The 57671-nt window shown below is 45.7% G+C and carries 46 protein-coding genes, 1 tRNA gene and 1 pseudogene (1 of these 48 cut by a window edge); 33 read left to right on the top strand and 15 right to left on the bottom strand.

Annotated features, from left to right (window positions below; genetic code table 11):
* Positions 1–543, top strand: the 3' portion of a protein-coding gene (locus ACWPOD_RS04670; RefSeq protein WP_085343608.1) for a CobW family GTP-binding protein. The gene continues 444 nt to the left of window position 1, outside the view; the window shows 543 of its 987 coding nt (coding positions 445–987); the start codon falls outside the window, past its left edge; the stop codon is at positions 541–543.
* Between the two features lie 170 nt (positions 544–713).
* Entirely contained in the window at positions 714–2006 is a 1293-nt protein-coding gene (locus ACWPOD_RS04665) for a DEAD/DEAH box helicase (protein ID WP_005386186.1), read from the top strand.
* A 65-nt stretch (positions 2007–2071) separates the two neighbouring features.
* On the opposite strand, the gene ACWPOD_RS04660 is transcribed toward ACWPOD_RS04665, so the two are convergent.
* The 3 genes from ACWPOD_RS04660 to ACWPOD_RS04650 all read right to left on the bottom strand — a co-directional run bounded on the left by ACWPOD_RS04660 (position 2072) and on the right by ACWPOD_RS04650 (position 6986).
* Positions 2072–5098 carry a DUF6701 domain-containing protein gene (locus ACWPOD_RS04660; RefSeq protein WP_456231597.1) on the bottom strand — a complete coding sequence of 1009 codons (3027 nt, stop codon included), beginning with the start codon at positions 5096–5098 and terminating at the stop codon, positions 2072–2074.
* Between the two features lie 307 nt (positions 5099–5405).
* Entirely contained in the window at positions 5406–6245 is an 840-nt protein-coding gene (locus ACWPOD_RS04655; RefSeq protein WP_005391051.1) for an arginase family protein, read from the bottom strand.
* Positions 6246–6251: 6 nt separating this feature from the next.
* Positions 6252–6986: an IclR family transcriptional regulator gene (locus ACWPOD_RS04650; protein ID WP_065646954.1), complete on the bottom strand. Its 735-nt coding sequence runs from the start codon at positions 6984–6986 to the stop codon at positions 6252–6254.
* 348 nt (positions 6987–7334) lie between these two features.
* Between ACWPOD_RS04650 and ACWPOD_RS04645 the strand changes: the two genes are divergently transcribed.
* Positions 7335–8807, top strand: a complete 1473-nt coding sequence (locus ACWPOD_RS04645; protein WP_256951656.1) for an EAL domain-containing protein — start codon at positions 7335–7337, stop codon at positions 8805–8807.
* On the opposite strand, the gene modF is transcribed toward ACWPOD_RS04645, so the two are convergent.
* Positions 8795–10249 carry a molybdate ABC transporter ATP-binding protein ModF gene (modF, locus tag ACWPOD_RS04640; RefSeq protein WP_256951657.1) on the bottom strand — a complete coding sequence of 485 codons (1455 nt, stop codon included), beginning with the start codon at positions 10247–10249 and terminating at the stop codon, positions 8795–8797. The two genes, ACWPOD_RS04645 and modF, sit on opposite strands and share 13 nt — an antisense overlap.
* Positions 10250–10533: 284 nt before the next feature.
* Between modF and ACWPOD_RS04635 the strand changes: the two genes are divergently transcribed.
* Positions 10534–12084: a methyl-accepting chemotaxis protein gene (locus ACWPOD_RS04635; RefSeq protein ID WP_005391040.1), complete on the top strand. Its 1551-nt coding sequence runs from the start codon at positions 10534–10536 to the stop codon at positions 12082–12084.
* A gap of 161 nt (positions 12085–12245) precedes the next feature.
* Here the strand turns inward: ACWPOD_RS04635 and ACWPOD_RS04630 are convergent.
* Positions 12246–12336, bottom strand: a tRNA-Ser gene (locus ACWPOD_RS04630).
* A 329-nt stretch (positions 12337–12665) separates the two neighbouring features.
* On the opposite strand from ACWPOD_RS04630, the gene ACWPOD_RS04625 reads away from it, so the two are divergent.
* Positions 12666–13346, top strand: a complete 681-nt coding sequence (locus ACWPOD_RS04625; protein ID WP_047009313.1) for a MaoC family dehydratase — start codon at positions 12666–12668, stop codon at positions 13344–13346.
* Positions 13347–13405: 59 nt separating this feature from the next.
* Here the strand turns inward: ACWPOD_RS04625 and ACWPOD_RS04620 are convergent, their stop codons facing one another.
* Positions 13406–14230: a phosphate ABC transporter substrate-binding protein gene (locus ACWPOD_RS04620; protein WP_456231596.1), complete on the bottom strand. Its 825-nt coding sequence runs from the start codon at positions 14228–14230 to the stop codon at positions 13406–13408.
* Between the two features lie 266 nt (positions 14231–14496).
* Here ACWPOD_RS04620 and ACWPOD_RS04615 point away from each other — a divergent pair, with 266 nt between their 5' ends.
* Entirely contained in the window at positions 14497–14850 is a 354-nt protein-coding gene (locus ACWPOD_RS04615; protein WP_164665734.1) for a DUF3024 domain-containing protein, read from the top strand.
* A gap of 40 nt (positions 14851–14890) precedes the next feature.
* Here the strand turns inward: ACWPOD_RS04615 and ACWPOD_RS04610 are convergent, their stop codons facing one another.
* Together ACWPOD_RS04610 and rnb are read right to left on the bottom strand one after the other, a co-directional pair.
* Positions 14891–15700, bottom strand: a complete 810-nt coding sequence (locus ACWPOD_RS04610) for a helix-turn-helix transcriptional regulator (RefSeq protein ID WP_301580067.1) — start codon at positions 15698–15700, stop codon at positions 14891–14893.
* Between the two features lie 72 nt (positions 15701–15772).
* Entirely contained in the window at positions 15773–17776 is a 2004-nt protein-coding gene (gene rnb / locus ACWPOD_RS04605) for an exoribonuclease II (protein ID WP_301580069.1), read from the bottom strand.
* A gap of 413 nt (positions 17777–18189) precedes the next feature.
* Here rnb and ACWPOD_RS04600 point away from each other — a divergent pair, with 413 nt between their 5' ends.
* Positions 18190–20124: a DEAD/DEAH box helicase gene (locus ACWPOD_RS04600; RefSeq protein WP_012842482.1), complete on the top strand. Its 1935-nt coding sequence runs from the start codon at positions 18190–18192 to the stop codon at positions 20122–20124.
* A 73-nt stretch (positions 20125–20197) separates the two neighbouring features.
* Here the strand turns inward: ACWPOD_RS04600 and ACWPOD_RS04595 are convergent, their stop codons facing one another.
* Positions 20198–21736 carry a putative bifunctional diguanylate cyclase/phosphodiesterase gene (locus tag ACWPOD_RS04595; protein WP_074189973.1) on the bottom strand — a complete coding sequence of 513 codons (1539 nt, stop codon included), beginning with the start codon at positions 21734–21736 and terminating at the stop codon, positions 20198–20200.
* 363 nt (positions 21737–22099) lie between these two features.
* On the opposite strand from ACWPOD_RS04595, the gene ACWPOD_RS04590 reads away from it, so the two are divergent.
* The 9 genes and pseudogenes from ACWPOD_RS04590 (at position 22100) to ACWPOD_RS04550 (ending at position 30901) form a co-directional block, all read left to right on the top strand.
* A complete protein-coding gene (locus tag ACWPOD_RS04590; RefSeq protein ID WP_006742422.1) occupies positions 22100–23293 on the top strand; it encodes an acetate/propionate family kinase in 1194 nt (397 codons plus the stop codon).
* 354 nt (positions 23294–23647) lie between these two features.
* Positions 23648–24427 (top strand): annotated as a pseudogene (locus ACWPOD_RS04585) (PAS domain-containing protein); the annotation flags it as partial.
* Positions 24425–24961 carry a methyl-accepting chemotaxis protein gene (locus ACWPOD_RS04580; RefSeq protein WP_370687804.1) on the top strand — a complete coding sequence of 179 codons (537 nt, stop codon included), beginning with the start codon at positions 24425–24427 and terminating at the stop codon, positions 24959–24961. The pseudogene ACWPOD_RS04585 and the gene ACWPOD_RS04580, both read left to right, overlap by 3 nt.
* A gap of 290 nt (positions 24962–25251) precedes the next feature.
* Positions 25252–25854: an ABC transporter permease gene (locus ACWPOD_RS04575; RefSeq protein WP_005391019.1), complete on the top strand. Its 603-nt coding sequence runs from the start codon at positions 25252–25254 to the stop codon at positions 25852–25854.
* A gap of 24 nt (positions 25855–25878) precedes the next feature.
* Positions 25879–27048, top strand: a complete 1170-nt coding sequence (locus ACWPOD_RS04570; RefSeq protein WP_046873661.1) for an ABC transporter ATP-binding protein — start codon at positions 25879–25881, stop codon at positions 27046–27048.
* Positions 27045–27779 (top strand): ABC transporter permease, encoded by a 735-nt coding sequence (locus ACWPOD_RS04565; protein WP_006742426.1) that lies wholly within the window; start codon positions 27045–27047, stop codon positions 27777–27779. The genes ACWPOD_RS04570 and ACWPOD_RS04565 overlap by 4 nt, the downstream gene beginning before the upstream one ends.
* Positions 27780–27814: 35 nt before the next feature.
* Positions 27815–28696, top strand: coding sequence for a glycine betaine ABC transporter substrate-binding protein (locus ACWPOD_RS04560; RefSeq protein WP_456231595.1), 882 nt, complete (start codon positions 27815–27817; stop codon positions 28694–28696).
* A gap of 4 nt (positions 28697–28700) precedes the next feature.
* Entirely contained in the window at positions 28701–29537 is an 837-nt protein-coding gene (locus tag ACWPOD_RS04555) for a nitrilase-related carbon-nitrogen hydrolase (RefSeq protein WP_237311161.1), read from the top strand.
* 14 nt (positions 29538–29551) lie between these two features.
* On the top strand, positions 29552–30901 hold the full coding sequence (locus ACWPOD_RS04550) for an MmgE/PrpD family protein (RefSeq protein ID WP_456231594.1): 1350 nt from the start codon (positions 29552–29554) through the stop codon (positions 30899–30901).
* A gap of 37 nt (positions 30902–30938) precedes the next feature.
* Here the strand turns inward: ACWPOD_RS04550 and ACWPOD_RS04545 are convergent, their stop codons facing one another.
* On the bottom strand, positions 30939–31895 hold the full coding sequence (locus ACWPOD_RS04545; RefSeq protein ID WP_182033584.1) for a GlxA family transcriptional regulator: 957 nt from the start codon (positions 31893–31895) through the stop codon (positions 30939–30941).
* A gap of 154 nt (positions 31896–32049) precedes the next feature.
* On the opposite strand from ACWPOD_RS04545, the gene ACWPOD_RS04540 reads away from it, so the two are divergent.
* The 5 genes from ACWPOD_RS04540 to ACWPOD_RS04520 all read left to right on the top strand — a co-directional run bounded on the left by ACWPOD_RS04540 (position 32050) and on the right by ACWPOD_RS04520 (position 38656).
* The gene (locus ACWPOD_RS04540) at positions 32050–32943 is read left to right on the top strand and encodes an alpha/beta hydrolase (RefSeq protein WP_167418992.1); all 894 of its coding nucleotides are present in this window, start codon (positions 32050–32052) and stop codon (positions 32941–32943) included.
* Positions 32944–33001: 58 nt separating this feature from the next.
* The gene (locus tag ACWPOD_RS04535; protein WP_085568954.1) at positions 33002–33871 is read left to right on the top strand and encodes an amidohydrolase family protein; all 870 of its coding nucleotides are present in this window, start codon (positions 33002–33004) and stop codon (positions 33869–33871) included.
* A 55-nt stretch (positions 33872–33926) separates the two neighbouring features.
* Entirely contained in the window at positions 33927–36974 is a 3048-nt protein-coding gene (gene ydiJ / locus ACWPOD_RS04530; protein ID WP_456231593.1) for a D-2-hydroxyglutarate dehydrogenase YdiJ, read from the top strand.
* Between the two features lie 211 nt (positions 36975–37185).
* Positions 37186–38064, top strand: coding sequence for a DMT family transporter (locus ACWPOD_RS04525; RefSeq protein ID WP_048625206.1), 879 nt, complete (start codon positions 37186–37188; stop codon positions 38062–38064).
* Between the two features lie 40 nt (positions 38065–38104).
* Complete coding sequence (locus ACWPOD_RS04520; RefSeq protein ID WP_258640540.1) at positions 38105–38656, top strand: DUF2301 domain-containing membrane protein; 552 nt, start codon at positions 38105–38107, stop codon at positions 38654–38656.
* Between the two features lie 8 nt (positions 38657–38664).
* Here ACWPOD_RS04520 and ACWPOD_RS04515 read toward each other — a convergent pair whose 3' ends face one another.
* From ACWPOD_RS04515 to ACWPOD_RS04495, 5 genes are all read right to left on the bottom strand, one after another.
* Positions 38665–39573 (bottom strand): hydroxymethylglutaryl-CoA lyase, encoded by a 909-nt coding sequence (locus ACWPOD_RS04515; RefSeq protein ID WP_432609407.1) that lies wholly within the window; start codon positions 39571–39573, stop codon positions 38665–38667.
* Positions 39573–40412, bottom strand: coding sequence for an enoyl-CoA hydratase-related protein (locus tag ACWPOD_RS04510; RefSeq protein ID WP_104970103.1), 840 nt, complete (start codon positions 40410–40412; stop codon positions 39573–39575). Before ACWPOD_RS04510 ends, ACWPOD_RS04515 begins: the two co-directional genes overlap by 1 nt.
* A gap of 29 nt (positions 40413–40441) precedes the next feature.
* The gene (locus ACWPOD_RS04505) at positions 40442–42046 is read right to left on the bottom strand and encodes a carboxyl transferase domain-containing protein (RefSeq protein WP_456231592.1); all 1605 of its coding nucleotides are present in this window, start codon (positions 42044–42046) and stop codon (positions 40442–40444) included.
* A gap of 25 nt (positions 42047–42071) precedes the next feature.
* Positions 42072–43241 (bottom strand): isovaleryl-CoA dehydrogenase, encoded by a 1170-nt coding sequence (locus ACWPOD_RS04500; RefSeq protein ID WP_256952341.1) that lies wholly within the window; start codon positions 43239–43241, stop codon positions 42072–42074.
* Between the two features lie 66 nt (positions 43242–43307).
* On the bottom strand, positions 43308–43682 hold the full coding sequence (locus ACWPOD_RS04495) for a MerR family transcriptional regulator (RefSeq protein WP_012842485.1): 375 nt from the start codon (positions 43680–43682) through the stop codon (positions 43308–43310).
* 277 nt (positions 43683–43959) lie between these two features.
* Here ACWPOD_RS04495 and ACWPOD_RS04490 point away from each other — a divergent pair, with 277 nt between their 5' ends.
* The 12 genes from ACWPOD_RS04490 (at position 43960) to cyoE (ending at position 57113) form a co-directional block, all read left to right on the top strand.
* Complete coding sequence (locus ACWPOD_RS04490) at positions 43960–45171, top strand: thiolase family protein (RefSeq protein WP_456231591.1); 1212 nt, start codon at positions 43960–43962, stop codon at positions 45169–45171.
* 23 nt (positions 45172–45194) lie between these two features.
* Positions 45195–46688: a CoA-acylating methylmalonate-semialdehyde dehydrogenase gene (locus ACWPOD_RS04485; protein ID WP_456231590.1), complete on the top strand. Its 1494-nt coding sequence runs from the start codon at positions 45195–45197 to the stop codon at positions 46686–46688.
* A 19-nt stretch (positions 46689–46707) separates the two neighbouring features.
* Positions 46708–47862: an acyl-CoA dehydrogenase family protein gene (locus ACWPOD_RS04480; RefSeq protein ID WP_456231589.1), complete on the top strand. Its 1155-nt coding sequence runs from the start codon at positions 46708–46710 to the stop codon at positions 47860–47862.
* Between the two features lie 38 nt (positions 47863–47900).
* Positions 47901–48686 carry an enoyl-CoA hydratase gene (locus ACWPOD_RS04475; protein WP_456231588.1) on the top strand — a complete coding sequence of 262 codons (786 nt, stop codon included), beginning with the start codon at positions 47901–47903 and terminating at the stop codon, positions 48684–48686.
* An 8-nt stretch (positions 48687–48694) separates the two neighbouring features.
* On the top strand, positions 48695–49834 hold the full coding sequence (locus tag ACWPOD_RS04470) for an enoyl-CoA hydratase/isomerase family protein (RefSeq protein ID WP_048625200.1): 1140 nt from the start codon (positions 48695–48697) through the stop codon (positions 49832–49834).
* Positions 49835–49845: 11 nt separating this feature from the next.
* The gene (mmsB, locus tag ACWPOD_RS04465) at positions 49846–50751 is read left to right on the top strand and encodes a 3-hydroxyisobutyrate dehydrogenase (protein WP_005390978.1); all 906 of its coding nucleotides are present in this window, start codon (positions 49846–49848) and stop codon (positions 50749–50751) included.
* 110 nt (positions 50752–50861) lie between these two features.
* Positions 50862–51620 (top strand): SDR family oxidoreductase, encoded by a 759-nt coding sequence (locus ACWPOD_RS04460; RefSeq protein ID WP_074190874.1) that lies wholly within the window; start codon positions 50862–50864, stop codon positions 51618–51620.
* Between the two features lie 791 nt (positions 51621–52411).
* Positions 52412–53293 (top strand): ubiquinol oxidase subunit II, encoded by an 882-nt coding sequence (gene cyoA / locus ACWPOD_RS04455; protein WP_005388604.1) that lies wholly within the window; start codon positions 52412–52414, stop codon positions 53291–53293.
* A 5-nt stretch (positions 53294–53298) separates the two neighbouring features.
* Complete coding sequence (cyoB, locus tag ACWPOD_RS04450) at positions 53299–55335, top strand: cytochrome o ubiquinol oxidase subunit I (RefSeq protein ID WP_005375781.1); 2037 nt, start codon at positions 53299–53301, stop codon at positions 55333–55335.
* A complete protein-coding gene (cyoC, locus tag ACWPOD_RS04445; RefSeq protein WP_005375782.1) occupies positions 55325–55927 on the top strand; it encodes a cytochrome o ubiquinol oxidase subunit III in 603 nt (200 codons plus the stop codon). The genes cyoB and cyoC overlap by 11 nt, the downstream gene beginning before the upstream one ends.
* The gene (gene cyoD / locus ACWPOD_RS04440) at positions 55927–56238 is read left to right on the top strand and encodes a cytochrome o ubiquinol oxidase subunit IV (RefSeq protein ID WP_012842490.1); all 312 of its coding nucleotides are present in this window, start codon (positions 55927–55929) and stop codon (positions 56236–56238) included. Before cyoC ends, cyoD begins: the two co-directional genes overlap by 1 nt.
* Entirely contained in the window at positions 56199–57113 is a 915-nt protein-coding gene (cyoE, locus tag ACWPOD_RS04435) for a heme o synthase (protein WP_167394230.1), read from the top strand. Before cyoD ends, cyoE begins: the two co-directional genes overlap by 40 nt.
* The last annotated feature ends 558 nt before the right edge of the window (positions 57114–57671 follow it).

The raw sequence follows: 57671 nt of genomic DNA, 5'->3' as shown, positions 1-57671 counted from the left end.
GACGTGGTTATAGGCAGTAAGGTTGACCTTTGTACCAGTCACGACATTGATGTGTTTAATGACTGGGTGACGGACCAATCTCCCTCAAAAGTATTCAGTAAGCTTATTCATGACGGTGAGTTACCGATAGAAATCTTGGATATCGAACGGGTTTACGGCAGCGCTTCTTCCCATATCGAGTCACACCATCATGACCATGCTCACCAAGAGCCTCAATTCCAGTTGCCGCCAGGTGAAACCTTTGTGCGTAAAGAGAACAAAGGGCAAGGGTATTTTAGCTGCGGGTGGTTGTTTGGGGCAGAGTACACGTTTGATTTTGATAAACTTTTCTCAATGCTTTCGGACTTAACGGCGGAACGCGTTAAAGCGGTGGTCAACACGGATCAGGGGTGCTACGCGTTTAATGTTGCCAACCGAGTCGTGTCGGTGAATGAAATCAGCTTAGAAGGGTTTGAATCACGATTAGAAGTGATAGATTCTCAGCTGTTGCCATGGGATGAACTTGAGCAAATTCTCCTTCAGCTGTCTGGCATTAAGCGTTAAATCGAACAAATATTAAACGGAAACGGTGAGCCTGCAATCTGTCTGCGTTCGCCGTTTTTGCTTTTGTAGCGTTTCAATGAGAAAAGTGAGATAAATCACTCAAATTCGGGTATAGTGCACGGCTAAATTTTTAAAGCTATTTTTAGTGGTTTGTTTAAGGAATACGCTCAATGTCATTTTCATCTCAAGGTTTTGCGCCAGAAGTGGTTAAAGCACTGGCAGAATGCGGTTATGAAAAGTTAACGCCAATTCAACAGAAGGCGATTCCAATGGCTCGCAAAGGCCATGATATTTTCGCTACAGCACAAACAGGTACTGGTAAAACGGCTGCGTTTTCTCTGCCTATGATTCAGCAGTTGTTAGACAGTAACCGTAGCGCTTCTCGTAAGACTGCTCGTGCACTTATCTTGGCTCCAACTCGCGAGCTTGCTGAACAAATTGCTGACAACATCAAAGCTTATACGAAGTACACCAATCTGTCGGTGGCGGCGATTTTCGGTGGCCGTAAAATGTCTTCTCAGGTTGCGGCACTGGAAAATGGTGTTGATATCCTTGTGGCTACACCTGGTCGATTGGAAGAACACATCGAACAAGGTAATGTCTCGGTGGCACACTTAGAGTTTTTGGTGTTTGATGAAGCAGACCGTATCTTGGATATGGGTTTTATTCATGCAGTTCGTAAGATCATGCTGGATGTGGATACAGATCCGCAAATCATGATGTTTTCGGCAACGACTTCAAGCCAGCTAAATCTGTTAGCGAAAGACATTCTGCGTAAACCAAAACGTATCGAAGTAGAGCGTGCAAATACTACGGCACAAACAGTTGCTCACGTGCTATATCCAGTTGATCAAGAGCGAAAAACGGAACTGCTTTCAGAGCTAATTGGTCGCAAAAACTGGAAACAAGTGTTGGTATTTGTGAACTATAAAGAGACCGCAAACGAAGTGGTAAAAGAGCTGAAACTTGATGGTATCAAAGCGGTGGTTTGTCATGGTGACCGTGCTCAAAGTGCTCGTCGTCGTGCGCTAGAAGAGTTTAAGTCCGGTAAAGCACGTGTCATGGTGGCTACCGATGTCGCTGCTCGAGGTCTAGATATTGAAGACTTACCTCACGTTGTGAACTATGACATGCCTTTCCTAGCGGAAGATTACGTTCACCGAATTGGTCGTACGGGCCGTGCAGGTAAACAAGGTCATGCTGTTTCATTTGTAAACCGAGATGAAGAGCTCACGGTGGTTCAGGTTGAAAATCTAATCCAGCAACGCATTCGCCGTATTGAGCTTGCAGGCTATGAACCAAAACAGCGTGAATCTTACATTGAAAAGCTGCACTCAAAACCAGCATTCAAGAATCGTCAAGGTCGTCGTAATAATCCGAACCAGTCAGCAACAGACCAAGGGTCGGCAGAGCGTCGTCTTGCTATGGTGAAGCGCCTGAAAGCGCGTCGTGGCGCAAAGTAAATTACATCAGTTTGTGATGAAAAGAGCCCCTCAATTGAGGGGCTCTTTTTGTTTGCCGTTTCGTGTTAATTTAGGCCAAGCATATTGGGTTCACCACGATAAATAATGCGATCGTTTCCTCGGTGAATACCAAACGTAACAATGACGGGTGGGTTTTCCTCTTCACTTGTAGAGCTATCCCAGTCGTATTTCAGCCAAGGGATGCGATTGCCTGAGCTGTCTAAATCTAGGTGGAATTGTATTTGCTCGCGCGCTGAGTCAATTTGGCTTGCAACGATATCGGTCATTCTGCCAATACTCATCGTTCCAACGCCAGAAAGCAGGGCGTTGTTTGCTGGCGCATGCGACCAAACTGGCGTGCTGAAGTAATATTCACCATTCGCCGTTGTTGAGCTGTCATCGAAGTTAGTCGTAAATCGACCGTTTTGCCAAATTTCCACATCAAGTGGCACTTTGATCACCATGCCTTGGTTGCCACCCACATCTTGAAAGTTCAAACGACCGAATCGAATGTCCGGTTGTTGAGTGAGCACTTCGCTGTTATCAAAGAAATTTACCTCATCAACGGCTTTAGTCGTGACTATACCTATTTTGCTGCTGTCACTGTTAGTCCCATTATTAAATGGACCATCAGGGTATTGTTTATCGGTTGTGTTCTTTTTCCAACATGGGCTATTGTTACAAGTCGCATTGGTCGAGGGCTTCTCGATCACAAACGTTCCAACACTCGCGTTACCCAGTAGTTTCCAGTCTACCTTCTTAGGCTTAGGCGGCAAAAACCGTTCGGAGTATGAGCTTAGTTCGCCTAAGTCGAAATGTTGTTGAAGGTTAGATGAAAAGTGGACGTAGTTCTTCACGTTTTCCTTATTCGCATTGAGTGCGACAACATCGTAAGTGACTTTCTCAAAAGGTTGATTCATGTAAGCAAAAGTTTGGCCATGTGGGTAGTGCCATTCTTGGTCTTGCACTTGAAAATATTTTGGGTAAAAACGACCGATGTAACGATAGCCTTCGTTAACAGTCATACCTAGATATTTACTTTCTAGGTTTGTTTTTACTCTCAAGCTCCCGACTTCTTCCCAATATAATCCATTAAAGACGAATTGATCATTCTTGGCTGAATTATGCGCCTGAGCCAGTGAGTCACTACTTTTTAGCAATTTCGAGGTTTGGTTCGCTGTCTCTGATGGCGTATGTTGCTCACTCGACAAGACAACGGATGCCGCTGGAGCGTCATCAAGCATAAAATTACGGGTGATAGAGGCATCACAATAACGTGCTGATTCAACAGAACCACTTACAGAGCCGTCAGTTTGCCAAATGATCGGCTTCACTGTTAGAGAGAAAAGTTCTCCGGCGGCAATAAACCCATCTCCTTGTTCAGAGGTGCCAGAAGGCAAAGCACGTTGGTTGTCACAGATAGCCAGTGTCCATGGTCGCGAGTACACATTAAATGTTCCTTTCACTTCCACTTTGCCTTCTTCTGGGCACTCTTCAAATCCCTCACATTCAAAATGATCGGACAATGTCACTTCAAATATGCCGGACTCGTTCGTGATAAGACCATGTTCAGACAAGCCGTCTTTAAATTCCGCTGAATAGCTAAAGTTTCCTTCACTTCCTCCTAATGGTTGAACCAATGGATGAAAAACCTTAGGAGTACCATTGTAGTTGCTTGCCACTACAGGTTCGCCTGTGGAGGCACAAGCCAGCAATCGCGTATGCACGTTTTCTGGTTTACCTGCAATAACGCGTATTTCATTTAAAGTGGCGCTTTTCGTCTTTGAGTAGGCCTCAAACATAAATGGCGTAAACATAAAGCTAACCGTTTGATGCTTGCTGGTGTCTTCTGCCATAGTGAAAGTCAGCGTGTAGTTAGTACCTAACGCGATGGTATCAATAACGTTCGGGACCACTCGAACAACGAGCTCACCATTGTCGTCAGACATAAATTGGTTTGCTTTTAATGTCTGCTGACCTTTGATCACCTCTAAAGTGAACAAGTCAGGGTGTGATAGGGCGGCACTGACTTCTGCGCTTACAATTTCTCCATTATTGGTTGTTGTTGCTGTAAATTGCGGAAGATCGTCGCCGCACATCAGTGCCATATCGTCCGATGGTGTGACGCTTAGGTCGAAGTCGTTCTCCGATGGAGGTTGCATGCTGCAATTCGGAACATCTTGAGGGGTAATCGGACAGACCTGAGAGGAGTAGTGACAATCAGTGTCGCCCAATCCACAGTATTGCGTGTATCTGTTGTCTTGTGCTTTCGTTTGTGCACTTCCTGGCGTTTGTTGGATTTCACCACAAACTTGACTTGGCTGATTTGGAGCGTTGTTGAAGTTCAATGTTTGGAAGTATTTAATTGCTGTAGTAGAGCCATAGAACGAACCGTTCAATGCGGCAGATGCTCCTTTAGTCTCAGTAGTGCCGTAGATCTCCATGTCATCAATAAGCAGAGAACTGTGCGCCACAATGTCACCGACGACAAAATGATCTTGTAAAGGATGGTTTGTTTTTAGGTGTAGTGTGTCGCCTTGTGATTCGACCTTACCGCAGATGTTTGCATTGAATATATCGGTCGTGCTGTGTGTCGAAATCTCACCAATAATGGTGTTGTATGCTCCATCAATGTGAAGTGTCGAACCTGTTAGCTTAATATTCCCGTCTATGAGAATGTTATGCAGCTTTGTAGGATAAGCCGATAGAAGATCACCATAGATAACAGTGTGCTTGTTTTGGTAATCGTCAATGCTTGAAGCTTTCTCATTGTTAACCGTTAATCCGGTAGCGAGTGCGTGTAGAGAGATACGCTTATTGGGTTCACCAATCGTATTGTTCCCCTCTAACACAATGCCATAATCTGCTTTTAACGTTATCTCTTTTTCCGGTAATGAGGAGACAATTTTGTCACCTGCGGGTAGGACTATTTCCCCTGTACAGCGATAAGTCGTGCCATCGCTTTCGATACTAAAACTCTTGTGTGAGCAAAGTTGACCTAACTCAGATAGATCTTTGACGTCATAAGTGGTGGCGTGTGAGGCTAGCGGTAAAACAAGAACCGAAGCGAAAATACTGCAAAGACGCATCATCAAATGTCCTAAAAAAGTGGAACAAGATGGCATCAAGCGAGCGTGAGCAAGTGCTCACAGAAGTTGAAATGTCGGCGGTGTTTTTGGTTTTTAATCCGCTTACTTATTGAACTTTGGCTATTTTTATTTCGTATGTCATACCAAAGCTTAGTGGCGTTATTAGAACTTAAGTATGAGATTAGTTCAATAGCTAAGTGTGACATGAGTCGCTTTATTCATGTAACTATTTGTTGGTAAAAGATAATAATTAACCATGTTGATTCAGAACCAGTAGCTTGAGCGTCCTGATTCTGAACAGAACTTAATCCTAGGCTGCGTGAACAATGAGTGGGGCCATTTGATATAACTCTTCTAGTATGGCTTTCGTTTGTCTCGAATAGACCAGACGATCGCGATCGCCTACGAGTTGAATGGCTCTGACTTTACCTGCAACCAGACATTGCCTAATGGTGCGTAGAACCATTTGGATATCAATCTCTGAGGTACCATCAAGGCTGTTTTTGGTTTTTAGGGAGCCAAGGTCGATACTTAGGATTATTTGGTCGCAATGGTCGAGGTAATTGCCGATCAACTGCTTTACATTATTGCGATGACGAAAAGAAAACTCTTTATCGGTTACCCAGTCACAACCTTGATCCTCCGCGTATTCCCACGTTTCTTGCTTTGTATCTTGTTCGCTAACACCAGCAAAAAATAATCGCACGTTTTGATAGCGAGAAAGAGCAAAATGGAATGCCGAGCCTAAACGTGGTTCAAGTGTTGGCTTCAAGTTCATGTCATGTCCAATATTTACCACACCCACTTCGTCTCGATAGGACACGACCACAGGTAACATGGACAAGATTGCCTCGGTACAGTTGGTCACTAAAACGGGAATAGAATGACGAGAAAGCGAAAGGCTTAACGCTTCCTGAAACTCGCCATTTTCCAGCTTGTCGTGGTTGAAGTGACCAAAGTTTTCAGCGGTTTCATGATCATGCTGTTGGTACAGCCAGTCGCTAGCATTTTCTAAACTTTGATCAGCTAATTCAAACGCGCCCTTAGACATGGGTGGCAAATACTCACACACTGTCATAAAAGAAAAAGGGTAATGCTGCGGCTGTTTCACGGTGTGGTGGAGTTTATAGCGTTTGAAAAAGCTTAACATGATGAATTACCTTTCTGGTGGTAGTGCCCTTGCCGCTTGCAACACATGCAAAATAATGCGCTGCTTATCCTTTTCGACTCGGTGGGCCGGAGCCATCACCGAGACCGCGCCGATCAGTTTGCTTCCTTTCATCACTGGTGCACTGATGCCAGAAACACCCGGGTCAATTTCAGAAGTACTGACGGCATATCCGTGTTTACGGATGGTTGTGAGCTCTTTTTCCCATTCGTCTCGTCGGTGATCTTGATTAAAGTATCTCAAGATTTTCTCGCATCGACTTTGAGGCATAAAAGCGAGCATCACTTTAGATGAGGCACCACGTAGCAGAGGTTGACTTTGACCCTGGACGAAGCTGCAACGCAGCGCCTGCATACTTTCTTTTTGTCTGACACAAAGCGCGCGATACCCTGCAGGTACCATATAAGCGGCCATTTCCCCTGTTTGTTGTACCAACCGAGCCAGTATGGTTTCGACCATATCTAAACCATGCTGTGCGGTCTCATAGCTATGCATGAGCAGCAATGCTGCCGGGCCAACGACAAATGTCTTGTCGTGTACGCTTTCTTCAATCAAGTTCCACTCTTTGAGCAGCTTCAAGTGTCGGTAGAGACTGCTCAAAGGAACGTTCAATTGCTCGCTTAGCGTTTTCGCAGAGACTGGGAATGGACTAACTGCAACTTGCATTAACAACTGCAGTGCTTTTTCGTTTACCTGATTCGCATTAGCTTTGTTTGTCGTCATGAGAGTGTTGTAACGTGTTATATGAATTACGACAAATATAATTCTTAATCACTGAGAAAAGAAAAATAATTTTAATGGGTAATTCTCGCAGGGTGAGAATTTGATGGCTGAGGGCTTACCTTGGTACCGATGGGCTCAAAAATGATGTCGTATTGACGTCTCATGTTTGAGTCGTTTGATGCTAAATTGGAACAAGAGGGATTAAGGCATTGTTTAGTTTGCGGTATTAATAAGTGTTTCGCATACTGAGTTAATCTAAATGAATAATATTATAAACGAGAGTTGCTAGTGGGTATCAGAATCTAGATACCATCTCAGTAAATCGGTTTTATAAAAGGTTACTTTTATATGCTGAATAAGGCGCTTTTTAAAAAAGCCATCATTTTTTTGTTGCCCATTCCTTTGATTGTTGGCGAAGTCTTGTATTTAGCTCGTGAAAGCGTGCAAAACAACCTCAACCATCTATTAGAAAAAAACGTTCAAATCGCAGACGAAATTTTATTCCAAATAGAGACCGAAAACCGCACGGCTTTGTTGCATCCTAGACGATGTGAAGAGCTTCAGCAAAACTTGATGTTTGAACGAGATATCGAAGAAATGCTGATTGTAAAAGATGGGATCATTACGTGCTCTTCTAAACTGGGCGTAATTTCTAAGCCGTTAGTCGAGCACATTACATTTCCCGAGGGACAAGCATTAGCACTTGGAAACGTGGATAGCGTATATGACCAATTTTTGCTCGTCGTGACCGAAGGAGAGCGAGGTTATCAAGCGGTGACGATTATTGATCATGACTACTTTAATGCGAAGATAGGATTTAATAACGATTTACGTTTAAAACGCTCTGCCTTATTTATCCATGACCAAGTTGCACCTGAAGAAGCGTTGAGAACGGGAAGTAACCCTATTGGCATCAAATCGTCGCAAATGTTTGAATATGAAGCTTTGAGTGAAGCTAGCGATCTATTTGTCAAACAAAGAACACTTTCCTATTTTTTGTATTCAATTCCAATCATTTTTGTTATCTATCTTTGCTTATATGCGTTAAATAAATTTATCGATCCTCATCGAAGCTTGGTTCTGGATTTAAAGAAAGCCATAAAGAAAGGCGAGTTGACTCTGTATTACCAGCCCCAGATTAACGTCAATACTGGTCAACTATTTGGTTTTGAAGCCCTAGTGCGATGGGAACATCAGAATAAAGGGTTCATTTCTCCTGATGAGTTTGTACCAGCGGCGGAGCAAAGTGGATTGGTCTTTTTGCTCACGGATTACGTTCTCGATAAAGCGGCAGAAGACTTTAGTAAATTAGACTTTAATCAGTCTGTTCACCTTGGTATTAATGTTCCGCCCGGTTACTTAGTTGGGCCAAACGCGATTAGAAAGATTCAACTCATTGATAGGAAGTTAAGTCGAAATAACGTCTCATTAGGCATAGAGATAACAGAACGTCAACTCATTGATGCTGAAGCCAGAAAGTGTATCGCAGCGCTGCGAGTACATGGCATTGATGTGTTAATCGACGATTTTGGTACCGGTCAAACCTCGCTGGCGTTTCTGCAGCACATGCGTATTGATTACCTAAAAATCGATAAATGTTTTGTCGAAACTATTGGTATACCTAGCCTTAGTGCTTCCGTTTTAAAAGCTATTGTTCACTTTGCGGAAGAGCTAAAAGTACAACTCATCGCTGAAGGTGTAGAAACAACGGCGCAAGCCGACCATTTGAAAAAGATGGGAGTGCGATATCATCAAGGATATTTTTACTCCAAGCCTTTACCTTATGATCAACTTGCTCAGCGAAGTCATTATGATTGGTAAACGTTAGCCCGGTAACATTGGTCATTGTCATCAAAAACAAACTCTAGCTCATTCTTGATGCTATCCAAGCGGTCTTCTTGGTAATGAGATACATACAATAGCTGGCTTAAATTCTCTCGGGCGATGAGCTCAAGAGTATTCTTAACTAAACGCCTGCCAAGAAAATCCAACCCTTGATATGGCTCGTCCAAAATCAGTAATGTAGGCTGTTTAACGATGGCTCTTGCAATCAACAACAGGCGCTGCTGACCGTACTCTAATTGCTTGAATGAGGTTTTTCGGTATTGGCTCATATGTAGGATGTCGAGCCATTCGTTTGCGATGTCCACTTCTTTACGAGTGGGTTGGTTATACAACCCTATGGAGTCGTAAAAACCGGACAAAATCACGTCTAGCGCACTGCAGTTAACGCGGTATTGAAGGTGTAACGCTGAAGATACCATGCCTATGTGCTGCTTAATTTCCCAGATTGTCTCGCCAGACCCTCGCTTTTTACCAAAGATATCAATGTCATTGCTGTAGCACTGAGGATGATCACCAAAGATTAACCCAAGCAAGGTGCTCTTCCCACAGCCATTTGGGCCTTTGACCTGCCAATGCTGACCTTTGTCTATTCGCCAGTTTAAGTCAGTAAAGATCTTCTTATCAGTGTATTCAACAGACCCATTTGTTAGTTCAAATATTGGATTGTCGAAGTGTGTCGAGTGCTGATGCTGACGTATCAAGTTCATCATTTCTTCACTCTGTTGCTCGGACTGAGATTTAATTTGTTCAATGATTGGATGATTATCCCAACTGGATTTATCCATCGTACTGTCCAGCTTTCCCGCACTGAAAAGCGCAACGCGATCAATCCACTCAGGTATATCAGACTCGCGAGAGAAGGTGACCAGCAGCTGTACGGTTTGAGAAAGCGAGTGTAAATAGTGAGCGAGAGCTGCTCGATGGGCAATATCTAAACCAGTAAATGGGTTATCTAGCAGTAACAAATCAGGCTGTGTTGCTAAAGCGCGAGCTAGCATCATTCGTCTTGTTTCCCCTGTAGAGAGAACACGAAAGCCACTGTGTTTAAGGTGAGTTAGGTCGAGGTCGGTAATCAACTGATCTATTAAATTAGCGTCTTGGCTGTGCTCCTGAATGAGTGAGTAAACGGTACTGCCTTGATCGATACGATCAAGAAAGTCTGTATCGTCCTTTTCTAATTCTCTTTCCAGTAATCGCTGTTGCTCTGATAACGACACTTGAGCAACGGACAGCCCATCAAGCTCAAGTTTCCCGCTTATTGGTGAAAGTTCACCACAAATAAGGTCTCCAAGTAGAGCTCCAATATCCCCATCCGCGCTGAATATTCCCCAAGATTGCTGAGTATCTATTTTCCAATCGTCAATAAATAGGTGAGCCGTGTTCCCTTGAGCGGCAAGTTGACTAAAACGAATAGTCATATGTTTGTCTTCCTTGTTTTCGTTGTAATCGTTTATTTATAACAATTTACGAACTCAGTAAGGAAGCGCTTTTGTGTATTAATTTTAATCAATGCAGCATCTTGTGAGCACTCAAGGGTAGTGCTATTTGAGAGTGAAACCGCCACTACGCTTGCAGGTAATAAATTGACCTATCAGTAATTTCATTGAATTTTACAATGCGCTTATCATTATGCGCATAAATGTTATGCTGCTACACTCATACTTGCCGTTTATTTAATTAATCAATGTAAGGACACATGTTTATGAGTGAAACGGAATATGATTACCCTTCGAGTTACAGCCTAGTTTCTATCACCGATACGTCCAGCTATATCAAATATGCCAGTGAAAACTTTAATGAAGTCGCGGGGTTTGGTGATGGTGAACTTATCGGTAAGCCTCACAATGTTGTACGCCACCCCGACATGCCGAAACAGGCTTTTAAAGATTTATGGACGCACCTAAAAGCCGGAAAACACTGGATGGGAATGGTGAAAAACCGACGTAAAAACGGAGGGTATTATTGGGTTGATGCGTTTGCTTCTCCTATCAAATCCAATGGTGAAGTTGTTGAATACCAATCGGTTCGATTTAAACCTGAGCGTATACACGTTCAACGAGCGGAAAAAGCGTATTCAAAGCTTCGGAATAACGGTAAACCATTGCAAATGTATCTTCCTCGTACGCGTTTGTGGATGAGATCAGCCTTCTTTCTTTTCATTTCAAACCTTCTTGGCTTGCTAACTCTACAAATGAATCAATCACCAGCGGTGGCCTTTGGCATTGCTGCATTACTTTCCGTTTTCTCAATTTATGTATTAACCAGGCCAGTTGAGAAGCTTGCTAGACAGGCTAGGCAAGACTTCAACAATCCACTAATGGAGTATATTTATTGCGGAAAAATTAACGATCTGGCTGAAATTGAGCTGGGTATGAAGATGCGTAAGCAATTTGCAGATGCGCTATTAGGGCGAGTCGGGGTGTCTGTAAAAGACTCTTGCGAAGAAACGCGTGCAAGTGCCAACAGTGCTGCGACTAATAGCCAGCAAGTGACGGAAAACTTGAGTGCACAGAAAGTAGAGATCGACTCGGTCGCTACAGCGGTCAACGAGATGCAAGCCTCATCATCTGAGATATCAAATAATGCTCAAGCGACGGCCGATGCTACGCTAGAAGCGCAGAACACGATGACAGATAGCCGTAGCGTTATCGATAATGTTAACCACTCGGTACTAGAGCTGGTGGATGAGCTCGGCGAAATCTCTAAAGTGGTCATGCGTTTGAACCAACAAACCGAGCAAATAGGAACCGTTGTTGAAGTGATCAATGATATTGCTGAACAAACCAACTTATTAGCGTTGAATGCAGCAATTGAAGCGGCGAGGGCAGGCGAGCAAGGGAGAGGCTTTGCAGTCGTTGCGGATGAAGTGAGAACCCTTGCTAAAAGAACACAGGAATCGACAACAGAAATTAAAGCGGCCATTGAAGGAATTCAAAAGGGCAGTAAATCAGCGGTTTCTGCGCTAGAGAAAGGCAATGAAATGTCGACTGGAACGGTAACATTATTAGGCACGGCTTTAGAGAGCATCCAACAGCTGCAATCTCTCGTTCAGGATGTAGTCGAGCGAAATCAACAAATTGCGGTAGCGATAGAAGAACAGGTTTACGTAACGGATGAGATTAACGAAAACATCCAGTCGCTTAACTTAAAGTACAGTGAATCGTATGATCTGATGACAGAAACGAATCAGATGAACTCTAAAGTGCAAAGTTGTACCAATGACCTATCTGAAATGATTAAGAAGTTTGCTTAAACACTAGAAAATAGAAATAAAGAGCCCGCTAATTTTTAGCGGGCTCTTTATTGGAATGTGGTGAAGTTCTGGGGCCGTATACGACTAGGGGTTCGAACCTCCGTCATTTTACAAGCACTAAAACGACGAAAGCTCGCAATAAATGCGAGCTCTCTAATAAGTGGCGGAGAGATAGGGATTTGAACCCTAGATACGCTATTAACGTATGCCGGTTTTCAAGACCGGTGCTTTCAACCACTCAGCCATCTCTCCGTTGCGGAACGTATAATAGGGAGCATAGTCCGACTTGTAAAGTGCTGAATTATAATAGAAGTACTGTTTGCTCGTTTTATAGCCGCTGGTGAAATTTAAACAGTTTGAAAATGGGGTAAAAAAGAGACAAATAGTAGCAATTTATAGAGTTTTTACTTTATATTGGCGCAAGTCAATAAAATGGTGTTTTATTGCTATCTTTATGATATTTAAGAAATAACTTGCTTTTAGGGTACATGTGTTCGCCCGAAAGTATTTGCAAGACTTTGTGAACTAATTCAAAATTAACTGGTATAGCCAGTTGTGCTTAAAATTTTTTAAGGGTGTTTATGAAGGTCACAAATCTATTTAAAGACAAAGTTGATGCGATTTCTGCTCATCAATCCGAGTTTATGAATTGGATGTCTCCAACGTTACGCGATTATTGGAGTGACTTTTTGGGAAAAGCTCAGAATAGCTTTCTTTTCTCGAAAGTTCGTGATCACCAACAGCCAGCTGTTAACGAAGAGGTTGCGCCTCAACCTGCACCAATCGTAATGGCACCTGAGGCTCAAAAGCTGTATGACGAGTTAAGTGAAAAAATTGGTGAAGTGATTCACATTGGTGACTGGGTGCATGTATCTCAAGAACGTATCAATCAATTTGGTGCGGTAACGGAAGACATGCAGTGGATTCACACAGATCCAGAACGTGCGTCAGTTGAATCTCCATTTAAGACAACCATCGCTCATGGCTTTTTAACATTAGCATTGTTGCCTAAATTGACTGACTCAGTGGACCCTGATAAGCCAATGTTCCCAACAGCCAAAATGGTCGTTAACTTAGGCTTAAACCAAGTTCGTTTCCCTTACCCTGTTAAAGCAGGAAACAACGTTCGTGCTGTCAGCACGTTGACAAAAGTAACGCCGATCAAAAAAGGTTTGGAGATCGAGCGTGAAATTAAAGTGGAAATCGAAGGTATTCGTCGACCTGGTGCTGTTGTCGTTTCTGTTATTCAACTGCATTTCTAATTCCAGAGCGAGATAGAAAACATATAAAAAGAGAGCATCAATATGCTCTCTTTTTGGTTTTATTGATTAAAGCTTTTTACTGGAGTGTAACCGTAATCAGCAATCGCTTTTTGTCCTTGTTCGGAACGAAGGAAGGTGACGAACCCTTTACCTGGTTCGCTAATCTTATTGACTTTGTAGAGCACTAGGAATGGCCGCGCCAATTTATACTTGTGATTGCTAATGTTTGCCGAAGTTGGGTCAATACCATCTAATTGAATCGCTTTTATTGAGCGATCTACTGATCCCACAGAAATAAACCCAATTGCACGAGTATTATGGTTCACGATGGTTTTTACCATGCTGTTGCTATTTACAACCAAGTTGTTCGGGCTGATATCTGAGACGAGGCGATCATTTACGATTTTGGTTAGTCCTAGCAGACTTTCAAAACTGTAGCGTGAGCCTGAAGACGCCTCTCTAGTGACAACAGCGATAGGTTGATCTGCACCACCAACCTCTTTCCAATTCTTGATTTTACCTTTGTAGATATCAAACAGTTGTTGTTGAGAAAGGTTTTTTACAGAGTTTGTACGGTTTACAACAACAGCTAGGCCATCATAAGCGATAGGATATACGTTGAGATCTTCACCTTTTTCGCTTTCTGTCAGATAGCGAGAGCTCATCCCAATCTCGGCTACGCCTTTATTAACCATTGTAATACCCGCACTAGAACCAATACCTTGAACTGCAATGTAATCGTCCGGGTGTGTTTTGTTGTATTCCTCTGCAAGTACATCCATTACGCGAGCAACCGAGGTTGACCCAGAGATATTAACTTCTTTTGCAATGGCGGGGAGGGAGACTGCTATGGCCAATAACGTCGCCACAGTAAAACGTAACATATTAAACTCCATATACGGTATAAAGCAGCGTTTATGATATTGCGTTCAGGTTACACTTTTGTGAACTGTCAGGTCTAAACAAGGGAATTCTTTCTAACCAAGAGGTGATGTAGGTAGCGTTTCCAAGCAAAGTGAGATGGTAATCTGAGTAAATGAGAATATAGCCACCTTTTGTTTGAGGTAGGCAGATAATCACCATCGATGGTGGTGTAAAGGTTATATACTAGGATCGACAGCTCTAACTATCATCCATCGGGAGAACGTTGATGTCAGTGTCCCAAATGGCGACAAGTCGTTTATACAAATCAGTTCAATCGCTCTGCTCTGCGCGTAATGCTAACCTGCCTGTCGAGCAGGGTAAGTGCCTATATGAGCCAGTGGAGAATGGTGTCGAGCTTCATAGAGCGCATTTTCTTCTTGATTCACAGCACTGCGAATATACCTCTCCCGTCGCGAAGATCGTGTTTGATGAGGGCAATCAGCTTTGGTATTTCTACGTCCCAACGTACCGCAACGAATTATTAAGGTGGATACCTTATAAGCCACTTCCATACAGTCAAACGCTCGAAGACCTACTCACCGAGTTGGAAAGCGATCCTCAAGCGTGTTTTTGGGAATAGGGAACGCTCCAACTCTAACAGCTGTCAATGTCACCATGATTTATGCTTTGGATTTAACGACTTGGTTTCTAAAGTCTTTCGGCGTCATGTTGTAAACCGATTTAAATGCGGTACTGAAATGCGCTGCACTTTTAAACCCGGATTCAAACGCTATTTCTGTTATAGATTTTTCTGACATGCGCAGCTGGGTTGCGGCGAAGTTGATCCGCTTCACTTTTAATATCTGTGAAAATGAAAGATCCTCTGCGGCGAGGCGGCGTTTTAAGGTCGCGATAGACATGCTCATATGAGCCGCTAAGCCTTCCAGAGTGATATCTTTCTCGATATTGTTCTCAATATACTTGATGGCCTTTTGAGAGTCGCTTAGGCTGCTTGCGTCATCTATGATTGATAGGATGTTTGGCTCTACCTCCACCATTAACGACAGCAGTGCCATTGCGATATGACCTTGTGTGTAGTCTGGAGCATTGCGACTCGCTAAGTTGACCAATGTGTCTTTTAGTTGTGCTACTTCGCTGCTGGCTTGCGCTGAAAAAGGATAGAAGCGCCTTTCTTCCTTCTTGGAGCGTAGCATTGGGTGTGCTTTTTTAAAGTCACAGAATAGATTTGGGTTGAAGACTAGAGCCAGTGCTTTAAAGCCATTTTCACTAGGGATGGCTTCTGCGCTGCTCAAATCAGCAGAGTTGTAGAGAGTAAAATCTCCTGCTTTAAGTTCAAACTGTTCACCATTTGGTTGATGAACTAATAGGGCACCTTCTTCAACAACATATAAGCCATTATGTGTTGCGGTGTAACGCTCACTTTTGCGCGCAGTGAAGTGATTAAAGCGAATGATCTCAATGTTCGGCATATTCGTTCTTATCATTTTTACATAACAAATAAAAAAGGCGCTCAATAGAGCGCCTTTTAACTTCATTCGGTATTATTCACTTACAGTCTGTTCTGCTTGTGCTGCTGGTTGTTCAGCAAATACCTGGGTTGGCTTTGCAACTAAACTACGGTTCTCTAGGTTTACGTCCGCAAGGACAATTTCCAATGTATCACCAAGTTTGTATACGACCTCTTTATCGATAGAGATGGTACCGTTGTCGCCATTGCACTCAATTCTTTCTTTATTATCAAGAATTAGTGCACCAGGAATAAAGGCTGCTGCGCCATTTTCGAGAAGTCGGACACGTGCACCTGCACGATTAATATCGAAAATCTCACCTGTGAAACAAGTTTTCTTGTTCGGCTCATCAGCAAGCGTACGTGCATATAACCAATCTGAGACATTTCGCTCAGCAATTTTATGATGTTTACGGTGCAGAGCTAGTTCTTCACCGACTTGATCATCAGGTTTTTGCACTGGCTCTTTGCCTAGGATGACGGCCTTCAACATGCGGTGGTTGATCATATCGCCGTACTTACGAATTGGTGATGTCCAAGTCGCATAGATATCCAGCCCCATAGCGTAATGAGGAAGAGGCTGATTACCTACTTCACTGTAGGCTTGGAACTTACGAATACGATTATCAAGGTAAGAGGTTTCTTGCGCAGCCAACCAGCGACGCAATGCAGCAAAGCCTTCTAGAGTGGTAATTGACTCCGCTGTGAATTCCAGTGCACCTTCTGGATTGACAAGTTGAACCACTTCTTCAATCTTCTCAGTCTTAATGCCAGCGTGAGTATTGAAAACACCTGTTTCAAATTTATCGCGCAGTGTACGACCAGCACAGATGTTTGCGGTAATCATTGACTCTTCAACCAAGCGATTTGCACTGCGGCGCATATCTGCATGGATAGCAACCACATCGTTGTCTTCACTCAGCTCAAAACGGTAGTCAGGACGGTCTGGGAAGACCACTGCGTTTTTCTCACGCCATTCTGCGCGAGCAAGGGAAAAGTCGTAAAGGTCACGAACGATTGTCGCGATCTCTTCAGATGGTTGCCATGCTTCTGAGCTGCCGTTTTCTAGCCAATCAGACACGTGATCGTATGCTAAGCGTGCGTGTGATTTGATGTTTGCTGCAAAGAACTTGATATCGTCGCCAATTACGCCGTCTTTATTTACGGTTACGGTACAGCAAATAGCAGGGCGGATTTCGCCTTCAATCAGAGAGCATAGGTTGTCTGCTAGATCGCGAGGCAGCATTGGAATATTGCGGCCCGGAAGATAAATAGTATAGCCACGCTCACGTGCTACTTTATCCATTTCATCTTCTGGTGTGATGTAGGCGGTTGGATCTGCGATAGCGATTGTCAGTTCGAAATCGCCAGATTCGGTTTTCTTCGCGTACAGCGCATCGTCCATATCTTTGGTTGATTCACCATCGATAGTCACGAACGGAACGTGTGTCATGTCTACGCGTTCTAGATCGGCGTCGTCTTTCAGTTCCCAGTTCTCGATGCCTGCTGGCTCAGAGTTTGGTAGATCGTTTTGAGCAAGCGTTACCCACCAAGGTGCAATTTTGTCGTTCGCGTCTGTTATTTTTTCAGAAATCTCTACGAAGAAAGAGTTATCGCCTTTTAGAGGGTGGCGAATAAGATGTGCGACAACCCAATCTCCCTCAGCGAACTCGTCAGGTTTTAGACCTTTCTTTAGTTTCGCTTTAAGAGAAAGCTTTTTAAGCTGTGGGTGATCAGGTGCTACGTTTAGCTTGCCTTTGAACATTTTGACTCGACCAATAAAGCGAGTCACGGCTTGTTCTAACAGCTCTTGTGGCTCTGCAACTTCGCGTTCATTTTCTGTGCGGATAATGGCGACGACTTTGTCACCGTGCATGCACTTTTTCATGTACGCAGGTGGGATGAAGAAGCTAGTCTTGCTGTCCACTTCCAAAAAGCCAAAGCCTTTATCTGTGGCTTTTATTGAGCCTTCTTTTTTCGGCAGGTTTTCTTGGATTTGCTGCTTAAGCTGAGCGAGTAGTGGGTTATCTTGAAACATCTTTTCTTAAATTACCTATGGAGTTGGGCACACTATAATCATTGCGAGCTATTATTACTACCTGTGGAGCGCAATTTCGCCGTGAATTTTGCTGATCGAATTGCAGGAAATCGGCTTAAATATTGATGAAAAACTCATCTGCGAGCTGCGCAAATCTACGGGGAATGGTGGGGATGGTGGAAAAATATGCTAAAAATGCCATTATTGAGAATAAATTGTGATGTAATTCAATTTTTTCTGGCTTTTTTTATGCTTTTAAGGAATAATCCGCCTCCCTTAGTCGTCCCTAATGGCTTATCGCGGTTGTGTACTGTGCTGTGTTCCTGTCTGAATGGAATCAGTAACTGGATGAATCAGTATCGAATTGGAAGAGCATATGGGACTGTTTTTTTGTTTAATTAAGTAGGATCCCAATGCAAGATTCTGTTATTCAATTCAGCGATTTATCTCTGAATGATTCTATCCTTTCTGCTCTAGACGGAATGGGTTTCGTGTCACCAACTCCAATTCAGGCTGCGGCAATCCCACACCTGTTGGAAGGTGCTGACGCGCTGGGTAAAGCTCAAACAGGTACAGGTAAAACGGCAGCGTTCTCTCTGCCTCTTCTAAATAAGATCGATCTCAACCAACGTAAACCACAAGCTATCGTTCTTGCGCCAACGCGTGAGTTAGCGATCCAGGTTGCGGCTGAAATGAAAAACCTTGGTAAGAACATCAAGGGTCTTAAAGTTTTAGAGATTTACGGTGGTGCTTCTATCGTAGATCAGATGCGTGCTCTTAAGAGCGGTGCACAAGTTATCGTTGGTACTCCAGGTCGTGTTCAAGACCTTATCAACCGTGAACGTCTACACCTAGATGAAGTAAACACGTTTGTACTAGACGAAGCTGACGAAATGCTAAACATGGGTTTCGTTGATGACGTTACTGCGATCATGGAACACGCACCAGAGTCTGCTCAACGCGTTCTATTCTCTGCAACAATGCCTCCGATGCTTAAGAAAATCGTTGAGCGTTTCCTACGTGAGCCTGTAATGGTTGACGTTGCTGGTAAGAACCACACTGTAGACAAAGTTCAACAGCAGTTCTGGGTAGTGAAGGGTGTAGAGAAAGATGAAGCGATGTCTCGTCTTCTTGAAACGGAAGAAACTGACGCGTCAATCGTCTTCGTACGTACTCGTCAAGACACTGAGCGTCTAGCTGATTGGCTATCTGCACGTGGCTTTAAAGCGGCAGCTCTGCACGGTGACATTCCTCAGTCTCTACGTGAGCGTACTGTTGATCACATCAAACAAGGTGTTATCGACATCCTAGTTGCAACTGACGTTGTTGCACGTGGCCTTGACGTTCCACGTATTACACACGTATTCAACTACGACATCCCATTCGATGTTGAGTCTTACATCCACCGTATCGGTCGTACTGGCCGTGCTGGACGTAAAGGTAAAGCGATCCTTCTTGTTCGCACTAACCAAATCCGTATGCTTCGCACTATCGAGCGCGTAACTAAGTCATCTATGGAAGAGATTCAACTTCCTCTACGTGACCAAGTTGCTGAAGCTCGTCTAGCTAAGCTAGGCGCTGAGCTTGAAGCAGAGAAAGAGCACAAAGCTCTAGACAAATTTGCTGAGCTAGTAGAGAAACTACAAACTTCTCTAGACATCGACCCAGCAACGCTTGCTGCTATGCTTCTTAAGCGCCAGCAAGGTAAACGTCCTCTGTTCTACATTGGCGAAGATCCAATGGTTGAAGCGATTGAGCGTGATAAGCAACGCCGCAAAGAGCGCCGTGAAGGTGGTCGTGACGGCGGTCGTAACTTCAACAACCAAGATTGGGATACTTACCAGCTTCAAGTTGGTCGCGAGCAAGGTGTTCAAGTTAAAGACATCGTTGGTGCTCTAGCGAACGAACTAGGTCTAGGTAAAGGCTCTATCGGTGCGATCAAGCTGGCACAAGGCCACACATTCGTTCAGCTACCAAAAGCAATGACTTCTGAAGCTGCGGGCAAGCTAAGCAAACTACGTATCCGTCAACAAGATGTTGGTGCTGTAGTATGTGACTTCGATGACTTCCGAGAGTCTCGTGGTGGTCGCCGTGACGGTGGTCGTCGCGATGGCGGTCGTCGTGATGGCGGCGGTTACCGTGGCAACCGCGAAGGCGGTAACCGTGGTGGTGATCGTCGTGAAGGCGGTCGTCGCGAAGGTGGCTTCCGTGGTAACCGTGACGGCAACCGCGATGGTAACCGTGAGGGTGGCGAACGTCGCTTCGATCGTAACCGTGGTGGTGATCACCGTGGTAACCACCGTGGTGAGCGTGGTCACGGCCGTGGTCGTCGCACTCAAGAAGCATAATCACGAATCAGTGATTAGAGCAATTGATTAAATTGCCGCAAGAATTGAAAGCCGAGCGAAATGCTCGGCTTTTTTATGCGCGTCGAATACGGCTTTGCTTTTCGTCGTGCTCATTTACCCAGCTAATGACTTCGTTTAAGGGGAGGGCTGGGCAGAACAAGTAGCCCTGAATGATGTCGCAGCCACGACTGCGTAAAAAGTGCAGTGTATCCATGTCTTGAACGCCTTCTGCGACGACTGAATACCCTAGGCCATGCGCTAACGCTATTGTGTTCTCAACGATAGAGCGGGTGCCCTCTGTCCGGCTTGCGGTACAAAGAAATGATCGGTCGATTTTAATTTGATCAACTGGGAGATCTCTCAAAAGCGACAGAGATGAATACCCGGTGCCAAAGTCGTCCAAGCTGATCTTAATACCCAATCCTTTGATTTGGTGAATTAGGGGGTTGAGCTCAACAACTCTATCAATCGCCATCGTTTCAGTAATCTCTAAGCTTATAAGGTCAGCAAATTGAGGGTTTACCTTGAGCAGTGTTTCCAAGCGGTTAAACAATAAATTAGACGAGAGATCTTTTGCAGATAAGTTAACGTGGACAGGAAGCTTGATGTCTTTTTCTATAAAGGTCTGGAGATCTTTTTCAACTTGGTTTAGGACCCACATGGTGATGTTGTGCACTTGATTACTTCGCTCCGCGATGGGGATGAAGTCGTTAGGCGAAATCGTTTTACCATTTTCATCATGCCAACGGATCACGGCTTCAAAGCCGACAGCTAAGTTAGTATGTGCGTCAATCAACGGTTGGTAGTATAGCTGGAACTCCTCTTTTTCCAGCGCACATTGAATACGAGAAGAGATTTCGAGCTGGTATTTGGCCCCGACGTTCATGTCCTCATTATAAAATGCAAAGAGATTGCCATTTCGTTTGGCGTGATACATGGCAATGTCCGCATGCTTTATCAATAGATCATTGGACAGAGCGTCATAAGGGTAGGTACTGACACCGAAAACAACGCGGGAAGAGACTTGAAACTCATCTAAATGGAAGCGATTAGACAGTGCCGAATCTAACTCTTCGATGAGACTTTTGCCTGTTTCCTCGCATGCTGACGAGGTGAGGATGACAAATTCATCGCCACCAACGCGGAAAATTTTGTCACTGCCTTTAAGTTTCTCTTGGAGACGTTGCCCAATTTGAATCAGCAGTTGGTCTCCACAAAAGTGTCCCATAGCATCGTTGACTTGTTTAAAGTTAACGACATCGAAAAGGATCACTGAGAAAGGGTCTCCAGACTGTATTCTATCTTCGATTAACTCAAAGCAGTATTTACGGTTAGGGAGTCCAGTAAGTGCGTCGTGAACGGCATTACGCTTCTCTTTTTCAGCAACGGTATGAAGTTCTAGTATGGAGTCGTTGCTCCATTTGATAACCAGCACCACAAAAATGCTGCCACCGAATAGAATGAGAGAAACTCCGGTTTCCAAGAGGGAAGCGATAGGTTTTTGCATTATAGCGTGTAAAAAAGCGGCATACGCAAAAATGAAACAGCTGATTAACAACAATAGGAAAGTCCACCCGGGTACATCAGTTCTCGAGCAGATGTTTTTTGTCATCTGCCATCCCCAGCAGAGCAAAATTAAACCTAAGATCACTAATAGAAATGCAATAGTGGGCACATTATTACCCCGATTTATTGATTGGTTTATTATTTTTGTTCACCCAATAAACAACGTAGCTCATATCTCTGAATTTGTACAAATTGACCTATTCATAAATTATGTTTAACAAGTCATATTTTTTAGTCTTCAAATAAAATCAAAACTTGCTACAGATCAACAAAATTTGTTCAATCAAATCGCTTTTACTAAAAGATTGTTGAAAGATTAAAAAATTATTGAATAATAGAGGGGCAAACAAGAAGTACGCAGCGCACAAGCGCTATTACAACCTCTGCTCTACAACAGGATAACTATTTCATGTCTAATTCGTTTGTACTGGTGATCAACTCTGGTAGCTCTTCATTAAAATTTGCTGTTATTGATTCTGAAACCGGTGAAGCTTTGGTATCAGGTATTGGTGAGTGTTTTGGCCTACCTGAAGCTGAAATCAGTTGGAAATATCAGGGAGAAAAAACCGTTGAAGCAATTCCTGCTGGCGGTAACCATCATCAGTACGCTGTTGAGCGAGTGGTAAAACTACTCGAGACTTTGGGTTTGAGCTCAAAATTTGTAGCTGTAGGCCACCGCATTGTTGCAGGTGGCGAAACCTTTAAAGGCACAGTAAAAGTCGATGAAAAAGTTATTCAAGAAGTTGAGCGTCTTGCTGAGCTAGCGCCACTTCATAACAAAGCGAATGCAGAAGGCATGCGAGCAGCAATGGCAGCATTCCCTTCACTGCCTCAATTCGCTGTGTTTGATACTGCTTTCCACCAAACAATGCCTGCCAAAGCGTTTATGTACGCGCTTCCTTACGAGCTTTACGAAGAGCATAAAGTACGTCGTTACGGTGCTCACGGCACAAGCCACTACTACGTAAGCCGTGAAGCAGCGAAAATGCTAGATAAGCCGGTTGAAGAAAGCAGCTTTATCACCGTGCACTTAGGTAATGGTGCATCAGTGAGTGCGGTTAAAAATGGCGAATGTGTTGATACAAGTATGGGTTTGACGCCGTTAGCTGGCCTAATGATGGGTACTCGTTGTGGTGACCTCGACCCAAGTGTTATCGAGTTCCTTTTCCGTAAAGGTTGGGAAAAAGACGAAGTGTTCGAGATGATGAACAAGAAGTCAGGCTTCTTAGGTGTATCCGGTGTAACAAGTGACGCACGTGGTGTACTAGAAGCCATGGAAGCGGGTAACTCACGTGCGAAGTTGGCATTTGAAATCTTCACTTACCGCGTTGCGAAATACATTACTTCTTACCTAGCTGCTCTGGATTCATTAGACGGCATCATCTTCACTGGTGGTATTGGTGAAAACTCACTACCAATTCGTCGTGAAATCTTGAAAAACCTGAAACTGCTAGGTTTTGTTGAAGATGAGAAAGGCAACGAAGATGCAAGATTTGGCAACGCAGGTGTTATTGCAACATCTGAGCTGCTCGGTGCGAAAGCACTAGTTATTCCTACCAATGAAGAGTGGGTAATCGCTCAACAGTCGGTGGAACTGCTGTAAAACGGCAAAAATTTTGGGAACTAAGTCAAAGCCCTTTCCTTTATGGAAAGGGCTTTTTTTGATCCAAATACATCCTTTCTCCATACAACTATCCGCATTAATACGGATCTCTAATAGCTGCCAATTGCCTTGATATTGATAAATATATAAACAACTTGGGCGGTGAATAAATTTCAGTATACTGCGCTTAAGTCATACCAAAGAAAAATAGCCTTATGTCATGTAGGTGTCTCAGCTCGGAGACAGGAATTGCGTTTGAAGAACGAACAAACGAAATCGTATCTTTGCAGGCTATTGGGCATATAAATAATAAACCGTTGACTAGTTCGAAGATTAGTCAAATGAGAGAAAGTTATGTTTTTTAATAAGTCGCTTCAGCAAGAAAACCAACGATTAAAGCAGGATCTGCAACGCTTGCAGCAAATCCAACACAGTTTAGATGAAGAAATGCTTCGCTTAACGCTGGATAAGAAAGGCTGCATTACCTCTGTAAATACAAAATTTCAGCAACAACTCTTTTTCACTGATGCGGATATTTTAGCGAAACCGATTACCGAGTTGGTTCCATCAAATTCGCGCAATACAGAGCACTTTCATCGAATGAAGAGAGCCGTTCAAGACAAAGTATTTTGGAATGGCGCGATGCAAGTACTTAAAGGCAACGGCGAAGAAGCGTGGTTACGAACGGTTATCCAGCCTGTTTTAAACGAACATCAAGAAGTCGAAAGCTTTTTTGTGTTTGCTTCTGAGCTTACGCGAACGATCAAAGCATCGCGTGAGCAAGAGGACATGCTGAATGCGTTGAGCCGTTCTATGGCGGTTATTGAGTTCACGTTAGATGGTAATGTATTAAAGGCCAATGATAATTTCCTTAGTACGATGGGTTATACACTGGATCAAATTAAAGGAAAGCATCATCGTATGTTCTGCGATCAGGAAGAGGCTGGTTCTGAAGCTTATCGCGAGTTCTGGCAACGTTTGGCAAAAGGACAGTTTGCTTCAGACCGGTTTAAGCGAGTTAACCGTTACGGTGAAGAGGTATGGTTAGAAGCCTCCTATAACCCTATCCGTAACGATAGAGGAGAGCTCTACAAGGTAGTCAAGTTCGCGACCGACATCACCCAGCAGGTGATGCAAGAGCAGCAAATGGCTCAGGCTGCGCAATTGGCTAATGAAGTTTCTCAAGAGACCGGAACACAAACACTGCAAGGTCAGCAAGTGATAGGTTCGACGCTAGAAAAGGTGCAAACACTGTCTGACCAGATGCAGCAAGCGAATACGGCCATTGACGAGCTCAAAGCGCACTCATCACGCATTAGTGAACTGGTTAATAGCATCAGTGGTATTGCAGACCAAACTAACTTACTAGCGTTAAATGCGGCGATAGAAGCAGCTCGCGCGGGTGAGCATGGTAGAGGCTTTGCCGTTGTTGCTGACGAGGTCAGACAGCTTGCCACAAGAACCAATGCGACCACTGATGAAATTGTCACAATGGTAACTGAAAACTTAGAGCGAACCGATAATGCTGTCCAACTGATCGCCAAATGCCAAAAAGAAGCACTAGATACGCTAGAGCTTTCAGAAAAAGCGGGGAATGTGATGAACGAAATACAAGATGGCGCTAGCCGTGTCGTAGAGGCTGTGGAGCAATTTAACCGCTCATTGTAGTTGGTTCTTCGTGCTATCAATGGCTGTTTTCAGTTCCGATATAATCAACTTGTTTACTACTGCGGCTCATCGCCAATAAAGCGCTTTTTTTGGTGATGAGAAAGCTAATTATTTCCCTCCTTAATATTTCGTATTTCTATCTTAACGTGTCGCTATTTTACAACACTGTTAATAAAAAGTAGCGTAATTTAATCTCCTGTTAACTTGGTTGCGAATCACAGTTGGGGGAGACCTACTTGGACTTACTAAATTTCACCATAGATAACTTAGCGCTGCTAGGTACGCTTACCATGGAGCACATCTCTTTGGTCGCTCTGGCTGTTGGGCTTGCCATCCTAACTGGCGTACCTATCGGCATTCTTATCACACAAAATGAGCGCGTTGCGAAAGTGGTGCTTTACGTAGCGTCCATCATTATCACCATTCCTTCAATCGCACTGTTTGGTTTGATGATTCCTCTCTTATCGACCATTGGTCATGGGATTGGCTACGTGCCCGCCGTGATTACCGTACTGCTTTATTCTCAGCTGCCTATTATTCGCAACACTTATACCGCGATTCACAACGTAGAACCGTCACTCCGAGAGGCAGCTCGCGGCATCGGGATGACGCCTTTTCAGCGTTTGAAAATGGTGGAAATTCCATTGGCGATTCCGGTGATTATGGCGGGTGTGAGAACGGCAGTAGTAATGAATATTGGCGTTATGGCGATCGCCGCGTATATCGGAGCAGGAGGGTTGGGCGTGTTTATCAGCCGTGGCATCTCGCAAAGTGATCCTCGACAACTGATCGTTGGTGCCATCGCCGTCAGCCTTCTGGCTATCATCGCGGATTACGGATTGATTCGACTACAAAAAAGATTAACGCCACCGGGCCTGACAGCAGCTCGATAAAGGATAAATAATAGGGACATTCAAATGATCAAAATTGACAAGCTAACCAAAATTTTTGAAACGCCTAATGGCCCGGTGACTGCCGCAGATCACATTGAGATGGAAGTTCCCAGTGGTGAAATTTGTGTGTTACTTGGCCCGTCCGGTTGTGGCAAAACCACAACGCTGAAAATGGTCAACCGAATTATTCCCGCGACATCGGGCAAGATCTATCTTGGTGGTGAAGATACTTCTGGGATGGATACAGTCACTCTGCGCCGCAATATCGGTTATGTTATTCAGCAAATTGGCTTATTTCCCAACATGACGATCGGCGAAAACATCGCGGTGGTTCCCAAGTTATTAGGATGGGATAAGGCAAGATACATGACGCGTGCAAAAGAGCTATTGGAGATGGTGGCTCTTGATCCTAGTGTCTTCCTTAATCGTTATCCAAATGAGTTGTCTGGCGGACAGCAGCAACGAATTGGTGTTGCCCGAGCTCTAGCTGCGGATCCTCCCGTCATGCTGATGGATGAACCTTTTGGTGCGATTGACCCGATCAACCGTGAAGTAATCCAGGATGAGTTCCTTAAAATGCAGCAAGAGCTCAACAAGACCATCATGTTTGTCAGTCATGACATTGATGAAGCGGTCAAAATGGCCGATAGAATTGCGATTTTCCGTGATGGTCACCTGGTTCAGTACGATACGCCTGACGATTTGCTCGCACACCCGAAAGATGATTTCGTGAAAAACTTTGTCGGAGATGATCGCGCACTTAAACGTCTTCGCTTAGTGACGGCTGAATCCGTCATGCAGACCACTTTTGCGTACGTGAAACCTAACGATACGCTTGCCGACGCCCTAACCAAAATTGACGCGTATGGGTATCGTGACGCCGTGATATTAGTGAATGACCAACACCAACCTATCGGTTATGTGCCAAAAGCTACCGCAATCAATATGAAGGGGTACTGCGGCGAACATTATGTCGGCCTGAAAACAATCGCCCGAACCACGGATGATCTGCGTAAAGTCGCATCGAAGATGTTCACGCACGACATTGTTTGGATGCCGTGTGTTGACGAGAATGGCCGCTTAGTGGGCGAAGTCACACAGCGCGGCATTACCCATTATCTCGGTGCAACTTATCAGCGCGATACCTCTCCTAGTCAGCCGCAGCCATTGCATCAGGCTAAGGAGGCATCGTGACCAATCAGCTTAAACAAACCTACTATTTCGTTTTATTGGCGTGTGTCTTTGCGTTGGGTATTTATTTACAAGGCGCGGGTACGATCGATGATTTTCTTTACTACCAAGAAGACATTGTTTATTTGACGGTTCAGCACATTGAACTGGTGCTGCTGTCTGGTGGATTGGCGATCCTAATCGCGATTCCCGTCGGCGTATTGCTCAGCCGTCCTCGTTTTCAGAAAGTCGCAGAATCGGCGATGCAGGTTTTGAATGTGGGGACCACGATTCCTACTTTAGCCATTCTCGCGCTGGCAATGAGCTTTCTTGGCATTGGCACCGTGCCTGCGGTATTTGGGCTGACGATTGCCTCGTTGTTGCCGATTGTCAGAAACACCTACATTGGACTGAAAGAAGTGCCCGCTCATTTAAAAGAAGCGGCGTCAGGCATTGGTATGACCGAGTTACAAATGTTGTTTCAGGTTGAAATTCCTAATGCGCTGTTCGTCATTTTTGCCGGTATCCGCACGGCGTTAGCTGTCAACGTGGGCACCGTTCCACTGGCCTTCTTAATTGGTGGCGGTGGGTTAGGGGAGCTCATTTTTACCGGTATTGATCTGGATGAACCCATCATGATGCTGGCAGGCGCTATTCCTACAGCGATGCTGGCTATCGCTATCGACAGTGTGGTAGGAGCCGTTTCTTATGTCACTGTACCTAAAGGCTGTAACCCTATTAGAGCTAGACAATAACAATCCTAAAAATTGAACACAGACAGGAGTCAAACATGTTGAAGCAAATTACTCGCCGCTTGCTGGCCGTTGGTGTACTGCTTTCAAGTTTTCACGCATCTGCGGAAATCGTCGTAGGTGGTAAAAACTTTACAGAACAACAGCTTTTAACGGAGATCACGTCTCAATATTTAACCAAAAAAGGCTACGACGTTGATAAACGTTCGGGCATGGGCAGTGCGGTTTTGCGTAAAGCGCAAGAAAACGGACAGATCGATCTTTATTGGGAATATACGGGCACATCACTGATCATTTACAACAAAGTCCAAGACAAGCTCCCAGCAGAGCAAGTGTATCAACGCGTTAAGGAACTGGATGCCAAGAAAGGCCTAGTTTGGCTTAACCCTTCAAAAGCGAACAACACCTACGCGCTCGCTATGCGCAGTGACGATGCGAAACAACGTGGCATCTCAACCTTATCCGACTTCGCCGAGCAAATGCGCCAAGACCCGCCAATGACCATTGCTTTGAATGCGGAATTCTATGCACGAAAAGATGGCTTCCGACCTTTACAGAAAACCTACAAATTCAAAGCTTCACGAGACCAAGTGAAACGCATGGATACGGGGTTAACTTATGATGCGCTGAAAGGGAAAGAAGTCGATGCTGCGCTCGTATTTGCAACAGATGGTCGTATCAAAGCATTTGGTTTTACCGTTTTAACGGATGACAAACAGTTCTTCCCTGATTACGCGATCACTCCTGTGGTTCGCCAAGAAACGCTAGATGCGAACCCAGAGCTTGCCGAGCAAATGAACGCGCTTTCTGCGGCGATCGATGGCGATACGATGTCGACTTTGAATCAACAAGTTGATGTGGAGCGACGTTCGATCTCAGAAGTCGCAAGCCAGTTCCTATCTGAGCATAACTTGGGGTAATACCATGACTATCCTGCAAGTCAGTGTGGCCCAAATCAACGCCCAGTTAGGCGATGTGAATGCCAATCTGAATACTCATCAGGATTACATAAAGCAAGCAGCGGCCTTGGGGTCACAGCTATTGCTGTTTCCTGAACTCTCCTTGACCGGATACCAGCTCCAATCCTCTGTGCGTGAAGTCGCCATGAAGCGTGATGATGCTCGGCTTAAAGAGCTGGCGCAACTTGCACCGCACATGTCCGTGATTGTCGGCTTTGTTGAACAGGCCGCTCCGGGAGAGTACTACAACGCGATGGCTTGGTTGCTCGGTGGTACGGTGGTTGCTGTGCATCGCAAAATCAATTTACCAACCTATGGTGGGCTTGAAGAGGGCAAGTGGTTTCATTCGGGAGACGCAACCACCAGCGTGTCTCTTGATGATAATTGGCGAGGCTCGGTTTTAATTTGCGCCGATTTATGGAATCCACCTTTGGTTCATTGCGCGCTACTCGATAAGCCTGAAATCTTGCTCGCGCCGATCAACTCGGCCAGCAGTATTGTCAGTAAAGATTTTTCCAATGAAGACAACTGGTTGGTTAACGTTAAATTTTATGCGGTGCTCTACGGAACTCCAGTTTTGATGGCCAACCGTTACGGGCCAGAGGGCGAAGCGTGGTTTTGGGGAGGAAGCTGTATTTTGTCTGCAACGGGCGAGCTCTTGGCGCAGGCAGAAGACGGTGAAACCTTGATAACTGCGACCTTGTCATTGGACGATATTGATAAAGCCAGATTCGAGCTGCCTACCATGCGAGACAGCAATACACCATTGATCACAACGCTATTGTCGAAGGCAAAACGCTAAAACTGGAGCAGTAGATGATGCAATCTATTCATCGATTTATTCACGAATTAACCTTTGAACAGCTTCCTGCTGACGTTATTGAACAAGCGAAATATTGCGTCTTGGATTTGTTAGGTGTCGCTGCAGCTGGTAAAGCGACGCAGCTGCAAAATATGGTAGCCAAACTCGCGCAGAAGCAGTTTGCCGGCGATACGCCGATGCTGTTTTCTGATCACACGGCCAGTGGTTGTGGGGCGACTCTATATGGCGGCATGTTGATTGACAGTATGGACGCGCACGACGGCCAAGTCCTGACGAAAGGCCATGTAGGCGTTGCTGTTTTGCCGGGGCTGCTCGCCAGTATGCATGAGTCAGCAGTTACGGGAGAAGAGTTATTAACGTCCCTCGCCATTGGCTACGAAATAGCAACTCGCGCCGGAATCGCGCTGCATCAAACCGCTTGTGACTACCATACTTCTGGTGCTTGGAATGCGCTGGGCGTCGCCGCAGTATCTGCAAGAAGAAAAGAATTAACGGAGGCACAAACAGGGCATGCGCTCGGCATTGCTGAGTTTTATGGTCCACGCAGCCAAATGATGCGTTGTATTGAACATCCAACCATGCTCAAAGACGGCTCTGGCTGGGGAGCAATGGCGGGCTTTGCCAGTGCAGAGCTGGCAGAAGAAGGATTTACTGGCGCGCCAGCCGTGACTCTGCTGGACCAACAAACTCACGCTTTGTGGGCAGATTTAGGGCAGCGCTGGTATATTCTGGAGCAATACTTTAAACCGTATCCGGTTTGTCGTTGGGCTCAACCTGCGGTTGAAGCGGTGAGAGCACTGCAACAAGAAAATAAACTAAAACCTGATGAGATTGAACTTATCGAAGTTCACAGCTTTCACCAGGCGGTGTGCCTGCATACCAAGCGCCCTGAGACAACCGAGCAGGCTCAGTACAGTTTGCCATTTTCAGTCGCGAGTGCGGTCATGGATAATACGGTCACGGTAGAAGCCGTTACCAAAGGACTGAAAGATCCTGCTCGCTTGGCAATTACGGAGCGGATGAAGTTAATTGAAGAGCCTGCTTACAATGATAAGTTTCCAGCCGAACGCTGGGCGCATGTCGTGGTGACGTTGAAAAATGGCGACAAACTGACTTCGCCTCCCTGTATTGCGCGAGGTAATCCTGAAAATCCGCTCAGTCGAGACGAGATGCAAGGTAAGTTTCGCACTTTGGCAGAGAAAGAATTGTCCGCTTCGCGCGTGTCAGCGATAGAAGAGGGCTGTTTGCAACTTGATAAAGCCAGTAAAGATCAGGTACTTGCTTGGCTATCACTGCTTTACCAAGGCACTTTGTCTGATAAGCCGTCTGACACATCACGATGAGATCGAAGAGATCGAACTTCTTTTCTCTTACTCAATCTTAAGTTAAACGTCGCTCTTCACGCGGCGTTTTTTCATAGCGTTTTTTGTAGCAGCGCGCAAAATACGATGTAGAACTGAACCCACAAGCGGTACTGATTTGAGTAATGGACAACATGGTTTGCAACAACAAATGTTGAGCGCGCTCTAGGCGCAGTTGAAGGTAGTAATTGCCTGGTTTGTCTTGCAAGTATTGCAAAAATAACCTTTCCATCTGCCTGACCGATAACCCTACTTGCTCGCCAATTTCATAGCACTTTAGCGGCTCTTCCATGTTGGCTTCCATGATCTCTACAGCGTCGAGCAGGCGCGGGTGGCGGATGTTGTGCTTACGGATTAACGACATCCGCTGTTTATCATGCGCTGGTCGAATCGCAGGGTGAATGCATTGCTCTGCCACTTGATTCGCCAAGTCACTCCCATGTTGGTTTGTAATTAAATGAAGCATCATATCCAAACCGGCTAAGCCGCCCGAACAAGTTGGTGTGCGTGGGTCGAATTCGTACAACTCACTGGTCACGTTAATGTTTGGAAACTCCTCTGCCAGGCTGTTGGCGGACTCCCAATGCACGGTACACGTTTTGTTTTTTAACAGGCCAGCTTTTGCTAACAACACGCTGCCTGTCGAAGTCGAGCCCACGGCGATGCCTTGACGAAGCGCCTGTTTTAACCACTGATTCACCGAGCCACTCGCAGCAGCAACATGGGCGCCAATACCTGCCACAACCAGCAGCAAGTCTAAATGAGCAATGTTGTTGATTGACTGTGTTGGCGAGAATGAAACGCCATTACTGGCCGACACTTCTTTATCTTCGAATCCATAAATATCCCACTGATACAAATCGCAACCAGCGAGGCGGTTGGCCATTCGAAGAGGTTCGATAACCGCCGAAAAAGAGAGCATCGAAAAATCAGGAATAAGGAAAAAACCAATGCGATACGTGTGTGTCGTTTTCATTCTCTGTGGTCACCAAGTGGGCAGTTCATCTATGTCGTATTTCTGGATAAGAATGTCGCAATTGTTAAATTATTGCTATCAAAATTCGAACATGATGTGACTTAAGACAAGGACTTCTTTGTCGAGCATACACATTCATTTGGACGAGATAATTATGATTGAACAAAAAGCCCCAGTAATTAGTGATGGTCTACGCCTTGATGGCGCTTTCTTTACTGACGAGAACGTTAACAACCCAGACTTACCGATCGTTATTGTCTGCTCAGGCTTTACTGGGCAAAAAAATATTCACCCAGAACGTTACGCGAGAGCCTTAACTGCGAAGGGCTTTACAGTATTCGGATTTGACTACCGTGGCTTTGGTGAATCTGAGGGTATTCGTGAGCGAGTTATTCTGGATGAACAAGTACGCGACATCGCTAATGCGGTTGCGGTTGTGAAACAGCGCGCTAACGAGGAAGGCCGCAAAGTCGTACTGGCTGGCTGGGGCATGGCGGGTGGATTAATTCTTGATGCTTACCGAGTTTGCCAAGATGCGATTGATGGCCTTATCTCCATGAACGGCTTTTATGATGCGGTACGTGTTCAGGTTGCTCAACGTGGCGAGCACGGCTGGAAAGCGTTCCGTCAATTTATGTTAGAAGAGCGTACACGTCTTGCTCTTGGTGGAGAAAAGCAGGGGATTGATCCATTTGAAATCTACCCGCTTGATCCAGTAAGCCGCGAATATGTATTCACTGAACTGGTCAAAGCGCCGGGCTACGGAGTGACATCTGATCTGGACTTTGCGGATTCTCTCATCAATTTCAAACCGGAAGCTCTACTGGACGAGCGATTTGCAGACGCGCCAATCTTGATTGCGCACGGTGCAGAAAACGACCTTCACCCAGTGACCGAAGCAAAGTCGCTGTACGCGAAATACCCTGGGCCGAAATCTCTATTCTTACTGCCGGAAGGTGGTCACACCGAGTGGATGTTGGACGACGATCCTAAGTTTATTCAGTTCTCTGGCGTGATCGCGAACTGGTTGAGTGAGAACTTCAGTTAAGTCTTTAAGAGGTGCTTTCGTTGATGGCACCTCTACCTTTCTGACAGGATGATTTTCGATGAGCATAATTCCATTTTGTGAAGCGGCTGACCCATTTGTAAATAAACCAACAATCGCGATTCCTGAAGGCGCGGTTGATTGTCACGCCCACGTTTTTTCTTCACGTTATCCGTACTGTGAAACGCGAACCTACACACCACCTGATGCCAGCGTCGGCGCGTACCTGCATTTGCACCAGCAATTAGGCATCCGTCATGGCGTGCTGGTTCAGCCGAGTGTGTATGGCAATGACAACCAGTTGCATCTTGATACATTACGGTATTTACGCCAGCAAGGTTACGACTACAAAGGCGTCGCGGTCGTGGATGCGGATGTGTCCGAGCAAACGCTGGATGAGCTACAAGAAGCGGGATTTTGTGGGGTGCGGATGAATCTACTGTTTAAAGGTGGTATTGAGTGGCGTGATGTTGAACGTTTAGCGGCTCGCCTTGCAGAGCGACACTGGCACCTTCAATGCTTAATTGATGTTTCGCAGTTTGATGACTTATATCAGCGATTAAGGGCTTTACCCGTGCCCGTAGTGATTGATCATCTTGGACATATGCCAACAAACAAGCTTATTTCTCATCCTGGTTTTCAAACCTTATTGAAGCTTAAGGCCGAAGGGAAAGTGTGGACAAAATTGTCGGCGCCGTATCGTTTGTCGCTTCAATCACCGCCTTATGATGACGTTTCTTCGTTTGCTCAAGCTTTGTTAGAAGCGAATGAAGAGCAATGCGTCTGGGGCTCGGATTGGCCTCATCCATGTTTTGCTGCTGAGATGCCAAATGATGGCCAGCTATTAGATACCTTGTGGCACTGGACGCAAGATACGACACTGTTTGGCAAGATTCTGGTCGATAACCCCAAGCGCCTCTACCACTTTTAACTCCGCATTCATGTTACGAACCTAAAAAGACAACCGTAAGGCACCGATTCAAATTATGCTTCCTGCACTTCCGCTACAGGTTTCCTCTGATCCTGTGGTTATCAAGTTCTTTAACACCCTTAAACAGCTTGGTTTCAAGGGGGATACTGATGCTCGCTATACCACTCGATTGAGTATGGCGACTGACAACAGCGTCTACCAGCAACTTCCGTTGTCGGTCGTCTTTCCTGCCAACCATCATGATGTGGTAATACTTGGCAAGGTCAGTGCTCGTGATGAATTTAAACACCTGACCTTTTCGCCCAGAGGAGGCGGAACGGGCACCAACGGACAATCATTGAACACGGGGATTGTGGTTGACCTGTCTCGCTACATGAATCGAGTGTTAGAGATTAACGAGCAGGAAGGCTGGGTGAGAGTGGAAACAGGGATAGTCAAAGACCAACTCAACGACATCGTTCGCCCTTATGGTTATTTCTTCTCGCCAGATCTATCGACCAGCAACCGCGCAACATTAGGTGGGATGATTAATACCGATGCATCAGGCCAAGGCTCTTTGCAATATGGTAAAACCTCGGATCATGTGTTGGCGCTCAAAGCCGTATTGGCGGATGGTTCGGTGCTCGATACCGAAGCAATTCAACAAAACAAATGGTTAAACAGTGATGTAGTATCGCGAGCGTTAAAAATTACAGAGGAAGTTTGTCGAGACAAGCGTCAACAGGTTCTGGATAAGTTTCCTCCTCTGAATCGATTTCTTACTGGTTATGACCTAAAAAATGCCATCAACGACAAGAGTGAAGAGTTTGATGTCACGAGAATATTATGTGGCTCTGAAGGTACGTTAGCTTTTATCACTGAAGCCAAGCTCAACCTTACGCGAATACCTACCACGCGACGGTTAGTGAACGTTAAATACGATAGTTTTGACTCTGCATTGCGAAATGCTCCCTTGATGGTCGAAGCAGAGGCGCTATCGGTAGAGACGGTTGATGCAAAGGTGCTTAATCTTGCAAGAGAAGACATTGTCTGGCACTCGGTAAAACACGCGATCTCAGATGTGCAGGGCAAAGAGATGCAAGGGATTAACTTTGTCGAGTTCGCAGGCAGTCACAGCGATGATATTGAGGATAAAGTTGAACGCTTACTTTCAATTCTCGATAAAGAAATAGCTCACCGACGCAGTGGTATCATAGGTTATCAAGTCTGTCGTGACCCCCAAGACATCCAAGCCATTTATGGTATGCGCAAGAAAGCGGTTGGGCTGCTTGGCGCGACCAAAGGTCAGGCAAAGCCGATTGCATTCGCGGAAGATACCTGTGTACCGCCTGAAAATTTGGCGGACTTTATCGCGGAATTTCGTACGTTGCTAGACAGCAATAACCTGCATTATGGCATGTTTGGTCATGTGGATGCAGGCGTTCTTCACGTGCGTCCAGCGCTCGATATGTGTGACCCTGATCAAGAAGCGTTGATGCATCAACTGTCCGATGATGTGGTCGCGCTGGTGGCAAAATACAATGGTTTAATGTGGGGAGAGCACGGTAAAGGATATCGCTCAGAATATGGACCTGCCTTCTTTGGTGATGAGGTCTTTACTGAATTAAGGCGCATTAAAGCGGCGTTTGACCCCGACAATAAAATGAACCCGGGCAAGATTTGCACACCACTGAATAGCGACGCTGACATGGTAAAAGTCACAGCGACCAAGCGTGGCTACTATGATCGTCAGATCCCCGTAGCAGTCCGAGAGTCGCTTAAGCCCGTGCTGTCTTGCAATGGCAATGGGCTGTGTTTTAATTACGATGCTGACAGCCCAATGTGTCCATCATTTAAAGTAACAGCCGATCGTCGCCACTCTCCGAAAGGGAGGGCTGGGATAATGCGTGAATGGCTGCGTCGCCTGAATGACAGTGGCTTCGATTTGCTCGCTAACGAACAACAGCTTCTCAATCAAACGTTATCTGTTAAGCTTTTGGCTCAGAAGCTGAGCCAACTGATATCTCGCCCCACATCTGATGACCTATCGCATGAAGTTTATGAGGTGATGAATGGCTGTCTAGCGTGCAAAGCGTGTGCGAGTCAGTGCCCTGTTAAAGTTGATGTGCCTGATTTTAGAGCGCGTTTTTTACACCTCTATCACTCACGTTATCGCAGACCTCTGCGCGACTATCTGGTGTCGAATATTGAGCAACTGCTGCCGATTATGGCAAAAGCCCCCAAGCTGGTTAATCAAATTGCATCTACTCGGCCCGTTACGCAAGTATTAGAGACATCCATTGGTTTTGTTGATTCGCCAGTGCTATCGATCCCTACGTTGCAAAGTCGATGTCAGGCACTTGGAGTGAGCCCGTTCGACTTTGCGTATCTAGAATCGCTTTCCCCAGAAGTGAAGCAAAATTACGTCTTGATTGTTCAAGATCCATTTACCAGCTTTTATGAAGCCGAGTTGGTTGCGGACTTTATTCAGTTATTGCAGCGGTTAGGGAAACACCCTGTTGTTCTGCCTTTCAAACCCAATGGGAAAGCTCAACATGTAAAAGGTTTCCTTAAGGCATTTGCCAGAAATGCACAAAACACTTCGGATTTTCTCAAACAAGTTGCTGAGCTTGAAATTCCTATGATCGGTATCGATGCAGCCTTAGTGCTTTGTTATCGTGATGAATACCGTCAGGCTCTAAAAGAAAAGCGGGGCGAATTTACAGTTTATACGGCTCATGAGTGGCTGGTGGATACACTCAATGAATGGCCGCCAGTAAGTGTATCAGACGAAGAGCCTTGGTATTTGATGGCGCATTGCACAGAAAAGACCAAAATACCGGAGACTGAGAAATCTTGGCAGTCTATTTTTCATTACTTTGGCTTAAAGCTGCATGTGATACCTACGGGATGTTGCGGTATGGCGGGGACATTCGGCCATGAAGTGGATAAGAAAAGTACGTCTGAAGCTATTTATCAGCTGAGTTGGAAACCGAATATAAAGAACCTGCCCACTGAGCGTGTGTTAGCCACGGGGTATTCCTGTCGCAGTCAAGTTAAGCGTTTTGAAGGGGAGGTAGTTCGACATCCGGTCCAAGTTTTAGCCAGTTTGTTTAATGCATAAGATGCTTAGGCAATTTAGTATAAGAAAACGCTTGCCTTAAGACTTTGCCTGCCTTTAATGTATCCGACCGCAGAACTTCAATCTGCTTAACAACAACACAGGAGAGAATCGGGCTTTCACTTCCGCTCGACAGAAACTCCTTTCAAATTGATACAACAGCGCAGCAAACTTCCCTTGCTGCGATACTGTGTTCCATATTTTGTGAGTACTTATGTTTAACTCAGAACGCAAAGCGACGGTTATTCTGGTTGCGACAACGATGATCGCGGCACTTGGTTGGATCTTTTCTAAGGAAACAATACAGGGTTTACCACCTTTCGGCTTTATCGGGGCGCGATTTACTATTGCATCGCTCTGTCTGCTGCCGTTGTGCTATCGACCTTTGTTGAAAGCGAATTTGAGAGATGTGCTTTCTGCTGGTGGTGTCGGGCTACTGTTAGGTAGTGCCGTTATGACATGGATTTACGCCATCTCCATCAGCGACACGCTCGGGGAAGGCGCATTTATCATGAGTCTCTCCATGCTATTTGTGCCGATTGTTGCGTGGGTTATGTTTCGTCAACGACCACAACGAATTTTCTGGCTTTCTTTGCCTATCGCGGTATTAGGTCTCGCCTGTCTCTCTTTAGTTGGCGGTTGGAAGCAATCGGCCAGTCAATTTTGGTTTCTTGGGGCGGCACTGGTTTTGGCGCTTCACTTTAATGTGAACAGCAAATATTCTCAAAAATTGCCTGTGTTGCTGCTTACTTGCGTGCAGCTTTTTTCTGCTGGTTGTTTAGGTTTGTTGGTTTCTTTCTTTATGGAGTCTTTTCCGGCAGAGGTTGACTCCTCCATTTGGTGGTGGTTCGCGTTGAGCACTTTGCTAGCGACGAGCTTGCGTTACGTAATGCAAACCATGGGGCAAAAATTTGTTCAGGCAGGTAATGCTGCCTTGATCATGATATTAGAGCCAGTTTGGACCGTCATTCTGAGCGTGCTGTGGTATGGCGAAGTGCTAACGGCAAATAAGCTAGTAGGCTGTGTGCTTATCTTATTCTCTCTTATTATTTATCGTACTGGCGGTCGATTTCGTTTGTCTATCCCTAGGTAGCTTCAAGAAATGTGGGTAGGGAACAATTTAGGAGTGAAGCATGGCCAATACTGAGCATCAGGAATCACTAGACTTTTTAGATATTTTAAGTGTCTGTTTATACCGTTTAGGAATTAGCGTATTTGCCTTTGGACTTATCGCGATGACGATATCGGGTTTGCACCTTATTGAAAGTTCAGCATTTTATGATCGAAATGTGTTGCTGATCATCGCCATTGCAGGTGTATTAACTGCAGCAACTATCCATGTCTACAGTAAAACTGTGCGTACTGTCATCAGCTGGTCAACTTGGGTGGGACTGCTCTTCATGGTGAGCGATCCAGACTTATCCCGCGTGTGGCTTTCTCTTGGTTTTGTCTTTGTCACTTTTTCCGGTGTGGCGCTGAAAGAGTCCTTTTGTTTTAAAGTTCCAGGCTTGAAAGCGGTGCCAGTGCTACTTGCCATCGCAACCTTTGCGTTTTGTTTCGAAATACTGACGGTAGCGAATATTGCAACAGGGTTGTCTGGCTTAATTATGGGCTTCCTGTCTATATCAAAGTGGCGGATGCCACTTCATTTTGATATTGGTATCAAAGCAAACTACGAGGTTTAATAAACGTCTTACGCTAGAGATGTCATACGGTTACGCAAAGCTAGCGATACTTTTGACGTGGGCTCTCGATTAAGCTCTTCGCTGATCATCCAGCCAGCTTTTGCTAACAGCTCCAAGTCGATCCCCGTTTCGATCCCTAATCCTTGGCATAAATACAGTACATCCTCCGTCGCGACATTCCCCGAGGCCCCATGAGCGTATGGGCATCCTCCCAGCCCAGCTACACTGCTGTCGATGGTATTGATGCCCATACTCAATGCTTGATGAATATTGGCGAGCGCTTGTCCCCATGTATCGTGGAAATGGACAGCAAGCTGGGGAAGAGGTGCAACCAACATGACGGCTTCCAGCATGGCTGCAATTCGATTTGGCGTGCCTGTGCCGATGGTGTCACCTAGAGACACCTCATAGCACCCTAAATCGATGAGCGATTTGGTCACGCTCGCCACCTGTTTAGGGGCTGTTGGACCGTCGTAAGGGCAATCGGCAACGCAGGATAGATAACCTCGAACAGGGATGCCGTGTTTGGTGGCTAATCGCATTACAGGCTCGAAGCGAGTTAAACTTTCTGCAATCGAGCAATTGATATTGTGTTGGCAGAATCCTTCTGATGATGAAGTGAAAATTGCGACCTGATTGGCACCAGCCTCCAAGGCTTGTTCGAAGCCTTTTAGGTTTGGTGTCAGGGCAGAATAAGTAACATGATTTCGCCTTGTTATTGCTTTCATGACCTCTGTTGAGTCCGCCATTTGTGGCACCCATTTGGGCGAAACAAAAGAGCCCGCCTCAATATGCGTTAGCCCAGTATCAGAGAGTAAGTTGATCAACCGGATTTTAGTCTGGGTCGCAACAGGAGACTCATTTTGCAACCCATCTCGTGGACCTACTTCGACAATATTTACTTTGGAAGGCAGCATTACTTGTCCTGTGATTTGGTTACCCAACTTGGGCTTCGTTTTTCAAGAAACGCTTGCAAGCCATCTTGGCCTTGTGGCGATACCCTAATGTCCGCAATGAGCTTGCTGGTATAGTGAATCAGTTGTTGATCGATGGGGTTTTGATGACATTGGTGACAGAGCGTTTTCGCTTTACGCATCGCATCTGGGCTATTAAGTAGTAACGTCTTGATCACGCTATCGACCGCATTTTCAAGTTGTTTGGCTTCTTTCACTTCGTGCACAATACCAAACCGTTCGGCATCCTCGGCTGAAATGACTTCACCACTTAAAATATAACGTCTAGCTTGTCGATTCCCCATCGCTCGCATGACGTAGGGTGCAATGGTTGCCGGAACTAAGCCAAGCTTAACTTCACTTAAGCAAAAGTTGGCACATTGGCTCGCGATGGCGATATCACTGCAACAAATCAATCCCAGCGCGCCGCCGTAAGCGGAGCCTTGTACAACCGCGATGGTGGGTTGAGGGAACGAATCTAGTGTTTCCATGAGTCTTGCCAAGTTTTGGGCATCAACGAAATTATCTTGCCTCGTGCTGTCGGCCATCGACTGCATCCAATTCAGGTCGGCCCCGGATGAAAAGTGCTTGCCGTTACTTCTTAATACCAAGCACCGCACATCCGTTCGTAAAGCGAGATAATCTAGACGATGGATCAGCAAGTCGATCGTACAAGCATCAAAAGCATTGTGCTTGGCTGTTCTGTTTAGAGTGATGGTCGCTACGCCATTGTCATCGACATGCCAAAGAACATCATCTTGCCTTTGGGCGTTGGGAATAATGCTTGGTTGCATTTCCTGCATACTTACTTCCTTAATTTATCTCGGGATATTTACATTCTGAAGACGCCAAACTCGCTATCAGGAATGGGGGCATTTAATGCTGCCGTTAGCGCCTGACTCAACACCTGACGCGTTTGTTTGGGGTCAATAATTCCGTCATCCCATAGCCGAGCGCTCGCAAAATAGGGATGTCCTTGTGTTTCATACAAGTCTATGATTGATTCTCTAAAAGTGTGTTCTTCTTGCTCTGACCACGCTTCCCTCTGGCGTTCCTTCGCGTCTTTTCGAACTTGTGTTAAGACGCCTGCCGCTTGTTCTCCGCCCATCACAGAAATACGCGCGTTCGGCCACATCCACATCATGGTTGGATCATAAGCTCGGCCGCACATGCCATAATTGCCAGCGCCGTACGACCCACCGATGATCACGGTAAACTTTGGTACGTCAGCACAAGCGACGGCCATCACCAGCTTGGCGCCATGTTTTGCGATGCCTTCTTCTTCCACCTTTTTCCCGACCATAAATCCGGTAATGTTTTGGAGAAAGAGAAGCGGTGTTTTCCGTTTGGCGCAAAGTTCAATAAAGTGCGCGCCTTTTTGTGCCGATTCAGAAAACAAGATGCCGTTGTTTGCCACAATGCCGATCAAGTGTCCGTGAATGCGAGCAAAGCCACACACTAACGTCCTGCCGTACAAGGCTTTGAATTCGTCAAAATCAGAATCATCGACGATGCGGGCAATGATTTCTCGAACGTCGAATGATAGTCGTAAGTTGGCATTCACGATTCCGTAGATTTCTTCAGCATCGTAGCGGGGAGGTAGCACGGTGTTTTCCGGCTTAATCGGTTTCGCTCTATTGGCATTGGCAATGGCTTCTCGGGCAAGCATTAGGGCATGCTCATCATTTTCAGCGTAATAATCAGCAACACCAGATTTACGACAATGCACGTCTGCACCGCCGAGCTCTTCACCCGTCACGACTTCGCCAGTGGCCGCTTTCACCAGAGGCGGTCCCGCCAAAAATATGGTGCCTTGCTCTTTGACCATAATGGACACATCCGCCATGGCAGGAACATATGCGCCCCCAGCAGTGCAAAGCCCCATCACAACAGCAACCTGAGGGATGCCTTTTGCTGACATCCTCGCTTGGTTAAAGAAAATGCGACCAAAGTGTTCTTTGTCGGGGAAGACGTCGGATTGATGAGGGAGATTTGCGCCACCGGAGTCCACCAAGTATACGCAGGGGAGTTGGCAACGTTGGGCTATCTCTTGCGCTCTAAGGTGTTTTTTTACCGTGAGTGGGTAGTAGGTTCCGCCTTTTACCGAAGCATCGTTGGCGATGACCATACATTGAATCCCCGCTATGAAACCAATGCCGGCGATAACGCCAGCGCAGGGGATGGATTCGTCATACACTTGCCAGGCGGCAAACTGGCTGATTTCAAGAAAGTCAGTGTTGTCATCAAGCAAGCGCGCGATGCGTTCTCGGGCGGGGAGTTTTCCTTTTTGCCTCTGGTGCTGAATGGCTTTTTCACCGCCTCCCTGTTTGATGGTCTCGATGTGTTGATTCAGTTGAGTGACCAACGTTTCCATCGCAGCTTTATTGGAAAGAAATAACTCGTCAGTTGGCTTAGTTTTACTTTTGATAATGGCCATAATGACTTCCTTGTCGTATGTTCCTTTAGCGAGATTCTTCGAACAGTTCTCGGCCTATTAACATGCGGCGAATCTCTGAGGTACCCGCGCCGATTTCATAAAGCTTTGCATCACGTAGCAAACGACCAGCAGGGTATTCATTGATGTAGCCATTCCCACCGAGCAACTGTATTGCATCAAGTGCCATTTGTGTGGCGAGTTCTGCACTGTACAGAATCGCTCCTGCGGCATCTTTGCGTGTTGCGTTACCTCGATCACAAGCCGCTGCGACGGTATATACATACGCTTTTGCTGCACTCATTCGAGAGTACATATCGGCGATCTTGCCCTGAACTAACTGAAACTCGCCAATGGATTTTCCAAACTGCTCTCGTTCATGTACGTACGGGACCACAATGTCCATGCAAGCTTGCATTATCCCGAGTGGTCCGGCAGCGAGGACGACGCGCTCGTAATCCAGCCCACTCATTAACACCTCGACGCCTTGATTCAGATCGCCAAGAATATTCTCTTTCGGCACTACGCAATTGTTAAACACAAGTTCGCAAGTGTTCGAGCCTCTCATGCCTAATTTGTCCAGCTTTTGAGCATGGCTGAAACCTTCGACGTTGCGTTCAACAATGAATGCGGTAATACCTCGTGAACCTGCATTGACATCCGTTTTAGCGTAAAGCACTACTATGTCAGCGTCGGGACCGTTGGTGATCCACATTTTGTTGCCATTCAGTACAAAATGGTCGCCCTTGTTCTCCGCTTTCAGTTGCATGCTTATCACGTCTGAACCGGCATTGGGCTCACTCATAGCTAGGGCGCCAACGTGCGTACCATCGAGGAGTTTAGGAAGGTATTTCTTGCGTTGAGAAGGCGTGCCATTGCGAAAAATCTGATTGACGCACAGATTAGAATGAGCGCCGTAGCTTAAAGCGACGGAGGCAGAGGCTCGGCTGATCTCTTCCATCGCCACAACGTGAGCAAGGTATCCCATGCCTGCACCACCAAGTTCTTCATCGACGGTGACACCGAGCAACCCCATATCTCCAAACAAAGGCCACAAATGCTTCGGAAACTGGTTATCGCGGTCTATATCTGCGGCGATGGGAGCAATATGTTCCGTAGAAAAGGCATTAACGTGGTCTCGGAGCATATCGATGGTATCACCAAGTCCGAAATTGAGTGGGGCGTAGGTGCTTTTCATAACGTCTCCCGATATCAGAGGTAAGGTGGAAAAGCCGATTGCGGTGTCGCTATTTGAGTATAGCGGTTATGTCTCTTTGCTTTTGAGTGTTTGAATACAGCGTTCTTTAGCGGCATTCAACTCTGCCATTACGACGCTGATGTCATTGAGTTGCTGTTGTAGGACGGCTTGTTTCTCTTCAATGATATTGAGCATTTTCAATAACTGTCCTTCGGTTTGTTGCATGTCATAGAGCTCGAAAAGTTCACGAATTTCTGCCAGTGAAAAACCGAGCCGTTTCCCTCTTAAAATCAGTTTGAGACGAATTTTATCTCTGCGTTGATAAACGCGCATGTTGCCTTTTCGCTCTGGTTCAATCAGACCTACGTCCTCATAAAACCGGATACTGCGAGTGGTAATATCAAACTCCTTGGCGAGGTCACTGATCTTGTATTTTTCCATAACATACTTACCTCGAATAAAAATCCAGTTTCTGGAAATCGAACCTTCAACGGAAAGGCCGAACGCAAATTTTGAAAGATAAACGCCTACTTGGTGTGTTTTTTCATCTCATTGTAAAGGCTAGTGCTATGCTTACGTAAACGTCAAGAAATCGCAGTATGAAAGTTTGTCAGTGAGAAAGGGCGACAAAGACTGGCGTAGCACTTGGTAAGCAATGTCATGCAAGGGCGTTATCAGTCAGTCTAGTGTTCACATATACCTCAAGGGAATGCGAATCATGGAAAAAGACATCTGGATTGTCAGCGCGAAGAGAACGCCGATCGGGCGCTTTCAAGGAAAGTTGCAAACTTACTCCGCTCCCCAATTAGGTGCACTAGCGATAAAGGCTGCGACGCATGAAGTGAATGTGACATCTGTAGATGAAGTTTTCATGGGATGTGTGCTCCCTGCGGGTTGTGGGCAAGCCCCGGCGAGACAAGCGGCAATTGGTGCGGATTTACCCATGAATGTAGGGTGTACGACTATCAATAAAGTGTGTGGTTCCGGCATGAAGAGCGTCATGTTGGCGCACGATCTTATCAAAGCTGGAACGATTCGAACGGCCATTGCTGGTGGTATGGAGAGTATGACCAATGCGCCGTATTTATTGAAAGAGGCGAGAAAGGGAATGCGCATGGGCCACCAGTCGACGTATGACCACATGTTTCTCGATGGATTGCAAGATGCGTACGAAGGGCACTTAATGGGTGTTTATGCTCAGCACGTCGCAGACAGGCTTAAGTTTACCAGAGAGCACATGGACGAATGGGCAGTGATGTCGGCAAAACGTGCGTTGGAAGCTCAAGAGCGAGGCTTATTTGCAGACGAGCTGTCACCGATTGAATTCAACACCAAGTCTGAACAAGGAACGCTGGATTACGATGAGCACCCGCGCTCGATTGATCTGGATAAAATCCCTCAACTCAAACCTGCATTTGATAAAAAAGGCACAGTGACCGCTGCTAATTCTAGTGCGATTTCCGATGGCGCTGCAGCGCTTGTTCTAATGGATGAAGAGACTGCGATCCACCAAGGTTTTGAGCCACTCGCCGTTATCAAGTCTCACGCCACACACGCCAGAAAACCTGCTGAATATACTTTGGCTCCCGTTTATGCGATTGAACAGTTGTTGTCCCAATTGGATTGGTCAATTGACGAAGTGGATCTGTGGGAGATAAATGAAGCCTTTGCTGTCGTGACACAAATCGCGGTAGCAGAACTTGGGCTTGATATGAGCAAAGTCAATATTAAAGGTGGAGGGTGTGCACTCGGGCATCCGATAGGCGCAAGTGGCGCACGAATTCTGGTGACATTGATTCATAGTTTGCGTCAGCTACAAGCTTTAGGTACCGACGGTGATCTAGACGCCAAAAAAGTGATGCGAGGCGTTGCGTCACTTTGTATCGGTGGTGGAGAGGCAACGGCGATAGGCATTGAAATACCGCTTTAATTGAAATCAGAAAGGAGTAAATGATGACTCGTTTGGTTCCCTTGTTTATTGGTGGAGAGTTTCGTGAATCTCAAACTTCGGATTGGGTTGAGGTGACCAATCCTGCCAATAATGATGTCATTGCGTACGTTCCCTGCTCAACGGATCACGAGATGGAAGCCGCCATTGATAATGCGAAAGAGACATTCCAATCCTGGAAGGAAGTGGCAGTATCCGAGCGTGCCAGAGTCATGCTTCGTTATCAGCACCTTCTCAAAGAACATCATGATGAGCTTGCCACACTGCTTTCTCATGAAACGGGTAAGATTTTAGCGGATGCTAAAGGCGATGTGTGGCGAGGCATAGAGGTGGTTGAGCAGGCTGCAAACATTGCCAGCAATTTGATGGGCGAAACCGTCGAAAATGTTGCCACGGATATTGATAGTTACTCAATGATTCAGCCCCTAGGTGTGTGTTGCGGCATTACGCCGTTTAACTTTCCTGCCATGATTCCGTTGTGGATGTTCCCAATCGCCATCGCTGCGGGCAATACGTTTGTGCTTAAACCCTCCGAACAAGTGCCGTTGACCTCTATTCGTTTAGCCGAACTATTTGAGCAAGCTGGCGCGCCGAAAGGAGTGTTGCAAATCGTTCACGGTTGCAAAGACCAAGTCGACTTTCTGCTGGCTCATCCTGACATTCGAGCGGTGTCATTTGTTGGCTCGGTTCCTGTTGCCCGTTATATCTACACCACGGGTACGAAACACTTTAAACGCGTTCAAGCTTTTGCTGGTGCTAAAAATCACATGGTGATCATGCCTGATGCGAACAAAGAACAAGTGGTGAATAACCTAGTGGGGTCCTCCGTTGGGGCGGCGGGGCAGCGTTGTATGGCGATTTCTGTTGCGGTATTTGTCGGCGATTCAAAACAATGGATTACAGACCTCAAACAGGCAATGGCGAAAGTACACCCAGGGCCTTGGGACGATGAGCAAGCTGCTTATGGCCCACTCATCAGTGAACAAGCTAAACAACGCGTATTGGACCTAATTGAAGATGGCAAACAACAAGGCGCAGTGTGTGAACTCGATGGCAGTCAGTGTGAAGTGGAAGGCTTTCCCGATGGAAACTGGATTGGCCCAACCTTGTTTAGCGGTGTAACAGCGAATATGTCGATTTACACGCAAGAGATATTTGGCCCTGTTTTAGTTTGTATGGAAGTCGAAACGTTGCAAGAGGCCATTGAGTTAGTGAATCGCAACCCATACGGGAACGGCACTTCCATATTTACCGCTAATGGCGCTGCTGCAAGAAAATATCAGCATGACATTCAAGTCGGTCAAGTGGGGATCAATGTGCCAATTCCAGTCCCTTTACCATTTTTCTCCTTTACTGGTTGGAGAGGCAGTTTCTATGGTGATTTACATGCGTATGGTAAACAAGCGGTACGTTTTTATACCGAGACTAAAACGGTGACGGCGCGTTGGTTTGATGACGATATTCCAACGGGGCCTAATCTGACCATCCAACTGCGCTGAGTGAATAGAAGGAGCTTTTATGGACTTTGAACTTAATGAAGATCAACGTGCATTTGCCGATACCGCTCAGCAATTTGCCGATGAGCGTTTAGCGCCGATGGCGGCGGAGTGGGATGAAAAACAGATCTTCCCCAAAGACGTATTGAGAGAGGCGGGAGAACTGGGGTTTCTCAGTCTCTACACTCCAGAAGCGCAAGGTGGCCTAGGGCTGAGTCGCTTAGATGCTTCAATTATCTTTGAACAACTGGCCATGGGATGTACGTCCACTACGGCGTTTATGACGATTCACAACATGGTCAGTTGGATGATAGCCAGTTTTGCTACCGATGAAGCCAAAACGCAGTTCTGTCCGAAGTTAGTTACGGGGGAGTGGTTAGGCTCCTATTGCTTAACCGAGCCCAACGCAGGATCAGACGCCGCTGCACTGACCACTTCCGCTACAAAAAAGGGAGATAAGTATGTGCTCAACGGTGGCAAAACCTTTATATCTGGCGCAGGAGAGACAGATGTTTTGGTCGTGATGGCGAGAACCGGAGAAGCGGGTGCCAAAGGCGTGTCTGCATTTGTTGTTCCTGCTCAAGCAGGTGGTATCAGCTATGGGCGCAAAGAACCCAAAATGGGTTGGAATAGCCAACCAACACGAGCGGTTACTTTTGAAAATGTCGTTGTTCCAGCTAGCCATTTACTGGGCGAAGAAGGGCACGGTTTTGTTTTTGCGATGAAAGGGCTTGATGGAGGGCGTATAAATATTGCGACCTGCTCCGTCGGTACGGCGCAACAGGCCCTTAATCAGGCGGCACGGTATATTCAAGAACGTAAGCAGTTCGGCAAGCCGCTTGCGCAGTTTCAAGCCTTACAATTCAAATTGGCAGACATGGCGACAGAGCTAGTGGCTGCGCGGCAGTTGGTGCGCTATGCCGCCAGTAAGCTCGACCGAAATGACCCGGATGCCACGGCTTATTGCGCGATGGCAAAACGGTTCGCAACCGATGTAGGCTTTCAGGTTTGCGACCAAGCGCTGCAGCTTTATGGCGGCTATGGTTACATCAAAGAGTATCCAATGGAGCGTCATTTCAGAGATGTGCGTGTGCATCAAATTCTGGAGGGAACGAACGAAATTATGCGCTTGATCATCGCGCGCCGTTTGCTCTCTGAGGAATCGGCCTTGCTGTAGCGAAGTATTGGATTTGCTCATTGAGAAAGGATTCAGATATGCCATTAACCCAAGAAGCCATTCAACATACGATCACTAATCACGTTGCGGTGGTGACGATGAACAACCCGCCAGCCAATACGTGGACAGCAGAGAGTCTCAAGGCACTGAAATCGCTGATACTCACACTTAACAATGATAAGCAGGTCTACGCACTGGTTTTAACCGGCAGTGGAGAAAAGTTTTTCTCTGCTGGTGCTGATCTCAAGCTATTTTCTGATGGTGACAAAGCGGTTGCGTTAGACATGGCGCGATGCTTTGGTGAAGCTTTTGAAACGCTCTCGGAATTCCGTGGTGTTTCCATTGCCGCCATTAATGGTTACGCCATGGGCGGAGGTTTAGAAGTGGCATTAGCTTGTGATATTCGAGTAGTTGAAGAGCAAGCGGTACTTTCTTTACCTGAAGCCAAAGTCGGACTTTTGCCCTGCGCTGGCGGTACCCAAAATCTCACAGCGTTAGTAGGGGAAGGCTGGGCAAAGCGCATCGTTTTATGTGGAGAACAAGTCAGCGCTGACAAAGCAAAAGAACTAGGCATGGCTGAGGAGTTGGTTCCCAAAGGCGAAGCGTTAAGTAAAGCGTTGGAGCTTGCTGAATCTGTTGCGAACCAGTCACCATCTTCTGTCGCCGCATGTAAGGCGCTCATTCAAAATATGCGCTCTGCGCCACTTAAGCACGGCTTAATGAAAGAGCGAGAGTTGTTTCTGAATCTTTTTGATACGGAAGATCAAGTTGAGGGTGTTCGCGCCTTTTTAGAAAAACGCCCACCGCAATGGAAAAACCGATAGGAGGCCACATGGCAGGGATGGTAACCATCAGTGAAATAGAGTGCTTAGATGGCGTGCACCGCATTGGTATCGCAACGTTAGACAACACCGCTTCATTGAATGCTTTGACGTATGACATGTTGGTCCAACTCAACGATCAGCTTATCAAGTGGCAAGATGATCCGCATGTGACTTGTGTGGTACTAACCGGCGCTGGAGAAAAAGCATTCTGCGCTGGTGGCGATGTTCGAGCTATGTATCACGTCATGCATAACGAGAGTAAAGAAAAAATCGTAGAGTTCTGTACGGACTATTTCTCGTTGGAGTATGAGTGTGACTATCTTATCCACACTTACAACAAACCTATTATCGGCTGGGGAGAAGGTATTGTCATGGGTGGTGGGATGGGGCTTTTTATGGGAACCAGCCATAAAGTTGTGACAACAACATCACGCCTTGCTATGCCAGAAATCAATATCGGACTGTATCCTGATGTGGGAGGTACGTGGTTTTTAAGCCAGATAGATCCGCAAGTGGGTTTATTCCTCGGATTGACAGGTTCAATGGTGAATTCAAGTGACGCTGTCACTATTGGTTTGGCCGATTGGTTACTGTTGGAAGAGCAGTATCCCACCTTACTGGATGAGCTAAAGCGGCTCCAGTGGGGCAAAGAAGATGCGAAAGAGTTGGTAACTGCGCTACTACAATTAATGGAAGAACAGGTTATTGATAGCAAACCAACCACGCAAATTTGTCCATACTTAGATCAGATAGAGGAAGCGTGCAAAGGCTTTGATCTTAATGCAATAGCACAGCGAATCATGGCTATCGAAGGGAACAGTCAGTGGATAGAAAACGCGAAACAAACGTTCGCCGCGGGCAGTCCGATCACCGCGCATATTTGCTTCAGACAAGTGAAAGAATACCACAGCTTACCACTTGCAGATTGCTTCCGCTTGGAGCTGAGTTTATCGGTTCGCAGCGCCTTATTAGGTGAGTTTAAAGAGGGCGTCCGTTCTCGGCTTATTGACCGGGATGGCGAACCTAACTGGATGTTTAACAGTGTCAGTGAAGTCGATGAAGATGTCATCGATACCTTGTTTACCTCACTTTGGCCGGATGACGAACATCCGCTTGCTGATTTGGGTGAACAAACACTAGGTCAATAAGGAGAATGATCATGAGTACCATCGCATTTATCGGTTTAGGAAGAATGGGGCATCCGATGGCGCAAAACTTATTAGCGTCTGGATTTAACGTGCAAGTATTTGATGTCGATAGCGAAGCGGCAAAGCAACTTGCACCTTTTGGTGCGGTGGTGGCGAGCTCTATTGAGGAAGTTGTGGATGGTGCAAGCACAGTCATCACGATGCTACCAGCAGGTTCTCACGTTCGTTCCGTGTATCTTGGTGACTTACACGGCGGTGTAGGTGTCCTCAATCTTGTCTCGCCAAGTACCTTGATGATTGATTGTTCAACCATTGATCCGGACTCTGCGCGATTAGTCGCCAATGAAGCGGCAAATAAACGCGTGTTGTTTGTCGACGCGCCCGTTTCGGGTGGCGTTGCCGGCGCTAAAGCGGCGACATTAACCTTTATTGTTGGTGGCTCGGATGAAGCATTTTCTAAAGCCAATGCCATTTTGCAGTACATGGGAAAAAATGTTTTCCATGCCGGTAAAGCGGGCGATGGTCAAATGGCGAAAATCTGTAACAACCTTATGCTCGGCATTTTAATGTCTGGTACGTGCGAGGCGCTAAATCTAGGTATCGATCATGGGCTCGACCCCAAAGTGTTATCAAACATCATGCTGCAAAGCTCTGGCCGAAATTGGGCATTGGAGCTTTACAATCCTTGCCCTGGCGTGATGGACAGTGCACCAGCCAGCAACGATTACCAACCGGGCTTTATGAGCAAACTCATGTTGAAAGATCTCGGTTTGGGGTTAGATGCGGCGTTGCAAACACACTCTTCGGTTCCGATGGGCTCACTGGCGCGTAATTTATATTCTTTCCACAACGCGAGCGGCCACGGCGAGCTCGACTTCTCAAGCTTGTTTGAGTTTTACAAGAGTAAGAAAGGCTAGACTGAGTTTTGCTACAAAGCCGTCTGAAATGGTGAAGTAAAACTCATCATTTCGGACCACCTAAACAGGCTTGAAATAGGGAACATTATTAGCGATGGAGTGCAGTAACTATGGATATTAAAAATAGTGTCATTGCCATTACAGGTGCAGGGCAAGGACTTGGACAAATGATGGCAATTACGCTTGCTCAAGCCGGTGCAGATTTAGCGTTATTGGATGTAAACGCTAGTGGCTTAATGGAAACACAAGAGCAGTGCCGAATGCTGAGTGCAAAAGCGTTGACTTATCAAGTGGATGTAACGAGCGAAATCGACGTTGAAAACACGTTTGACGCGGTTATCCAAGATTTTGGCCAACTCAATGGGCTAGTCAATAACGCTGGCGTGCTAAGAGATGGGTTACTTGTAAAATCAAAAGACGGCGTGATCAGTAAGATGTCTTTGGATCAATTCAACTTGGTCATGAACGTTAACGTGACAGGAACATTTTTGTGTGGTCGTGAAGCTGCCGTTAAGATGATTGAGAGCGGTTCACAAGGCGTTATCATCAATATTTCTAGTGTCGCGAGAGCAGGGAATATCGGTCAAACCAATTATTCTGCATCTAAAGCGGCGGTCGCAACCATGGCGACAACGTGGGCCCGTGAGTTAGCAAGATACGGTATCCGCGCGGCGGCGATTGCACCAGGTGTGGTACATACCGCGATGGCAGAGCAAATGAAACCAGAAGCCATAGAACGGCTAGAAAAGATGATCCCAATTGGAAGGATGGGTGAAACAAGTGAAATCGCACATGCAGTAAAATACATTCTTGAGAGTGATTACTTTACTGGCAGAGTTTTAGAAGTGGATGGAGGCATTCGTATGTAAAAGCTCTAGGGTTAGGTCCCACAGACCGGAATGACAAGCTTCTTTCCCTTTCAACATTTCCTATTTTTCCGAGAGCCAGTTCTGGGTAACGTAAGTGTTTATTACTCATATTTGGATTCGCCCTGCGAATGGTTTGCCAAAAGTAAATAATGAGAAGTAAATACCACTCAAATACTAAGTGAAATCATTAATTTGATATTTATCACAATTTTCCACTTTTAATTTCCCCTTCGTACTCAAGCTATCTATGTAAATGCAGTTGATAGTCAGTCTCATCAAAATGAACTTGCAACTGTCTGTTTCAAAAGACATTAACTTTGAAGCACGTGAAGTTCGTGTTGAGGTTAATGTCCTATTGAAAGAGTGTGAGTTTCATTAATGGAAGGTTAGTTTCCAGTTGTGGCTAATGAGCTTTAACTTTTTACTCCTCATAATGCGCCAAATGTAACATTGTGTTTCAAAGTGTAACAATAAACTCACACTAATAGTGTGGTTTTGATCTCCACTCAATTCCGTTTTGTTTCGCTCTGATCCCGACGTTACTCATGCTCAACACATAAACATTCTAATGACTATAACAACTGGTTCTTAGCTTGATACCAATCGTAGCAAGTAATTGTTCATTCTAGCTGGTTAAGATGCTTGATAACGGCGCTGAAAAATTTGTAAGTAGAATAACTACTTATCAAAATTTTTGCCTTTTTATCAAACATTTCCCCTGCGCTGTTTCTGAGCTCTTATTTACTGTGATTGGCATTTGTTTTGAAACCAGACAACCATCGAGAAAGTTAATGGAAGCCTCAAGATATAAACGCATCTTGTCGAGGGGAAGTTTGGCGTCCGTCATACTTATGCTCTCAGGATGTAATTCAGCTTTACTTGACCCCAAAGGTGCCATTGGTGTGCAAGAAAAAGAGCTAATTATTACTGCTCTTTTGCTGATGTTGATCGTTGTAATCCCTGTGATTCTAATGACGATTTACTTCGCTTACCGATACCGCGCCTCTAACACTGAAGAAGAGTACGCTCCCGAGTGGTCACACTCGACCAAAATCGAAGTGGTGGTATGGACAATTCCAATCATCATCATTGCGATTCTTGCGACGATCACATGGCGTTCGACTCATGAACTAGAGCCCTCCAAACCATTGGAAAGTGATGTTAAACCAATGACCATCGAAGTGGTGTCACTCGATTGGAAATGGTTGTTCATCTATCCAGAAGAAAACATTGCGACGGTGAACTATGTGGCGTTCCCGAAAGATGTGCCAGTACAGTTCAAACTGACTTCGGACAACATCATGAACGCGTTTTTCATCCCTCGCTTAGGTACACAGATCTACGCGATGCCAGGCATGGTAACCAAGCTTAACCTGATAGCGAACCATGAAGGTGACTACAAGGGTTTTGCATCGAACTACAGCGGCGAAGGCTTTTCGCAAATGAAGTTCACAGCTTCAGCAATGTCTGATCGTGCTGCGTTCCTAAATTGGGTGCAGAAAGTGAAGGCGAGCCCTGATCGTATTGAAGATTGGGAGCAATACAGCTCACTGGCAGCGCCAAGTATCGCAGAGCCAGTCACTTTGTTCTCTAGCGTTCCTCCGTTCTTGTTCACCGACGTTGTGACTCAGCATCCTGGTTCAATGAACTGTTTGCCTGAAAACCAAGGATAATCGTAATGTTTGGAAGATTAACTCTTGATTCAGTTCCATTCCACGAACCTATTATCGTCATCACCTTAGCGGTTGTGGCGCTGGTTGGTTTAGCCGTAGTTTACGCGGTAACTAAAGCCGGAAAGTGGCAATATTTGTGGAATGAATGGTTTACTTCAGTAGACCATAAAAAACTTGGCTTCATGTACATCGCAGTAGCGATGGTGATGCTTGTTCGTGGTTTTGCTGACGCAGTCATGATGCGTAGTCAGCAACTCCTTTCTTCTGCGGGTGAAGCAGGTTACTTGCCACCGCATCACTACGATCAAATTTTTACTGCCCATGGCGTGATCATGATCTTCTTCGTAGCGATGCCATTGGTTATTGGTCTGATGAACATCATCGTGCCATTACAGATTGGTGCGCGTGACGTAGCTTTCCCGTATCTGAATAACTTGAGCTTTTGGCTGTTTGTTGTTGGTGTCATTCTAACAAACATGTCTCTCGGCTTAGGTGAATTTGGTCGCACCGGCTGGCTAGCGTATCCGCCGCTTTCAGGTATTGAGGCCAGCCCAGGAGTCGGGGTCGACTATTGGATTTGGGCGCTGCAGATATCAGGTGTCGGTACGACGTTAACAGGCGTGAACTTCTTCGCGACCATTTTGCGTATGCGTACACCGTCTATGCCAATGATGAAGATGCCAGTTTTCACTTGGGCATCTCTATGTGCAAACATTTTGATCATCATTTCATTCCCAATCCTGACGGTGACTATCGCTCTGCTAACGCTGGATAGATACCTAGGCATGCACTTCTTTACCAATGATCTTGGCGGCAATGTAATGATGTACGTCAACCTGATTTGGGCTTGGGGCCATCCAGAAGTGTACATTTTGATCTTGCCAATTTTTGGTGTGTTCTCAGAGGTCACCGCAACCTTCTCACGTAAAAAGTTGTTCGGTTACACATCGCTAGTTTGGGCTACCGTAGTTATCACGATTCTTGCGTTTGTCGTTTGGCTACACCATTTCTTTACGATGGGATCTGGCGCGAACGTAAATGCCTTCTTCGGTATTGCCACGATGATCATTTCTATCCCAACAGGGGTGAAGATCTTCAACTGGCTATTCACCATGTACAAAGGCCGCATTCGCTTTACGACGCCAATGATGTGGACGGTTGGCTTCCTGATCACCTTTACTGTTGGTGGTATGACAGGCGTACTAATGGCTGTTCCGGGCGCAGATTTCGTTCTGCATAACTCAGTATTCCTGATTGCTCACTTCCACAACGTTATCATCGGTGGTGTGGTGTTTGGATGTTTCGCTGCGATCACTTACTGGTTCCCGAAAGCGACAGGTTTCACCATGAATGAAACTTGGGGCAAACGTGCGTTCTATCTTTGGATTATTGGTTTCTTAATGGCGTTCCTACCGCTTTACGCGCTGGGCTTTATGGGGATGACTCGTCGTTTAAGCCAAGACATCAACCCTGAATACTTCCCACTGTTGTCGATTGCCGCAGCAGGTACGGTTGTGATTGCGCTGGGCGTATTGTCTCAGTTCATCCAAATTTACGTGAGTATCCGTGACCGCGAGCAAAACCGTGACCTAACTGGTGATCCGTGGGGTGGTCGTACTCTTGAGTGGGCAACATCGTCTCCACCGCCGTTCTACAACTTTGCACACCTACCAAAAGGTGATGTGCTGGATGCCTTCTGGTACCAGAAACAAAGTGGCGAGTTCGATCCAACTAAAGAAGTGGAATACGAACGTATTCATATGCCAAAAAACACGGCAACAGGCATCTACGTGTCGGCTTGGTCGCTCCTATTTGGCTTCGGCATGATTTGGTACATCTGGTGGCTAGCGGCAGCAAGTTTGGTCGGTATTATCGTGACGTGTATTCAGCACAGCTACAACGATGACGTGGATTACTACGTGGAAGTTGAAGAGATCAAAGCAATTGAGGCCGAGCGTCGAGCTCAGCTTGAAGAAGCGAAGAAAAACTCAGTGAAAGACAGCGAAAGTAAAGATGATCTGGAGGTGACGTATGCAAACTAATATCGCAGCACATCACGACCATGATCACCACCATGACACGAATGGCAACAAGCTATTTGGCTTTTGGGTTTACCTGATGAGTGACTGCGTACTGTTTGCGACCTTGTTCGCGACATACGCTGTTCTGTCGAGCAATTCAATTGCGGGCCCAACAGGTAAAGACATTTTCGAACTCCCATTCGTGTTTGTCGAAACCATGCTGCTGCTGTTTAGCAGTATCACATTTGGTTTCGGCATTATCGCGATGAAGCGCAACAACGTTGCTGGTCTCAAACGTTGGATGTTAGTAACGTTCGCGCTTGGTCTTGGCTTTATCTGTATGGAGGTCTATGAGTTCCATCACCTGATTGAAGAAGGCTATGGTCCACAAACAAGTGCATTCCTATCGGCATTCTTTACGTTGGTTGGTACGCACGGCCTGCACGTAACCTTTGGTCTGATTTGGTTAGCGGTAGCGTACCATCAACTGTCGACGAAAGGTCTGAACGACAATATGGCAATGCGCTTTAACTGCTTAAGCCTATTCTGGCACTTTCTAGATATCGTCTGGATTTGTGTCTTTACCATCGTTTACTTACTGGGGGTAATGTAATGGATCAACATGTAGAAACCAGTGCGTCAGATTACGTGAAAGGCTTCATTGCCTCACTGATTCTGACGGTAATTCCGTTCTACTTTGTTTGGACGAAATCATTACCAGATACAACAACCTATGCGATTCTATTTGGATGTGCATTAGTGCAGATATTTGTTCACTTCAAATACTTCTTGCACATGGAAACAAAAACATCCGACGGACGTTGGAACCTTGTATCACTGATGTTTACCGCCATTGTTGTACTTATCCTTATCGCTGGCTCGGTATGGATCATCTACAACATGAACGTCAACATGAAGTTGTAGGCCAAGGTATGCTGAAAAGTTATTTGTCTATCACCAAACCGGGCATTATTTTCGGCAACCTGATTTCTGTTGCGGCGGGGTTCTTCCTCGCCGCAAAAACAGAACCAGCCAGTCTAATGTTGTTCGTTACAACGTTAGTTGGTGTGGGGTTAGTCATCGCTTCAGGTTGTGTGGTGAATAATATTTTTGATCGTGATATCGACCAAAAGATGGCACGTACACAAAATCGTGAAACAGTGAAAGGCAACATCAATATCGATATTGCCTTTGTTTATGCACTTGCTTTATTGCTGGTAGGAACCGCACTGTTATTTATCCGAGTGAACCCACTATCCGCTGTCGTCGTTTTGCTTGGCTACGTGTATTACGTGTTCTTTTACACGATGTGGTACAAACGTAACTCGGTGTATGGAACTTTAGTGGGAAGTATTTCAGGCGCAGTTCCGCCATTGGTGGGTTACTTGGCGGTAACAAACTTTATTAGCTTGGAAGCGATTTTACTCTTTACTATGTTCTGTCTCTGGCAAATGCCGCACTCGTACGCGATTGCCATGTTCCGGATGCAAGACTACCGAGAAGCCGGGATTCCCGTATTACCAGTTAAAGAGGGCATTCATAAAGCGCATCGACACATGAAAGCGTATGTCGTGGCGTTTGGGGCCGTATCGTTGGGGTTATTTTTACTTGGTGAAGCCGGGTATGAATACTTAGCGGTTGCAGCGGTTGTTTGCTTTATGTGGACGAAAGTGACCTTTCGCAGTATTGACGACAGCAACTACATCGCTTGGTCAAAGTCGGTGTTTAAAGTCTCACTGCTAGTGGTGATGGGGATTAGTGGTGTGCTTGGTGTCGAGTTGATTCCTCTAGCTCTGTAACAACCAGACCTAAGCGTTTGCTACGCGCTAATATCTTTTGCTGCTGAATGCATGAATGACCTTACCTAGAAGTAAGGTCATTTAACTTTCTATTGTCCTTTATTTTCCCTGTTTTTCCTGTTTCTCCTCTAGCTTCACTATCACGTATTCATATCTAAAAGCAAAAACAACCAGTGTGTAAAACATAGTGGATCGCGCGTTTCCGCTGACGCGTAATAATGCCAAGAGATAGCGACTATTGAGCTAAAAAGTATAAACAGCGCAATAACTCTATTTGCCATATGAAAATTCAATATCGATAGTTTGTAATGTAAACATTTTGGGGGGGGAGTGCTAGTTCCCATGGCAGCATACAAACTAACAATGTGAATGTTTGAGTTGAATCACCAGCTAGCGAAATACAAAAGTTTTACGACTGAAAGTGGGTGAGGAAGCATCTTAACTCCAGTGAAATGAACACGATTAAGAATCATCCTTTTACATAATCTAAAAACTCACTAAACCTTAACCCAGATTAAAGTTTTGTCGTCTCCGAGGCATTAAGGTGCGCCTGTAGTT

The organism is Vibrio sp. JZG120 (assembly GCF_053890955.1).
This window is presented reverse-complemented; position numbering and strand designations above follow the sequence as displayed.

What these genes read in the sequence shown, in the direction of transcription:
- ACWPOD_RS04665 (WP_005386186.1), top strand. Translation starts at nt 714, where the DNA reads ATGTCATTTTCATCTCAAGGTTTTGCGCCAGAAGTGGTTAAAGCACTG.
- ACWPOD_RS04660 (WP_456231597.1), bottom strand. Translation starts at nt 5,098, where the DNA reads ATGATGCGTCTTTGCAGTATTTTCGCTTCGGTTCTTGTTTTACCGCTA.
- ACWPOD_RS04655 (WP_005391051.1), bottom strand. Translation starts at nt 6,245, where the DNA reads ATGTTAAGCTTTTTCAAACGCTATAAACTCCACCACACCGTGAAACAG.
- ACWPOD_RS04650 (WP_065646954.1), bottom strand. Translation starts at nt 6,986, where the DNA reads ATGACGACAAACAAAGCTAATGCGAATCAGGTAAACGAAAAAGCACTG.
- ACWPOD_RS04645 (WP_256951656.1), top strand. Translation starts at nt 7,335, where the DNA reads ATGCTGAATAAGGCGCTTTTTAAAAAAGCCATCATTTTTTTGTTGCCC.
- modF (WP_256951657.1), bottom strand. Translation starts at nt 10,249, where the DNA reads ATGACTATTCGTTTTAGTCAACTTGCCGCTCAAGGGAACACGGCTCAC.
- ACWPOD_RS04635 (WP_005391040.1), top strand. Translation starts at nt 10,534, where the DNA reads ATGAGTGAAACGGAATATGATTACCCTTCGAGTTACAGCCTAGTTTCT.
- ACWPOD_RS04625 (WP_047009313.1), top strand. Translation starts at nt 12,666, where the DNA reads ATGAAGGTCACAAATCTATTTAAAGACAAAGTTGATGCGATTTCTGCT.
- ACWPOD_RS04620 (WP_456231596.1), bottom strand. Translation starts at nt 14,230, where the DNA reads ATGTTACGTTTTACTGTGGCGACGTTATTGGCCATAGCAGTCTCCCTC.
- ACWPOD_RS04615 (WP_164665734.1), top strand. Translation starts at nt 14,497, where the DNA reads ATGTCAGTGTCCCAAATGGCGACAAGTCGTTTATACAAATCAGTTCAA.
- ACWPOD_RS04610 (WP_301580067.1), bottom strand. Translation starts at nt 15,700, where the DNA reads ATGCCGAACATTGAGATCATTCGCTTTAATCACTTCACTGCGCGCAAA.
- rnb (WP_301580069.1), bottom strand. Translation starts at nt 17,776, where the DNA reads ATGTTTCAAGATAACCCACTACTCGCTCAGCTTAAGCAGCAAATCCAA.
- ACWPOD_RS04600 (WP_012842482.1), top strand. Translation starts at nt 18,190, where the DNA reads ATGCAAGATTCTGTTATTCAATTCAGCGATTTATCTCTGAATGATTCT.
- ACWPOD_RS04595 (WP_074189973.1), bottom strand. Translation starts at nt 21,736, where the DNA reads ATGACAAAAAACATCTGCTCGAGAACTGATGTACCCGGGTGGACTTTC.
- ACWPOD_RS04590 (WP_006742422.1), top strand. Translation starts at nt 22,100, where the DNA reads ATGTCTAATTCGTTTGTACTGGTGATCAACTCTGGTAGCTCTTCATTA.
- ACWPOD_RS04580 (WP_370687804.1), top strand. Translation starts at nt 24,425, where the DNA reads ATGCAAGAGCAGCAAATGGCTCAGGCTGCGCAATTGGCTAATGAAGTT.
- ACWPOD_RS04575 (WP_005391019.1), top strand. Translation starts at nt 25,252, where the DNA reads ATGGAGCACATCTCTTTGGTCGCTCTGGCTGTTGGGCTTGCCATCCTA.
- ACWPOD_RS04570 (WP_046873661.1), top strand. Translation starts at nt 25,879, where the DNA reads ATGATCAAAATTGACAAGCTAACCAAAATTTTTGAAACGCCTAATGGC.
- ACWPOD_RS04560 (WP_456231595.1), top strand. Translation starts at nt 27,815, where the DNA reads ATGTTGAAGCAAATTACTCGCCGCTTGCTGGCCGTTGGTGTACTGCTT.
- ACWPOD_RS04555 (WP_237311161.1), top strand. Translation starts at nt 28,701, where the DNA reads ATGACTATCCTGCAAGTCAGTGTGGCCCAAATCAACGCCCAGTTAGGC.
- ACWPOD_RS04550 (WP_456231594.1), top strand. Translation starts at nt 29,552, where the DNA reads ATGATGCAATCTATTCATCGATTTATTCACGAATTAACCTTTGAACAG.
- ACWPOD_RS04545 (WP_182033584.1), bottom strand. Translation starts at nt 31,895, where the DNA reads ATGAAAACGACACACACGTATCGCATTGGTTTTTTCCTTATTCCTGAT.
- ACWPOD_RS04540 (WP_167418992.1), top strand. Translation starts at nt 32,050, where the DNA reads ATGATTGAACAAAAAGCCCCAGTAATTAGTGATGGTCTACGCCTTGAT.
- ACWPOD_RS04535 (WP_085568954.1), top strand. Translation starts at nt 33,002, where the DNA reads ATGAGCATAATTCCATTTTGTGAAGCGGCTGACCCATTTGTAAATAAA.
- ydiJ (WP_456231593.1), top strand. Translation starts at nt 33,927, where the DNA reads ATGCTTCCTGCACTTCCGCTACAGGTTTCCTCTGATCCTGTGGTTATC.
- ACWPOD_RS04525 (WP_048625206.1), top strand. Translation starts at nt 37,186, where the DNA reads ATGTTTAACTCAGAACGCAAAGCGACGGTTATTCTGGTTGCGACAACG.
- ACWPOD_RS04520 (WP_258640540.1), top strand. Translation starts at nt 38,105, where the DNA reads ATGGCCAATACTGAGCATCAGGAATCACTAGACTTTTTAGATATTTTA.
- ACWPOD_RS04515 (WP_432609407.1), bottom strand. Translation starts at nt 39,573, where the DNA reads ATGCTGCCTTCCAAAGTAAATATTGTCGAAGTAGGTCCACGAGATGGG.
- ACWPOD_RS04510 (WP_104970103.1), bottom strand. Translation starts at nt 40,412, where the DNA reads ATGCAGGAAATGCAACCAAGCATTATTCCCAACGCCCAAAGGCAAGAT.
- ACWPOD_RS04505 (WP_456231592.1), bottom strand. Translation starts at nt 42,046, where the DNA reads ATGGCCATTATCAAAAGTAAAACTAAGCCAACTGACGAGTTATTTCTT.
- ACWPOD_RS04500 (WP_256952341.1), bottom strand. Translation starts at nt 43,241, where the DNA reads ATGAAAAGCACCTACGCCCCACTCAATTTCGGACTTGGTGATACCATC.
- ACWPOD_RS04495 (WP_012842485.1), bottom strand. Translation starts at nt 43,682, where the DNA reads ATGGAAAAATACAAGATCAGTGACCTCGCCAAGGAGTTTGATATTACC.
- ACWPOD_RS04490 (WP_456231591.1), top strand. Translation starts at nt 43,960, where the DNA reads ATGGAAAAAGACATCTGGATTGTCAGCGCGAAGAGAACGCCGATCGGG.
- ACWPOD_RS04485 (WP_456231590.1), top strand. Translation starts at nt 45,195, where the DNA reads ATGACTCGTTTGGTTCCCTTGTTTATTGGTGGAGAGTTTCGTGAATCT.
- ACWPOD_RS04480 (WP_456231589.1), top strand. Translation starts at nt 46,708, where the DNA reads ATGGACTTTGAACTTAATGAAGATCAACGTGCATTTGCCGATACCGCT.
- ACWPOD_RS04475 (WP_456231588.1), top strand. Translation starts at nt 47,901, where the DNA reads ATGCCATTAACCCAAGAAGCCATTCAACATACGATCACTAATCACGTT.
- ACWPOD_RS04470 (WP_048625200.1), top strand. Translation starts at nt 48,695, where the DNA reads ATGGCAGGGATGGTAACCATCAGTGAAATAGAGTGCTTAGATGGCGTG.
- mmsB (WP_005390978.1), top strand. Translation starts at nt 49,846, where the DNA reads ATGAGTACCATCGCATTTATCGGTTTAGGAAGAATGGGGCATCCGATG.
- ACWPOD_RS04460 (WP_074190874.1), top strand. Translation starts at nt 50,862, where the DNA reads ATGGATATTAAAAATAGTGTCATTGCCATTACAGGTGCAGGGCAAGGA.
- cyoA (WP_005388604.1), top strand. Translation starts at nt 52,412, where the DNA reads ATGGAAGCCTCAAGATATAAACGCATCTTGTCGAGGGGAAGTTTGGCG.
- cyoB (WP_005375781.1), top strand. Translation starts at nt 53,299, where the DNA reads ATGTTTGGAAGATTAACTCTTGATTCAGTTCCATTCCACGAACCTATT.
- cyoC (WP_005375782.1), top strand. Translation starts at nt 55,325, where the DNA reads ATGCAAACTAATATCGCAGCACATCACGACCATGATCACCACCATGAC.
- cyoD (WP_012842490.1), top strand. Translation starts at nt 55,927, where the DNA reads ATGGATCAACATGTAGAAACCAGTGCGTCAGATTACGTGAAAGGCTTC.
- cyoE (WP_167394230.1), top strand. Translation starts at nt 56,199, where the DNA reads ATGGATCATCTACAACATGAACGTCAACATGAAGTTGTAGGCCAAGGT.